The 54,213-nt window shown below is 63.4% G+C and carries 63 protein-coding genes (1 of these 63 only partly in view); 20 read left to right on the top strand and 43 right to left on the bottom strand.

Translation table 11 applies throughout. From position 1 onward, the window contains the following. The 8 genes in view from A9513_RS17985 to A9513_RS17950 are tightly spaced (at most 11 nt apart) and all read right to left on the bottom strand, a layout consistent with a single transcriptional unit that may run on beyond the window. Positions 1-1,833, bottom strand: the 5' portion of a protein-coding gene (locus A9513_RS17985; protein WP_141678456.1) for an arabinofuranosidase catalytic domain-containing protein. 561 nt of this gene lie to the left of the window's left edge; the window shows 1,833 of its 2,394 coding nt (coding positions 1-1,833); its start codon is at positions 1,831-1,833; the stop codon falls past the left edge of the window. Further along, positions 1,830-2,555, bottom strand: a complete 726-nt coding sequence (locus A9513_RS17980; protein ID WP_065085183.1) for a DUF2793 domain-containing protein — start codon at positions 2,553-2,555, stop codon at positions 1,830-1,832. The genes A9513_RS17985 and A9513_RS17980 overlap by 4 nt, the downstream gene beginning before the upstream one ends. Next, positions 2,555-5,233: a hypothetical protein gene (locus A9513_RS17975; RefSeq protein WP_065085182.1), complete on the bottom strand. Its 2,679-nt coding sequence runs from the start codon at positions 5,231-5,233 to the stop codon at positions 2,555-2,557. The genes A9513_RS17980 and A9513_RS17975 overlap by 1 nt, the downstream gene beginning before the upstream one ends. Next, complete coding sequence (locus A9513_RS17970; protein ID WP_065085181.1) at positions 5,230-5,445, bottom strand: hypothetical protein; 216 nt, start codon at positions 5,443-5,445, stop codon at positions 5,230-5,232. The genes A9513_RS17975 and A9513_RS17970 overlap by 4 nt, the downstream gene beginning before the upstream one ends. Then, positions 5,442-5,663: a hypothetical protein gene (locus A9513_RS17965; protein ID WP_065085180.1), complete on the bottom strand. Its 222-nt coding sequence runs from the start codon at positions 5,661-5,663 to the stop codon at positions 5,442-5,444. The genes A9513_RS17970 and A9513_RS17965 overlap by 4 nt, the downstream gene beginning before the upstream one ends. Before the next feature lie 11 nt (positions 5,664-5,674). Continuing rightward, positions 5,675-6,493, bottom strand: coding sequence for a phage BR0599 family protein (locus tag A9513_RS17960; RefSeq protein ID WP_065085179.1), 819 nt, complete (start codon positions 6,491-6,493; stop codon positions 5,675-5,677). Then, complete coding sequence (locus A9513_RS17955) at positions 6,483-7,682, bottom strand: hypothetical protein (protein ID WP_065085178.1); 1,200 nt, start codon at positions 7,680-7,682, stop codon at positions 6,483-6,485. Before A9513_RS17955 ends, A9513_RS17960 begins: the two co-directional genes overlap by 11 nt. Next, the gene (locus A9513_RS17950; RefSeq protein WP_065085177.1) at positions 7,679-11,608 is read right to left on the bottom strand and encodes a phage tail length tape measure family protein; all 3,930 of its coding nucleotides are present in this window, start codon (positions 11,606-11,608) and stop codon (positions 7,679-7,681) included. The genes A9513_RS17955 and A9513_RS17950 overlap by 4 nt, the downstream gene beginning before the upstream one ends. 74 nt (positions 11,609-11,682) lie before the next feature. Between A9513_RS17950 and A9513_RS36140 the strand changes: the two genes are divergently transcribed. Continuing rightward, positions 11,683-11,919 carry a hypothetical protein gene (locus A9513_RS36140; RefSeq protein ID WP_065085176.1) on the top strand — a complete coding sequence of 79 codons (237 nt, stop codon included), beginning with the start codon at positions 11,683-11,685 and terminating at the stop codon, positions 11,917-11,919. Positions 11,920-11,936: 17 nt separating this feature from the next. On the opposite strand, the gene A9513_RS17940 is transcribed toward A9513_RS36140, so the two are convergent. The 24 genes from A9513_RS17940 to A9513_RS17825 form a co-directional block, all read right to left on the bottom strand. Then, a complete protein-coding gene (locus A9513_RS17940) occupies positions 11,937-12,401 on the bottom strand; it encodes a DUF6631 family protein (protein ID WP_065085175.1) in 465 nt (154 codons plus the stop codon). A 2-nt stretch (positions 12,402-12,403) separates the two neighbouring features. Next, entirely contained in the window at positions 12,404-13,144 is a 741-nt protein-coding gene (locus tag A9513_RS17935; protein WP_065085174.1) for a hypothetical protein, read from the bottom strand. Between the two features lie 4 nt (positions 13,145-13,148). Further along, complete coding sequence (locus tag A9513_RS17930) at positions 13,149-13,367, bottom strand: hypothetical protein (RefSeq protein ID WP_065085173.1); 219 nt, start codon at positions 13,365-13,367, stop codon at positions 13,149-13,151. Beyond that, positions 13,364-13,816: a hypothetical protein gene (locus tag A9513_RS17925; protein ID WP_065085172.1), complete on the bottom strand. Its 453-nt coding sequence runs from the start codon at positions 13,814-13,816 to the stop codon at positions 13,364-13,366. The genes A9513_RS17930 and A9513_RS17925 overlap by 4 nt, the downstream gene beginning before the upstream one ends. After that, complete coding sequence (locus A9513_RS17920) at positions 13,813-14,328, bottom strand: gp436 family protein (RefSeq protein WP_065085171.1); 516 nt, start codon at positions 14,326-14,328, stop codon at positions 13,813-13,815. Before A9513_RS17920 ends, A9513_RS17925 begins: the two co-directional genes overlap by 4 nt. Positions 14,329-14,330: 2 nt before the next feature. Continuing rightward, positions 14,331-14,891 carry a hypothetical protein gene (locus A9513_RS36135; RefSeq protein WP_176707266.1) on the bottom strand — a complete coding sequence of 187 codons (561 nt, stop codon included), beginning with the start codon at positions 14,889-14,891 and terminating at the stop codon, positions 14,331-14,333. 14 nt (positions 14,892-14,905) lie between these two features. Beyond that, positions 14,906-15,796 carry a Mu-like prophage major head subunit gpT family protein gene (locus A9513_RS17910; protein WP_065085170.1) on the bottom strand — a complete coding sequence of 297 codons (891 nt, stop codon included), beginning with the start codon at positions 15,794-15,796 and terminating at the stop codon, positions 14,906-14,908. A gap of 15 nt (positions 15,797-15,811) precedes the next feature. Further along, entirely contained in the window at positions 15,812-16,216 is a 405-nt protein-coding gene (locus A9513_RS17905; protein WP_065085169.1) for a hypothetical protein, read from the bottom strand. A gap of 2 nt (positions 16,217-16,218) precedes the next feature. Beyond that, positions 16,219-17,328, bottom strand: a complete 1,110-nt coding sequence (locus A9513_RS17900) for a phage protease (protein WP_065085168.1) — start codon at positions 17,326-17,328, stop codon at positions 16,219-16,221. A 210-nt stretch (positions 17,329-17,538) separates the two neighbouring features. Next, a complete protein-coding gene (locus A9513_RS17895; protein WP_065085167.1) occupies positions 17,539-18,114 on the bottom strand; it encodes a phage virion morphogenesis protein in 576 nt (191 codons plus the stop codon). A 1-nt stretch (position 18,115) separates the two neighbouring features. Beyond that, positions 18,116-19,348, bottom strand: coding sequence for a PBECR2 nuclease fold domain-containing protein (locus A9513_RS17890; protein WP_065085166.1), 1,233 nt, complete (start codon positions 19,346-19,348; stop codon positions 18,116-18,118). Beyond that, positions 19,338-20,918 carry a DUF935 domain-containing protein gene (locus tag A9513_RS17885; protein WP_065085165.1) on the bottom strand — a complete coding sequence of 527 codons (1,581 nt, stop codon included), beginning with the start codon at positions 20,916-20,918 and terminating at the stop codon, positions 19,338-19,340. The genes A9513_RS17890 and A9513_RS17885 overlap by 11 nt, the downstream gene beginning before the upstream one ends. Then, complete coding sequence (locus tag A9513_RS17880; protein ID WP_065085164.1) at positions 20,912-22,585, bottom strand: hypothetical protein; 1,674 nt, start codon at positions 22,583-22,585, stop codon at positions 20,912-20,914. The genes A9513_RS17885 and A9513_RS17880 overlap by 7 nt, the downstream gene beginning before the upstream one ends. Position 22,586: 1 nt before the next feature. After that, positions 22,587-23,135, bottom strand: coding sequence for a phage protein Gp27 family protein (locus A9513_RS17875; protein ID WP_065085163.1), 549 nt, complete (start codon positions 23,133-23,135; stop codon positions 22,587-22,589). A 2-nt stretch (positions 23,136-23,137) separates the two neighbouring features. Further along, on the bottom strand, positions 23,138-23,437 hold the full coding sequence (locus tag A9513_RS17870) for a hypothetical protein (protein WP_065085162.1): 300 nt from the start codon (positions 23,435-23,437) through the stop codon (positions 23,138-23,140). Further along, a complete protein-coding gene (locus A9513_RS17865; RefSeq protein WP_065085161.1) occupies positions 23,437-23,754 on the bottom strand; it encodes a DUF2730 family protein in 318 nt (105 codons plus the stop codon). The genes A9513_RS17870 and A9513_RS17865 overlap by 1 nt, the downstream gene beginning before the upstream one ends. Continuing rightward, positions 23,754-24,371, bottom strand: coding sequence for a lysis protein (locus tag A9513_RS17860; protein ID WP_065085160.1), 618 nt, complete (start codon positions 24,369-24,371; stop codon positions 23,754-23,756). Before A9513_RS17860 ends, A9513_RS17865 begins: the two co-directional genes overlap by 1 nt. After that, on the bottom strand, positions 24,358-24,561 hold the full coding sequence (locus tag A9513_RS17855) for a hypothetical protein (protein WP_065085159.1): 204 nt from the start codon (positions 24,559-24,561) through the stop codon (positions 24,358-24,360). The genes A9513_RS17860 and A9513_RS17855 overlap by 14 nt, the downstream gene beginning before the upstream one ends. After that, positions 24,558-25,187 (bottom strand): transglycosylase SLT domain-containing protein, encoded by a 630-nt coding sequence (locus tag A9513_RS17850; protein ID WP_065085158.1) that lies wholly within the window; start codon positions 25,185-25,187, stop codon positions 24,558-24,560. Before A9513_RS17850 ends, A9513_RS17855 begins: the two co-directional genes overlap by 4 nt. Positions 25,188-25,189: 2 nt before the next feature. Beyond that, positions 25,190-25,492 carry a putative holin gene (locus A9513_RS17845; protein ID WP_065085298.1) on the bottom strand — a complete coding sequence of 101 codons (303 nt, stop codon included), beginning with the start codon at positions 25,490-25,492 and terminating at the stop codon, positions 25,190-25,192. A 127-nt stretch (positions 25,493-25,619) separates the two neighbouring features. Beyond that, positions 25,620-25,997 (bottom strand): hypothetical protein, encoded by a 378-nt coding sequence (locus A9513_RS17840; RefSeq protein WP_065085157.1) that lies wholly within the window; start codon positions 25,995-25,997, stop codon positions 25,620-25,622. A gap of 11 nt (positions 25,998-26,008) precedes the next feature. Continuing rightward, positions 26,009-26,602: a hypothetical protein gene (locus tag A9513_RS17835; protein WP_065085156.1), complete on the bottom strand. Its 594-nt coding sequence runs from the start codon at positions 26,600-26,602 to the stop codon at positions 26,009-26,011. A gap of 42 nt (positions 26,603-26,644) precedes the next feature. Beyond that, a complete protein-coding gene (locus tag A9513_RS17830; RefSeq protein ID WP_065085155.1) occupies positions 26,645-27,241 on the bottom strand; it encodes a hypothetical protein in 597 nt (198 codons plus the stop codon). Positions 27,242-27,244: 3 nt separating this feature from the next. Further along, complete coding sequence (locus tag A9513_RS17825; RefSeq protein WP_065085154.1) at positions 27,245-27,697, bottom strand: helix-turn-helix domain-containing protein; 453 nt, start codon at positions 27,695-27,697, stop codon at positions 27,245-27,247. Between the two features lie 207 nt (positions 27,698-27,904). On the opposite strand from A9513_RS17825, the gene A9513_RS17820 reads away from it, so the two are divergent. Beyond that, positions 27,905-28,159, top strand: a complete 255-nt coding sequence (locus tag A9513_RS17820; RefSeq protein WP_065327736.1) for a hypothetical protein — start codon at positions 27,905-27,907, stop codon at positions 28,157-28,159. A gap of 14 nt (positions 28,160-28,173) precedes the next feature. Here A9513_RS17820 and A9513_RS36130 read toward each other — a convergent pair whose 3' ends face one another. After that, entirely contained in the window at positions 28,174-28,473 is a 300-nt protein-coding gene (locus tag A9513_RS36130; protein ID WP_065085153.1) for a hypothetical protein, read from the bottom strand. Continuing rightward, the gene (locus tag A9513_RS36125; RefSeq protein WP_065085152.1) at positions 28,454-28,738 is read right to left on the bottom strand and encodes a hypothetical protein; all 285 of its coding nucleotides are present in this window, start codon (positions 28,736-28,738) and stop codon (positions 28,454-28,456) included. Before A9513_RS36125 ends, A9513_RS36130 begins: the two co-directional genes overlap by 20 nt. A gap of 123 nt (positions 28,739-28,861) precedes the next feature. Here A9513_RS36125 and A9513_RS17805 point away from each other — a divergent pair, with 123 nt between their 5' ends. Genes A9513_RS17805 through A9513_RS17730 form a run of 16 tightly spaced genes read left to right on the top strand, consistent with a single transcriptional unit; the run spans position 28,862 to position 38,609 of the window. Next, positions 28,862-29,350, top strand: coding sequence for a hypothetical protein (locus A9513_RS17805; protein WP_065085151.1), 489 nt, complete (start codon positions 28,862-28,864; stop codon positions 29,348-29,350). Continuing rightward, entirely contained in the window at positions 29,343-29,573 is a 231-nt protein-coding gene (locus A9513_RS17800; protein WP_065085150.1) for a hypothetical protein, read from the top strand. The genes A9513_RS17805 and A9513_RS17800 overlap by 8 nt, the downstream gene beginning before the upstream one ends. Beyond that, positions 29,570-29,878, top strand: a complete 309-nt coding sequence (locus A9513_RS17795) for a helix-turn-helix domain-containing protein (protein WP_065085149.1) — start codon at positions 29,570-29,572, stop codon at positions 29,876-29,878. Before A9513_RS17800 ends, A9513_RS17795 begins: the two co-directional genes overlap by 4 nt. Before the next feature lie 53 nt (positions 29,879-29,931). Further along, positions 29,932-30,855, top strand: a complete 924-nt coding sequence (locus tag A9513_RS17790) for a hypothetical protein (RefSeq protein ID WP_065085148.1) — start codon at positions 29,932-29,934, stop codon at positions 30,853-30,855. A 3-nt stretch (positions 30,856-30,858) separates the two neighbouring features. Further along, positions 30,859-32,625 (top strand): DDE-type integrase/transposase/recombinase, encoded by a 1,767-nt coding sequence (locus A9513_RS17785; RefSeq protein ID WP_065085147.1) that lies wholly within the window; start codon positions 30,859-30,861, stop codon positions 32,623-32,625. Next, positions 32,625-33,800, top strand: a complete 1,176-nt coding sequence (locus tag A9513_RS17780) for an ExeA family protein (protein ID WP_065085146.1) — start codon at positions 32,625-32,627, stop codon at positions 33,798-33,800. Before A9513_RS17785 ends, A9513_RS17780 begins: the two co-directional genes overlap by 1 nt. Continuing rightward, positions 33,800-34,108 (top strand): hypothetical protein, encoded by a 309-nt coding sequence (locus A9513_RS17775; protein ID WP_065085145.1) that lies wholly within the window; start codon positions 33,800-33,802, stop codon positions 34,106-34,108. Before A9513_RS17780 ends, A9513_RS17775 begins: the two co-directional genes overlap by 1 nt. Then, positions 34,105-34,389: a hypothetical protein gene (locus A9513_RS17770; protein ID WP_065085144.1), complete on the top strand. Its 285-nt coding sequence runs from the start codon at positions 34,105-34,107 to the stop codon at positions 34,387-34,389. Before A9513_RS17775 ends, A9513_RS17770 begins: the two co-directional genes overlap by 4 nt. Further along, positions 34,389-34,682 (top strand): hypothetical protein, encoded by a 294-nt coding sequence (locus A9513_RS17765; RefSeq protein ID WP_083196158.1) that lies wholly within the window; start codon positions 34,389-34,391, stop codon positions 34,680-34,682. The genes A9513_RS17770 and A9513_RS17765 overlap by 1 nt, the downstream gene beginning before the upstream one ends. Further along, positions 34,679-35,170: a hypothetical protein gene (locus tag A9513_RS17760; RefSeq protein ID WP_255302875.1), complete on the top strand. Its 492-nt coding sequence runs from the start codon at positions 34,679-34,681 to the stop codon at positions 35,168-35,170. Before A9513_RS17765 ends, A9513_RS17760 begins: the two co-directional genes overlap by 4 nt. Beyond that, complete coding sequence (locus A9513_RS17755) at positions 35,163-35,798, top strand: DUF3164 family protein (RefSeq protein ID WP_065085143.1); 636 nt, start codon at positions 35,163-35,165, stop codon at positions 35,796-35,798. Before A9513_RS17760 ends, A9513_RS17755 begins: the two co-directional genes overlap by 8 nt. 1 nt (position 35,799) lies before the next feature. Next, a complete protein-coding gene (locus A9513_RS36120; protein ID WP_176707263.1) occupies positions 35,800-36,840 on the top strand; it encodes a hypothetical protein in 1,041 nt (346 codons plus the stop codon). Further along, positions 36,840-37,130, top strand: a complete 291-nt coding sequence (locus tag A9513_RS17745; RefSeq protein ID WP_065085142.1) for a DUF4031 domain-containing protein — start codon at positions 36,840-36,842, stop codon at positions 37,128-37,130. The genes A9513_RS36120 and A9513_RS17745 overlap by 1 nt, the downstream gene beginning before the upstream one ends. Continuing rightward, positions 37,130-37,696 carry a gp16 family protein gene (locus A9513_RS17740; protein WP_065085141.1) on the top strand — a complete coding sequence of 189 codons (567 nt, stop codon included), beginning with the start codon at positions 37,130-37,132 and terminating at the stop codon, positions 37,694-37,696. Before A9513_RS17745 ends, A9513_RS17740 begins: the two co-directional genes overlap by 1 nt. Then, positions 37,696-38,244, top strand: a complete 549-nt coding sequence (locus A9513_RS17735; protein ID WP_065085140.1) for a hypothetical protein — start codon at positions 37,696-37,698, stop codon at positions 38,242-38,244. The genes A9513_RS17740 and A9513_RS17735 overlap by 1 nt, the downstream gene beginning before the upstream one ends. Next, a complete protein-coding gene (locus A9513_RS17730) occupies positions 38,241-38,609 on the top strand; it encodes a Mor transcription activator family protein (RefSeq protein ID WP_065085139.1) in 369 nt (122 codons plus the stop codon). The genes A9513_RS17735 and A9513_RS17730 overlap by 4 nt, the downstream gene beginning before the upstream one ends. Before the next feature lie 438 nt (positions 38,610-39,047). On the opposite strand, the gene A9513_RS17725 is transcribed toward A9513_RS17730, so the two are convergent. Genes A9513_RS17725 through A9513_RS17710 form a run of 4 tightly spaced genes read right to left on the bottom strand, consistent with a single transcriptional unit; the run spans position 39,048 to position 41,660 of the window. Beyond that, complete coding sequence (locus A9513_RS17725; protein ID WP_065085138.1) at positions 39,048-40,367, bottom strand: sensor histidine kinase; 1,320 nt, start codon at positions 40,365-40,367, stop codon at positions 39,048-39,050. After that, on the bottom strand, positions 40,364-41,038 hold the full coding sequence (locus A9513_RS17720; RefSeq protein WP_037014490.1) for a response regulator transcription factor: 675 nt from the start codon (positions 41,036-41,038) through the stop codon (positions 40,364-40,366). Before A9513_RS17720 ends, A9513_RS17725 begins: the two co-directional genes overlap by 4 nt. Continuing rightward, complete coding sequence (locus tag A9513_RS17715; RefSeq protein ID WP_024767206.1) at positions 41,038-41,352, bottom strand: PepSY domain-containing protein; 315 nt, start codon at positions 41,350-41,352, stop codon at positions 41,038-41,040. The genes A9513_RS17720 and A9513_RS17715 overlap by 1 nt, the downstream gene beginning before the upstream one ends. Then, positions 41,352-41,660 (bottom strand): PepSY domain-containing protein, encoded by a 309-nt coding sequence (locus A9513_RS17710; protein WP_065085137.1) that lies wholly within the window; start codon positions 41,658-41,660, stop codon positions 41,352-41,354. The genes A9513_RS17715 and A9513_RS17710 overlap by 1 nt, the downstream gene beginning before the upstream one ends. 147 nt (positions 41,661-41,807) lie before the next feature. On the opposite strand from A9513_RS17710, the gene A9513_RS17705 reads away from it, so the two are divergent. Further along, positions 41,808-42,887 carry a patatin-like phospholipase family protein gene (locus A9513_RS17705; protein WP_065085136.1) on the top strand — a complete coding sequence of 360 codons (1,080 nt, stop codon included), beginning with the start codon at positions 41,808-41,810 and terminating at the stop codon, positions 42,885-42,887. A gap of 153 nt (positions 42,888-43,040) precedes the next feature. On the opposite strand, the gene A9513_RS17700 is transcribed toward A9513_RS17705, so the two are convergent. Genes A9513_RS17700 through hmpA form a run of 3 tightly spaced genes read right to left on the bottom strand, consistent with a single transcriptional unit; the run spans position 43,041 to position 45,704 of the window. Further along, on the bottom strand, positions 43,041-44,231 hold the full coding sequence (locus A9513_RS17700) for an NnrS family protein (protein ID WP_065085135.1): 1,191 nt from the start codon (positions 44,229-44,231) through the stop codon (positions 43,041-43,043). Beyond that, a complete protein-coding gene (locus A9513_RS17695) occupies positions 44,218-44,475 on the bottom strand; it encodes a transmembrane sensor/regulator PpyR (protein ID WP_065085134.1) in 258 nt (85 codons plus the stop codon). The genes A9513_RS17700 and A9513_RS17695 overlap by 14 nt, the downstream gene beginning before the upstream one ends. Positions 44,476-44,522: 47 nt before the next feature. Continuing rightward, the gene (gene hmpA / locus A9513_RS17690; protein WP_024767211.1) at positions 44,523-45,704 is read right to left on the bottom strand and encodes an NO-inducible flavohemoprotein; all 1,182 of its coding nucleotides are present in this window, start codon (positions 45,702-45,704) and stop codon (positions 44,523-44,525) included. 171 nt (positions 45,705-45,875) lie between these two features. Between hmpA and norR the strand changes: the two genes are divergently transcribed. After that, entirely contained in the window at positions 45,876-47,435 is a 1,560-nt protein-coding gene (gene norR / locus A9513_RS17685) for a nitric oxide reductase transcriptional regulator NorR (RefSeq protein WP_024767212.1), read from the top strand. Between the two features lie 117 nt (positions 47,436-47,552). Here norR and A9513_RS17680 read toward each other — a convergent pair whose 3' ends face one another. Next, positions 47,553-48,449 (bottom strand): OmpA family protein, encoded by an 897-nt coding sequence (locus A9513_RS17680; RefSeq protein ID WP_065085133.1) that lies wholly within the window; start codon positions 48,447-48,449, stop codon positions 47,553-47,555. Between the two features lie 97 nt (positions 48,450-48,546). Next, positions 48,547-54,198: an Ig-like domain-containing protein gene (locus tag A9513_RS17675; protein ID WP_218060708.1), complete on the bottom strand. Its 5,652-nt coding sequence runs from the start codon at positions 54,196-54,198 to the stop codon at positions 48,547-48,549. Positions 54,199-54,213: the final 15 nt, after the last annotated feature.

The following is a 54,213-nucleotide window of genomic DNA, read 5'->3' as shown; positions in this document are numbered from 1 at the left end:
CGAGTTGAACCCGTTGCCCCAGGTGCCGAGCAGCAGGCGCCGGTTTCCTCCAGGATAGCGGATGATGTGGCCAGCGTGGTCGTTGTAAATCTTGCCGTCGCGCTGGACCATAATTGCCGATTTCTGCGCGATGGCCTTGCTGGTGAGGTTGAGCTCGAAGACGCCGAAGTAGCTCCCGAGAGGATCAGTGCCTCGCGCGTCGGCGCACGTTGCGGTGAACAGCACCACGTCAGAAGCTTGGTAGTACGGGGTCCCATCTTCGTTGGTCACCAGCGTGATGTCGCGCAAGCCCACCGCGCCAAAGCGACCGGCCTTGAAGTTGGAGACCTCCCAGACCGAGTTGCCTGCGCCGTTGGCTGCCGTGAATCCGGGCTTCCATCCGGTGAGGTTTCCGATTGTCCGGAAATCGTAGTTGCTGACGATGTTGATGCTGGCCTTGTTTACCCAGCCAGAGCCGGTGTCGATGAAGATGCACACCGACGTTCCGACCAGCGACATACCGAGCTTGAAGGACGCCGGAATCGTCATCGACGTGCTGGTCACGAAAGAGTTGGTGCCGCCGATCTTGACCTGTGTCCGGATGATGCTGTTGAGGCGATCGACGCCGCAACTGACGAAGTTGTTGCCGTCCTTCACGATGCCGACGGTAACCCCGTCGTAGGACGTCCCCATCGTGACCGAGTTGAACTGCGCCTCGACCCACACCTGAGGGATCGACAAGATGATGTCCGCCCGCGTCACCAGATCGTTCTGGGCCCCGGTGTGCGTGATCGTCATCTTTCCGCCAGAGACGGAGGTGGTGCCCGGCGCGCTCTCGGTGTACTTGGTGAACTGGCCAGTGTCGGCCGTGAAGTTCTCAGTCATGTCTACCAGCGCCGCCGGCAGCATGTCGGTGTAGTCGATGTTGTTGGTCTGGGTGAACGCAAGTCCGATCGGCGTCAGCTCGCTGTTCGGGTCGATGCCGAACCTGGTGTTCTGCGAAGTGGACAGCGTGCCGAGCTGGGTCGAGTTGAGCACGGACGGCCAGATGATGACCTCGCCGAAATATGCGGCCGGGCTGTTGCCGAAGCCTATCCAGGCCGTTGGACTGGCAGTACGGTCGCCTGTGGCCAGCGTGCCGGCGGTCCCGGTCAGCCCATCCAGGTAGAGAGCGACAGCTCCCGTGCTGCTGACCCTGGTGCACACGCCGGTGTGCGGCTTCAGACGGATATCCTTGGCGGTGGAAAGCGAATTGTCCGTGCCGCCCGAGAGACCTTCGCCGAGGCAGAGCTTATTGCCGTAGTTGCCGAAAGAGAAGTCGTTGACCACGCCGCTGGCTTCGCTGAACAGGAAGCCGTTCATGGTGTACCAGGAGCTGGCCGTGCCGCCGGCGTTACTCTGGGCGGTGTTGAACACCACGTCCGCCGTCCAGTCGAGCCGCATGGCACCAGTGTTGTCGAATTGCAGGCCGTTGCCGCCGGTGAAGAATAGGGCCGGCGCGGAGCCAATCTTGTCGATCACGCCGGCATTGACGATGCGCGGACGCCGAGCAGCAGTGCCGACGTCCGTGGCATCCTTGGCCGAGCCGCTCTGATCGTACCAGGTCTTGACAACAGCACTCCCTGAGCCGGCGAAGCTCAGCAATGTCGCCGTGTCCAGCTCGCCGCCGCTGGTGAAGCCAATGTCCATCTCGGTCGAGTCCGAGCTGCGCACCACCCGGATCGCGGCGCCGGCATAGGCCGACCGCAGCTTGCGAAGCCCATAGGCACGCACTGCACCCGGAATAGTGTCGAGAATGAAGGAAACCGGCGGTGCTGACCCGCCGTAAATGAACGGGTTGACCATCATGCTCATGGCTTGTACCCGATAAGAGCTACCTTCAGGCCTTTCGCGGTACCGTCTCCAATCTGGTCGATGTCGATGCTGATTTCTGCATCGTCAGCCAACGTAGCATCAGAGATAACCGCGCCGATGGCAGCGGTGGTCGAAGACTTCTCAAGGTTGTCTATCGTCAACTTGGTACTGAGGATGGACGCGCCTCCCTCGTTGATATCGACGGTCAGAACTGGTCCGCTAATCTGAGCCGCCGTGAGGGAGGCTCTGACGCCAGTCAACACGAACGGATAGGGGATCCGAAAAGTCACCTTGGCTGCACCAGCAGTGAGCGCAGTGAATTCGTCTGAACAAGCAATCACAATTGACTGAGCGCTGCTACTGCCGCCCGAGCCTGGATACACTCCCCAGATGCCGCTTCTGAAGCGGACCAGAACATCCTCTCCCTCGACGTCTGCACGCCAGCCGCTACGCGGTACAGCGAACTGCCAGGCGCTTCCATCCCACAACGCCACATGGGTGTCATGCCCTGCCCAGCCACCCGTAGCGCCAGTGGCCACGATATGGGTATCGCCAGCGGTGGGCGATGCCGGTGGCACGGTCAGATTGCGATTCTTGACCGACAGGTGCACGCCAAACCGGCCCAGCTTCAGCAGGTTCGCATCCATGCCGTCTTTCCAGCCGCTTTCGCCCAGTGCCCAGCCATACAGGAGCCCGAAGCGGATTTCAGTAGATGCCGCCATTACGCAGCCCCTCCATACAGTTCGCCATAGTTGAGGCCATACCCCGAGCGGAGCACGGTGATGTCGTGGTGTTGCCAGCTGACCAGCCCATCGCGCTCGGACTCCAGCTCGAAGCGCAGCTGGCCATTCAGGCGGGATACCCCGCCATCGGAAATCTCGTCCGCGGTGACGTAGGTGTAGGACGTCCCAGTCAGGCCGGTCACCGTGCGGACCAGGACGTTCGCCTCGCTGTAGATCCGCAGGTTGTAGGTGGTGCCCGCTTCCGGTCCGATGCCACCCATGGTGGTGTCGATCAGCTTGTCGGCCTGCATCAGACGGTCACGGTCCACCCAACTGATCGTTGCCTCACCGGAGATCGAGGACGGATACGCCTGACCGTTGACCTTCACCTGGCCGGGCGGGTATGGCCGGTGCTGGCGCTGATCCATCACCAGGGACAGCAGCGCGGCATCCGCCAGCAGCTGCTCGTCGCTGCCAGTCCTGGTCAGCAGTTTCGCCGTGACCGACTCGCCGTCGACATACTCGCGGCCGTCGCTCGCACCCCAGTCGCCGCAGAAGTAGATGCGGGTACCGGCAGCGGGCTTCGTCGGCACTGTGTCCGCACATCCACGGCCCAGGCTGATGGTGCCGGCATCGAGGTCGAGCGCGTCCACCCGCACGATCTCGGAGCCCCACAGTGCCCAGGTGCCGATCTCAACGTTCTGCAAGCCTTCGCCATCGCTGAAGGTGAAAGCGCTCCCCAGGAAGCCGGCCGCCTCATTGATCACAGCCGTCGGACACCAGTCACCGGTCCCGTTGTCGGCCAGGTCCTCGCCGGCGCCGGCGCTGTAGATCGAATAGTTGATGCCGCCGTCGGCCTGGGTGGCAACCGTCACCAGGCCGCCAGCATCGACCGGGAAGGCCGCCAGGTCAGCAGCCGACATGCGCGCCACCAGCTCGACATAGGGCGCTTCCAACAGGAACTGGTACGGCGAGCCAACTGGCTTGGGGTCGGTCGGCACGGCACCGCCAGGCTGGCCTGACACGTACACAGTGTCCGGGAACGCGAACACGTCCTGGACCGCCTTGATGCGGCAGCGGCCATCGGTATGGGTTCCGGTATCGATGTCGCCGAGGATGCACACCATGTCCGCGATCCCTTCCTCGGGTACCTGCAGGCGGAAATAAGTGCCGGGGCGGATGCGCCAAGGCTTGCGGTTGGTGGTCAGGTTGAAGCGGCTGAGCGGCGACTTGGCCAGCAGATCGCGGGCGGCGGTGCGCAGCGCCAACGACTCGACGGCAATCTCGGGATACTTCTTGGTCTCGGGGATGACTCCACCGGCGGCCATGATCCGACCGAGGCTCTTGACCGGTGGCGTGCTGCGATCCTGTTTCGCTTCCGGGTCGAACCACTCCACGGTGACCTGGTTAACCGACTCGCCGATCACCGCCGGCTCCTGGGAGAACTCCAGGATGTCGTCCGAGCTGATGATCGGCAGGCTCTCCAGGTCGTAGTCACCGCGCACCAGGTCGATGTAGTACTGGCCATCGACCCTGGATTGGGTCATCGAGCAGCCAGCCACATCGCAGATGCGCTGCTGGAACTGCTCGATGTCTTCCTGGCCTGGGTCGTACATGGTGCAGAGGCCAAGTCCTTCCAGGACGAAGCGATCGGCCGCCGCGCGGAAGCTGGCCTCGTTGATCAGGCCCGTGGGCTCACCCTGCATGTCCTTGGCGGTGACGCTGTCATAGAGGATGTGCGCGGGATTCATACCGAGCAGAGCAGAGATGCCTTGAAGGCGCCAATCGAACCAGAACCAGTTGCCCGCGCCCGAGTGACGATCCCAGCCACAGACCGCAATGTGGTTCTCGCCGATGACGAAGGCACTGGTCGGGATCGCGACGTCGTAGTAGCGCCCATTGGTGTCGCCGACCTGCAGGACCTGTACGCCATTCACATAAAGGATGCAGTCGTTGTCGACGAAGGCCTGGAAGCGGATCTCGGCCGGCATCGCCTCGAAGGGAAAACTGGCGCGCATCCAGACCTTCTTGGCCTGGGGCACTACGGTCGCCGGCACGCTGGCGAAGTCATGACGACCGGGGTTGTCCGGCTCGATGTCGATCGGGAACTCTTTGTCACCGAAGGGAGGCCGCCCGATCGCCCAGCTGCTGTCGTCGAAGCTGGGCGAGGAGCGATTCACGGTGTCGGTGTTCGGCACGGCCAGCCAGCGCCAGTCCTGATCGGCTGCGGAGAACACCTTCAGCTCGATCGCGGCCTTCTCCGGGTACCAGGGCGTGTCGTTGTCCCAGCCCTTCAGGATGCGCCGGATCTTGAAGGCGAGCGGCTTCGGGTACGGGTTCATTGCCCCATAGCGGCCGCCGCGCCACACAGCGGTCACCTTGCCCCGGTAGGCCGGGCCTGGGCCCAGCTTGGCCTCCAGGTAGTCGTTGGGAGCCTGGTCCGGCTCGCCGAACATCAGATCGAGGTCACCGTCCAGCCCGCCCTCGCTCTTCTTGCCGCCCCAGAGGTTGGCGGCGTTGACGCGAATACGACCGCTGCTGGTCAGCAGCCCCTGCCAAGCCGTGCGATCGCCGCCACGCAGTTCCAGGAAGGCATCGATCGGACCCTTGGTCAGGCCGTAATGGCAGAGCAGCCGATACCAGTAGCCGACGGTCTGTTTGCTGCCGCCGCTGCTCATTGACCGCCCTCACACTGACGAGCCCACTCGACCAGCGCAACCGCGAGGGCATCGCCGGTATCCAGCAGCTGCTGCGCGTCGATGCCCTGGTGGCGAAACGCAGCCCAGTCGAGGCCGTGCGCGGCGAAGAACTCGCGGGACTTGCCAGCACAAAAGCCAGGCTTGCGGCCATATCCTGGAATGCTCCGCAGATGCTCGAGCGTGACGATCACTTCTTACCCCCTTTGCTCTTGATGGGATCGGTGCCGATCTTCTTGAAGCCGAGCATCTGCGCGTCGTCGATCCAGACGGTGCCGTAGACCTTGCGCAGCTTGCGGCCCTCCTCGGCGGTGGGCGTGGTGACTTCCTGCGGCTTTGGCTTGGCCGGCTTGGGGCGCGTCGCGTAGCTGATGAGCGCGGAGACGACCAGGATTGCGATCTGTACCCACATCGTTCAGGTCCTCACCACACCGGGTCGCCGCTATAGGGGTTCTTCACCGGCATGTTCTTCTCGCCCCCGTAGTTGTCCTGGTTGTCGTAGTACCCGCAGTCATCCCAGGTCTGGGCGCAGCCGGGATAGGCGGTCACGGCCAGGCCGGGCGCCAAGTCGGTGGCGCCGAAGTCGATGACGATGCTGGTGCCGTTGTGCTGCTGGATCGTGCGGTACTCGACCAGGCCGTCGCCGATCGGCCACTCGATGTAGCCGCCGGCCAGGCGGCGGTTGGCGACCAGGCCGAACGCACTGGCAGTCAGGGTCAGGCGGTCAACGGCTGTCAGCACAGCGGGCACTGCGTGCAAGGTACGGTCGACGTTGCATTGACCGACTCCCTGGGAGTACAGCGTCAGCGGGCAGCCGATCTGCCAGCCGCGATCGGCGCCGGGGCGCTTGGCTCGGGTCGCGGATGGCTCGCAGGTCAGTTCCAGGGTCACGCCGTTGAACTTCGGCGCGGTAACACGGCCGATCCAGTCGACCATGACATCGGTCTCGCCGACGTGGCGGACGAAGCAGGTCACGGCGATCGCATCCGGCGAAGGGTACGGGCGCCAGTTCTCGGCGACCTCCAGCGAGCTGGGCAGCGTGACAGTGATGTTCAGCCTGGCTCGCTCGCTGCCCTGGCGGATAGCGCTGCGCATGATCGCGGTGCGCGAGTAGGTGTCGTCGCTGAGTACTTCGTCGCGGTCGGAGTTGGTGTAGAACCATTGCCGCGCGCCACGGGTGAAGCGGAAGAAGTACACCGGCTTGCCCTGGTCCCAGGACGCCTCGCGGGCCTCAGATGTCATCGTTGCGGACTCCAATGAAGGCGGTGGTGAGCCGGGTCAGGCCCTCGATGTCGGTGTCGTGCAGCAGTTCGGCGGTGTCGGAAGCCTTCTCGGCCAGGACCAGGAACGACACCTGGCGGATATTCTGGCGCTGCACCAGGACGCCGAGGGCGCTGTCGATGGTCAGCAGCTCGCTGTCGCCGCTCTCCTGGGCGTCGGTGAGGCGACGGTAGTAGACGGTGCCATCGAGCAGCTCGATGCGGATGTCGCGGCGGTTCGGCTGCATGCGGCCGAACACGGTGTAGCCGGCCCATTCCACGGTGATGTGGGTGCTGGCGGCCGCAATGTCGTTGGTGACCTTCAGGTCGTTGTTCCAGGTCGGTACCCACAGCGTTTGCATGCGCCCGCGCAGGCCGTACAGCAGCGAGCGCAGCTCGTTGTTGGCCTCCACGCCGTAGGCCAGCCAGGTGACCGACGCCTCGCGGAAGGCTCGGCCGCCCCAGTCGAACAGCGTGACGAGGCCGGTACCGACATCGACCGGCTCCTGCAGGCGGCGGAAGGTCTGCTGCAGATCCTCGCCCTGGTCCGGGCGCAGCTCCAGGACTGGCACGCCGCGATAAGTCGCTGCAGGCAGTCCGGCCACCCAGTCGCAGGGCTCGTCGATCAACATCTGGATCGACCGGGTGCCCGATTCATCGGTCCAGATCGTCTCCTGGGGCTGTTCGACCAGGTGCGCCTTCCGCAGTGGGTACAGGCGGGTGCCAGCCTGCCAGGTGCGACTGGTGGCCGTGCTGAGCACCAGGGCGCCATCGACTACGTCTTCGACATCGAGGACAGCCCAGTCGTTGACGGCAAGCCAGAGCAACGCCTTCCCGCCGGCGCGGAAGTCACGCCCAGCTGGAGCGCAGGTGATGGTGATCGCGCCGCTGGCCAAGGGGGCGTTGAGTAGCTGTACGTCGTGCCAGATCGGCAGCAGCCAGTACCGGCCGCCCGCGTCGTTGAGGATGGCGTCGGCCACCCGGCGGCCCTGCTCATCGTTGATCACCGAGAACTCGATAACGCGGCGCGGCGCCTGCCGTAGCTCACGCTTCTGCGCCTTGCCGTTGCGAGCCGGCAGGTAGTTGGTGAGCCAGTCCAGGGTTTCCCTGACGCCATCAGCCCAATCCGGCGGTACCGGCCAGATCGGAGTTGCACCCGTTGCGAAGCTCATCCCAGCAGCTCCTTCACGGCGGAGGGGTTGCCCCCGATGATGTTGAGGACGGCCTTCTCGAATGCCGGGGTTTCCGCCTGGCGCCGCACGGCGTCTTCCGGGTCCTGGGCGTTGATGATCCGCAGACGGTTGGTGACGTTGGCCGAGAAGTTCGCCGACGGATCTGCAGCGCGGCCGCCCGGTAGCGTCGGAGCCGGCATCGCCGGAGCCGGAATGCCGGCCTGGCCACCGGTGGCGTGACGAACGCGGCGGGCCCAATCGTCCAGGGCCGCCATGCCGTATGCGTTGAAGTCATGCAGGAAACCGAGCGCACCAGGCTGGCGAACCACTGCGGCGCGAGTCACGAACTCGTTGTCAGAAAGAAGCGCGGGGATCGAATCGCTGGTCTCGGTCCCAGGTCCGCGGACGTGCCCGCCGGTTGCTGCAGCCACTGCTGCCGCACCCGCGCCGCCGAGGATCGAGGAGAACAGCGAACCGCCGCCGGCGGCACCACCACCACTGAACAAGCCGCCCAGGCTGCTGAACAGGCTGCTGAAGAGATCCGCACCGCCGCTGAAGATCGAGGACAAGGCATCGCCGAAGATGCCGCTGCCCTGGCTGGAGGCGGCAGTGATCGCATCGCCCATGGCTGCCGCTCCTTCGGCCGAGGCCGAACCGATGGCATCGGCGGAGGCCGAGGCAGCAGCCTCTGCGCCAGGCCAGCTCACGACGTCCTGCGGAGCACCGATACTGTCGACGATCGACTGCATCGAAGGTGCCCCAGGAGCGCCGCCACCGCCCACTCCCACCTTCGCGGCGGCAAGGCCGAGCGATGTGGCTGCAGCTGAAATTGCCGCCGCCCCAGTAATAAGGGTGGCGCCAGCGGCGGACAGCTCTGTGGCGGATGTCGAAACGGCTGCGGCACCAGTGGTCATGGAGGTGCCGGCCGACGTGTCCTGGAACAGTTTGCCCAGCTTGTCGCTGGCCATCTGTGCGAGGGTCTGCGAGGCGACATCGGCCATCGCCTTGGCGATGTCCTGGAGGAAGGCGATCGCCGCTTCCTTCAGGTTCATGGTGCCGGTGGCCAGACCCTGCAGGGCATTCTGCAGGCCGTTTTCCAGGCCGGTCTTCAGCGCCTGGGTGACCTGGTCAGCGGCGCTACGCAGGGTTCCGAGCTGGGCCTCCAGGTCCTTCACGCGCTCAAGGGCCTGCGGGTCCCCCGTGCGCTCGGCCAGCTCCTTCATCTTCGGCAGCAGGGCTTCGACCTGGTCGGCCGTCGCCTTGTGCAGGTCGACCAGCTTCTGCCGGGCACCCAGCTCACTCATCAGGCCAGTCTGCTGCTGGGTCTGGATCGACTGCTCCTGACGCGACTGCTCGCCGAAGATGCGATCGACCTGCTGCTGCACTTGGTCGAGTTCGGCCTTGGCCTTCTCGATACCCATGAGCTTGCTGACCAGACCGGCGCCTTCGGTGTTGCCCGCGGCCTCCAGGCGCTTGCGCAGCGCGCCGTACTTCTTCTCGACCTCTGCGCCGGCCGCCTCGACGGTTTGGCCGCTGGCCTTGAGGTAGTCCAGGTTCAGCTGGGCGAGGGTCTTAGCGTCCTTCTTGGCCTGCTCGTCGACCTTTTTCTGCTTCTCCGCGGCATCGAGCATCGCCCAGGCCGCCTCGGCCCGCGCCTTCAGTGCGCCGGTAAGGTTGCGCTCCTCCAGCTCGTACTCGCGGCGGGCGGCCTTGGTGGCGCCGTACGTGGCGGCCTCCTTCTCTAGGGCCTTGACCCAGTCTTCGTTCTGCTTGGCGGTCTTTTCGCCAGCAGACGTTTTGGGTGTCTTCGGGTCCTTGTAGCGGTTCTCGATCCCCTTGAGCAGTTGATCGTAGGCTCCGCCGGAAAAGGACTTGCCGTCGTAATTCACACCCTTCAGGAGAGGGCTCTTCTTGCCCAGGCGTTCTGCAGACGCCAGCAGGTCCATGAACTCCTTGTTCAGGTCACGGATAGCTGCAGCACGCTTTTTCGCCGGAGAAGAATTATCCAGCTCCGCATTCAGAGCCTTGCTCGAAGCGATGTACTTGTCGTTGGCCTCCTGGTCTTGCTGCTGATCCTTTCGTTCATCTTCCTTGACCCTAAGACGCTGCTCGATAACTGCGATCTCATCGAGATACTGCTTCTTTAGCGAGTCACGCCCCGCGGTACTGAACCAGAAGCCCTTGTCGATATCCTCGACCTGCTGCCGCAGGACCTGGAGCTTGAAAGTGTCCTTGTCGGCCGCGACACCACCCTTGAGTTGGGCCCAGTACCGGCCGAGGGCGTTGGTGGCGTCATCCCAGAGCTTGGCAATACCTCGAGTGGACTCGCTGATCTCGTCGTTGCGACGCTTCATTTCACCAGCAACTTCACCAGCCAGTAGGCGCAGAGCGTCCATGCTCTGTCCCTGCTCCTGGAGCGCGCGGATCTGCTCATAGGTCGACGCCGTGACGACGTGGTACCGCGAGCTCAGCTCGGCAGCCAAGGCGACGACATCCTTGCGGGCAGAAGCGAATTGCTCGGAGACATCTGCTGCGCTTTTCCCTGTGGCAGCGGCCATCTCGGTGGCTGCTGCCGCTACGGCATCGAAGGTATCCCCCGCCAGGCGGCCGTTTTCCACCAAGGCGAGAATGGCCGCCTGTGCCTCGCTGAAGTGCTCACCTCCTGCCAGTTCGTTCCTGAGATCGATTAGCTGCGACGTGGTTTTTCCAGCGAACCCGCCAGTGGCGATCAGAGCCTTGTTGAATGCATTGAGGTCCTCGATGCCCTTCAAGGCGGCAACGCTGAGCGCCCCTAGGGCAATAGCTAGCGGAGTTACAGCCGCCAATACAGCCAGGTAGCTAGTCGGGATGGTGCTGACTGCGCCGCTCAGGGCTCCGGCGGCCTTCTGAGCGTTTCCGGTGGCCTCGGCGGCCGTGTTGGCCTTTTCCGCCAGATCGGCCAGGTTCTCGCTGGCCTGGGCAGACCCCTTGGCTACGGTCGCTTGTTGAACTGCCAGGGCGGCAAGCTCCTCACCCAGCGCAGACACGCCGCTGTCGGCGGAAGCTCCCGCGATACCGAAGAATGATTTGAGTCGATCGCCCAGGAGCTTGAGCGAGTTACCAAGGCCGCCAAAGCTGTCGGTGATCTGGCCGCCCTGTTGGATTGCCACCATCCAAAGTGGCATGCCGGTAGCCAGGCTAGTGGCAACATCGGTCAGTTGCGCTGGGAGCTGGCGGATAGCTTGCTGGTACTGGCCGGCGGAGAGGCTAGCGGCATGCATAGCCTCGGACGACTCACCGAGGCGCTTACGCTGCTCCTGGAGCTTTCTGTTGTAGAGGTCGAAGCCCTCTTGGTCGAGCAAACCGGAGGCCTTGAAACCACGCAGTTGCTCTTCCATTTGATCCAGGCGATTAAGCTCGCGGATCACCGGATCGATCTTCCCGAGAAGAGTGCCAAGGGCAGCTTCCTGACCCTTGAACGCTTCGGCCGCTGCAGCCGCCCTCTCCGCTGCCTCTTGTTGCGCCTGGGCCTGCGCTGCCAGCGACTGTTCCGTATTGTGGTATTGGTTCATCGCCGCTGTCTGCGCGCTGGCGTTGGCCTGCCAATTGGAATTGGCAGCCGCTACAGCGTCACCTAGGCGCCGGGCACTGGCAGCAGCTGCATCCTGCGAGGACTTCTGCTCCAGGCTGGCGGTCACCATGGCCTTGATGCGAGCCGCCTGTTGGTCGGCCGACTCACCCACCAGGGTGATCTCGCGAGCAGCTTCGGCGGCATGGGTGCCGACGTTGTCGAGGGACTGCCCCAGCTTGTCGATGGCGGTTTGCGCTTGGTCGACTGCGCCGGTGGTACCGACCTTCTGCAGGTTGGTGTTGGCCACCTCTGCCTTGTCACCCACATTGCCGATAGCGGCTGCGAGGGCGTCGACAGCGCCCTGGCCGTCTTTCATGTCAGAGCGCAGCCGAAGGGCGAGTTCTAGGTCTTTGCCAGCCATGGGAGTTCACATTCGGGAGGGATGCCCGGATGTTCGCGCGCGCGCGTGGCTGGGTCTTTTGGAAGGCGCGAAAAAAGAAAGCGGCCCGGAGGCCGCTGACGCTACTTGAGCAACTTCTTGATGTGGGCCGTGGCGTCCTTGCCACCGGCAAAGGCGAGGTTGAGGTCGATCACTCGCTCCGCTCGCTCTCGCCGCCGGCGGCGCTCGACTGCTTCGCAATAGAGCAGGATCTGGCGCCGCGTCATCTTGCCGATCTCGGCTACTGAGCCGTAGCCGGCAGCAACTAGGTAGTCGATTGCGTCTGCCCAGCTACCAGCTGCCTTGCCTGCCTTTCCATGACCTGCGCTGTCACCAGACGCTTCTCGGCGCAGCGCTTGCAGAAAGGGCCGTTGACGATCCACCACCACCAGACCAGCTCATAGCCCTGGTCGGCATTCAGGCCACGCATCCATTCCAGCTCGACCGAGGCAGCGTTGGCGATCAGGTGCACCAGGACGTTCGCATGGTTGCCCAAGAAGCTCGGGACCGAGTTGAAATCCGGCCAGGGCGCTCCGGCTTTTGCCTGGTCCTCCAGGTCGACCAGGATCGGCTCCAGCAGAGGCAGCAGCTCCAGCGAGTCGAAGAAGCCGTACTCGCGCATCACGATCGCGCGCCCTGCAACAGTGGTACTGCGATCGGGCTTGAGCACCGACAGGTCGCCCGCCGCTTTATCAGCGGCGGGTTTCCTCTTCGCTACTTTCGCGGCCATGGTTAGGCCGCCTGCTTCTCAAGGTAGCGGCCGTAACCGCCGAGCAGCTGGTCGCCGGCGTTGAGCGGGTCGTAAAGCACCGATCCGGTCAGCGGCAGGTTTCCGTACTCATCGTGAATCAGGCTGAGGCTTCCCACCGGGTTGAACTTGGTGCGGAACAGGTCAACGATCACCGACTTGCCGGTCTCGGTGTCGATACCGTCCAGGACGAACCAACGTTCCGGAGGTTGCTGAGTGAACATGGTCAGCGCGACAGCCGCCTCGTTTTCGTAGGCTGCCGTGACAACGGTGGCCTGCGGAGTGAGGAACTCGATCAGGCCTGCGTTGGCCGATTCGATACGGTAGTCGGTACCAGCCACCAGCGGAACTGCCGACTTGGTCAGCTCCAGATCGCTGATGTAGGGCTTGGCCAGGCGGATCATGTCACCAGCAGCAAGCGGAGTCGGCAGCGCTTCGCCGGTTACGGTGGCAGTGGCGATGGTGCGCTTCTGGGCATACAGCCCCAGGATCAGGTTATCCAGCGTCCATTCGTCCAGGGTCAGGTTCAGCGTGGCAGTCTTACCACGCTGCAGCAGGCCGTACTGCAGACGGTTGCCGCTGAACGACTCGGTCTTGTTGGTGGTTTCGGTGCTGAGCTGCAGCTCGCATTGCGGGGCGTTGCCCACCCAGGTGTGCTTGATTGCTTTGCCGAGAGCGGTGCGCTCAGCCAGCAGAACCTTGCCTTGAAGGGAAATCAGGGACATGGGGTTACTCCTTTGCCGGTTCGGCGGCAGCGGCCTGGCCCGCCGGCGCGGCAATGCGCTCGTGACGGATCAGCCAGTCCTTCTCGGTAGGGGTCACCTCGATCTTATCGCCCACCTTGCACTCCTTGTCGGCGTGCGTGTGGGGCGCGATCAGAGTGACCGTTTCCAGCTGCTGGGCTGCTGGGGCGTCCTGTTTGGCCGTGGGGCCTTGCTTGGTACTCATTGCGATCTCCCGATCGAGTGTTGGGTGGAGTAGATCTCGCCCCAGAGGAGCGTGGTGTCGTCGGAGTCCAGCACCTTGCCGGTGACGAACTGGACGCCCCTGGCCAGGTTCAAATCTGGAACCCAGCCCACCAGTGCGCCGCGCACCTGGTCGAGGATCGACTGCAGGTCGTCGGCCGCATCGGCTAGTTGGGCATATCGATAGCTGCGCACGGCCAGCACGACACCGAAGATGACGCCGACGCGCTGGCGTGCTGTCCCACTGCTGTTGCCGGTCGCTTTTGGCTCACCAGCCTCTTCAGCCAGAAGCACATAGGCGGCCGGTGTCGGGAAGTCCGGCAAGCGCTGGACAGCCTTGAAGTCGGCCGCAGTACCTACGTCGCGCAGCACGGGAACAATGGCGCGCAGGCGCTCGATGACCAGGCGATGGTCGAAAGGTGCGTTGCTCACCGGAAGCTCCTCAACTGCTGGCGGTTGAAGACGTTCTCGTCCGCGTCGAAGCGAACGTCAGCCAGCATGGGATCGGTGGCGATCGGGTCCTCGGCACCGAGACTGAAGCTGCCGTCGACGACCATCTGCAGGAACTTCAGCGCGTCCTTGTAGTTGCGCAGGATGGCGTCCTTGTCGTCGGTAATCCGATCCTTGTGCAGCAGGTAGCGACCAATGTCGCGCACCCAACCGGTGACCAGGCCAGGTACTGGGCTCAGCGGCAGGCTGTAGCCCCGCCTGGTCAGGTAGCCATTCACGATGCTCTCGGCCTCGGTCATGGCTTCGTTGATTCGTTCCAGGACGAGATCAGCCCCCGCCACCTGTTCGGGCGTCCAGGCGCTGCGATCGCCACCGCGCAGCGAGGCATCCATCAGCGCGAAGTCGACGATCTGGAGGTGCTGGGCGCTGGCCACCTGGGCCAGCTCCTTCGCACCAGGACGCTCGGCGAGGTGGTCGAGGGTGATGTAGTCCATGGTCAGCTCACGTCCTTCAGCGGGAACGAGCAATGCTCGACGACCAGGTTCGGGTCAGAGACGAGCGCCTCGATCTGCTCATCGCTCAGCAGGGAGAGCGCAATGCCATGACCTTCACGGGTGAAACGATGGCCACAGCGACGGAAGCCTTGCTCCGGCACTGCACGGATGAACAGCGCCTCGACTTCCTCGTCCTCCGATGCACCGGTACCGGCCACAGGCTGCTGGGCAGCGCCAGGCACCGGGCGGTCGCCCTCAGTCGAGAGACTGAGGTGGGCATCCTGCCCGGTTGTGCCCCCGGTGGTATCCGGCTCCGGGGCGGTGCCCGCGACAGGCGCCTCGCTCGCGGTGGGTTGTACGAGAGTGGCACCGGCGGCCTGGTCGACCGCCGCCAGGCCGGGCGTGCCGGCCGAGGCAATCGGCTGAACAGCCAGTTCGCCACCTTCCAGGGCCGCAGCAGCTGCTGCGGCATCGGATGCACCCGCCGGCAGGCTTCCCTGCTGTTCGGCGGTCGCAGCGGCCGCCGAAGCGGCCTTATCTGCTGCAGTTTTCTTTCCGGCCATGAGGCGTCCCTCCATCAAGCCAGCCACGGGGTGACGAGCACGTCCACCACGTCGCGGTTGATGTTGGTGGCGCCGGCCGCGTTGCGCTCGGCCTTGACCACTTCGAGGGCCTGGCTGCGCAGGGACGGGGGTACGACCAGGAGCTTCGGTCGAATACCGAGGATCTTGCCCTGGTCACCCTTCATGCTCTGCATGTCCGCATAGGCATCGTTGAAGGCGGCGGCGTCGAGGGTTTCCTTGGAGGCGTATGCGAGCTGCCACAGGCCGTAGCCAGCGTTCAGGCGCGCATCTACGCCATAGACGTACTCCTTGCGCATGAACACGTTCTCGTCCTTCTCGGCATCCATCGAGACGAAGTTGTAGTTCTTACGCTTCTGCAGGATTACTGGCTTCATGACCCTGGTGGTGTCGATCAGGAACCACGGGGTGCCGGTGCCGCCCTGGAAGTTGCTGGCCGACACTTCGCCGCCACCGGAGGTCACCGGGTGATCGGTATCGAAGAAGTACTGGCCGTCGTAGCACTTCTGGCTGAAGCCAGCGGCGAGCAGCGCGTAAACCAGCGTCGCCGGATGCATGGCTGCGTCCTGACCGAGCTGAGCCATCAACGGCGTAAACAAGCCATAGCTGTCGTCCTCGATGGTCTCGCGCGGCACGCCGACGGTGTTCTCGAAGGACTTGTTCTTGATGCTGTAGTCGTGCAGCGCCAGGTTCTGGATTACGCGATCACCCAGCCACTCGCGGAAGGCGGTGGAGTTGCCGAGCCAGCCGTACTGCTCGACGGAGTTCTGCGAGGTCACCGTCAGCACGAACTGATCGAAGTCGGGCTGCACGCCGTCGAAGGCGTTCTGGAAGGCGGCGCGATAACCGATGAAGAGGTTACGCAGGTTCGCTTGGTTGATGATCATCTGAATCTTGCTCCCTTAGATCTCGACCCAGACGCCCGCGCTATCCACGTCGCGGATAGTGCCGGCAACCGAGCGGGTATTGGTGGCGGAGGTCTTGGCGACCGTCTGGTCGTCGACGATGTAGCACTGGGCGCCGATATCGGCCCGAGCGATCTGGTCCGCCGCGGCACTGTTGGCGAACTGGAAGGTCCCGCGGCGGGTTTCAATGCGCAGATCACCCGCAGCGCCGCCGGTGTTGTCGACCTGCTCCTGGGCAAGTCCGCGCACCTTCAGAGTGGTCGAGGTCGAGCCGGGAACGGCGTTACCCGAGGCGTCCAGGCAGACCAGGCTGCCTGCGAAGATCTTCACATTCGCCGCCACCGGGTCGTTGAATTGCTTGCCGTCGCGGCGCGGAGTGTTGCGATCCTTGGTCAGGGCCATGGTCAGGCCTCCTTCGCGGCCTTGAAGGCCTCATGGCTGATGTTCATGGCCGAGCACACGGCCAGTTCGTCGGGCGTCAGCCCGGTCTTCTCATCCAGGACCGGCGGTTCGCCGTTGGTCTGCGACCCACGCAGTGCGGGGATCGGCTTGGCCGCGCCCAGGTACGCAGTCAGCGAGGCGCGATTGGATTTGCCCAGATCACGCGCCCAGGGCTCCATGCTCTTGTGCAGGCGGCCATCGTCCAGGGCGGCTTTGATCTCGCCGTCCAGGTCCTTGTCGTCGCGCTCACCGAGGCGAGCGGTCAGAGCGGCGATGTCGCTCTTCAGGCCATCGACCACGGAAATCGGGACGAACTTGGCAGGGTCGACTGCGGTGTCTGCCTTGGCCTTCAGGCCAGTGCAGGCGGCGAGCATGGCACTGCAGGCAGCGGTTTCTTCGAGGCCCAGCTGCTTGCGCATCGAGCCCAGGTCAGTGGTGTGAGCGGTGAGCGCGGCAACGGCCTGCTCTTCGGTAGTGGTCTCGGCGAGGCCGAGGGCGGCGAGCACCGCTTTCAGCAGTGGGTTCACGAGCAGTTCCTCGTTGGGGTGATCGATGGACAGTTGGAAGGTGGCGGCGGCGCGCTCGCTGAGGGCTTGCATGCCGTCGATTGCCGGGTTGTTGGTGAGCGCCCCCATCTGGACGTCCAGGACGTCACCCGTGACCGGGTCGAACATGAAGACAGGGCTGAAGTAGCGGTACTCGCCATCGGCGATGTACTGCTTGGCACGGGCGGTCAGCTCGACCTGGGCGAACAGGCCTTCACCTTCACGCCATTCCAGGGAGCGGAAGAAGCCTGCGGCGGGAGCCGGCTGGCCGTTCTCTTCCTTCCACAAGGTCTGGTGCTCGTAGTCGACCACCGGCGGCGTCTTCTTCGCGGCAAAGCGCTGGACCACTGCGGTGGCGAGTGCCGTGTTGATGTTCCAGGACGGGACCTTCATCTCCCGACCATCACGCGGCTTGAACTGCCCTGCAGGAGTCACCTGCAGGGTGATGATGTTGCCCTCAGCGGGCACCTGCAGATCGAAGCTGCAGGCGGCGAGAGCGATGGCGGCGAGGAGCGGTGTCTTCTTCATGGCGCCACTCTGGCGCCTGGTAGGTCAGCTGTATTTTGGAAGGGGCGAAAATCGCGCGGGATGGGTGAAGCGGACGAAGTTGCGGAATCTCGCCTGCGACTCGAAGCGGAAAAGCGTCAGGACGGATTTATAAACGCTGTAGCTGCGCCGATTGGCTGCTGACGTGAACCACGGCAGCCAGAAAGGCCTCTACGGGCCTTTCTGGGGCCTTCAGGAGCCCGTTCCGGAAAATGCCTTGTCGAGGTGCTTGTAAGCGATGGCGAGCAGCTCGTCATCGTCCTCGGTGCTGGTACCCAGCCAGGGGCGTGCCGGGATCTTGATGGTGTACGGACCGAGCGTGACCCACTGCGAGAAGTTGGCCTTGCGCTTGTTCGCGAAGCGCGGGGCGATCTCGTTGGACTTGGCGTCGTGGTGGAAGTAGGCCTGCTGGCTGCGCGCCGCGATCTGGATCTCGCCACCGAACTGGTGGATGGCGGCATAGAGACGATTCGTACCGACCGCCAGCTCGTTCTCGCTGACTTGGTAGCGGATGGTGTTCTTCAGGTAGCCATCGAGCACCAGGATCTTGTCCTGGTTCTTCCGCTTGCGCTTCTGGTAGGACGGCGACAGCGCCTGCCAAGGCGTGCCATCCGGTGCAGTCTGACTCTCGAAGCGGGCGTCCAAGGCCAGCAGCATGTATTCGCCCATGTCGCGGAACATGGGGACTGGGTTCCGCAGCAGGTCGGCGGCTGACTGCAGCGCCTCCATCACGCGCGAGACGTCATATTCGAGTGTTACGCCGGCCATCTCACTTCTCCTGGTAGAGGCGCACACCCTGGCGATATGGCGTGAGCGGCTGCTGGCCTGCCTGGACCGTAGTCGCGCTGGCGGCCCAGCCATTGGCATCGATCTCGACGACGACCTGGACGGGCGCAGGCTCGCCTTTCACCTGCAGGCTGGCAAGGTAGCGGCGACGGACCACAGCCTTCTTCAGCGACTCCACCCAGTCCAGCCGCACCCACACTTCGGTCGGGCGCCGCAGCGTTTCAGCCGCCAGCAGCAGCCACTTCTTCGCCAGCCCGGGCTGCTGGATCACCAGCTCACCGCTGGCCGGGCTGATGAACATCTCTTTGCCGACGACCAAGCGCTGACCCACGACGTCCTGGAAGACAGCCGGCTTGTCCAGGGAGGCGCCCAGCGGCTGCAGGAAGCGTTTGATCGCATCGGTGTCGAGGATCTCTTCGCCCAGGACCTGGCTGGCCGGTACCGGCCGAGCAGGCGGCAAAGGATCTGGCTGAAGGTGGTTCGGCAAACCCGGCTCCGGCCCGCCGCCACGAGGAAATGGGACTTCGCTCTCCAGCCTGGCCTGGCCCGGCATGTACTCGAAGCCAGGGTCGATACCCTGGGGCACTTCGACCACCCGCGGGCCGTCTGGGCTGTTCTGGCCGATCGTGCGGGTCTGCCAGACGATCGGCGGCGCCTCATCCGGCCCGGTCTTGCCCATGCGGCGCAGATCATCCTCGCTTAGAGCGCGAACGCTGCACTGGCAGCCCCAGGCGTTGATCGGGAAGTGGTACTGCCACCAGGGATCGTCCCAGCGCAGGATCAGCCCATTCCAGGACTCATGCTCGGGCCGCGGGTGCTCGACCGCATCGCTGTGCAGGTACTGCCAGTACGGACGCTCCTCGCGCACGGCCATCAGCTGCTCCAGGCGACCGGCCATGTAGCTGCTGCGCATGTTGGTCTCATAGATCACCCGGCTGCGCCAGTTGCGGCCACCGTGGTAGCTCCAGCCGTACTTGGCGACGATGCGGTCGAAGTCCTTGCGGAACTCCTCCAGGGTGGTGCCGTCGGCGATCGCCTTCTCGACGGCCTGGCGGAAGTCCTGCACCAGGTCATCACGGTTGGCGCCGGCGACGACAAAGGCATAGTCATGGTCGCGGGTGTAGATGTCCGTCCAGGCGTTGGTCGGCAGGTTGAGCTTGCGCCGGAAGAACTGGTTCTGCTCGGCGAACTGCAGCGAAGTCGCCTTAAGCGCCACCGGCCACCTCCTGCAGGATGTCGACGCGGCCCTGCAAGGCGGCGGCGGCCAGGGCCTGCGCCATGGCGTCTGCGTACTGATCCAGGCTCATGTCCGGTAGCAGCTGCTCCAGGCCGTCGCGGATTTCGTCCAGGCTAGTGGCGTTCTGCACCAGGGCGCGGATCTTGTCGATCCATTGGTCAGTGCTCGGACGCATCGTGTCGTCCAGCTGCTCCGTAGCGGTCTTCGGCGGCGTGACCTGGGCGGTGGCCACCGCCTTTCCAAGAGCTGCTGCAGAAACACCTGCAGGCTCCGGCTGCGCAACAGCCTTGGCAGGCGCAACCAGTACTTCCTCGCCCTCGGCGGGCTCCGGGATCGCCAGGCGCTGCTGGGCCCAGCTACGCGGAATCCTGAAGCCGAGATCCACCAGCGGCGGCAGCGCTGTGGCATAGGCGCCCAGATCTTCGGCCTCCTGGACGTCGAAGACCAGACGCGGGCAGCGCCCCCAGCTGTCCGTCAGACCGTTCAGGACGGCGATCGGATAGACCAGGTCGCGCGAGAGGGACTTGGCCACCAACTTGGCGTCCGCATCCCGCAGATCCTTGCGGACCTCGTTGTGGACGTTGCCGAGGGCGTTGGTACTGGTCTTGCCGTCGGCCTGGCTGGTCAGGGTGCCACCAAGGATGGCCTTGGACTGGGTGCGCTCGCACCAGTCGATCATCAGTTGGAAGGCTGCCGGATCGCCCTGGGCGGCGTTGAGGAAGTCCAGCTCCATGCCGATCGGGATGATCCCGGCAGCGTTGTGGCCGAGCGCGGCGAGGGCACGCAGCAGCGTGAGCTTCTCCTTCTCGGTGGCACCGGTTGGGTATTTGCCCACCCGCATGGGGATGCCGTAGATCTCCAGGAACTCGGCCAGGTCGCCGACGCTGTAGTTCTTGAACAGGTAGGGCCAGACCAGGACGCGGAACAGCGCAGCGCGCTCCAGGTAGCCGCTCTTGGCCTTGTGGATGTGGGTGATCCAGCCGAAGGGCTGCAGCGGCGTGCCTTCCAGTGGGCCGCGCAGGCGGATCTCCTGGCGGTTGCCCCGAGGCAACTGGAACCAGGACTGGGGCCGATGAATGATCGCCTTGGGCAGCCAGTTGCCGTCGACCCGCTCCCAGCCGTCGAACTCCTGGCAGACAAAGGCCTTGCCGATGGCGTCGGTGGTGTCGAAGAGCACCTCTTCGAAGTCATCCAGGCCCTGCATCAGACTGGATAGCGTGGCCGCTGCCTCCTTCTCCTTCGCCGTGGCGTTGTCCGGCGGGACGATGTTCCAGTCCAGCTGGGCGACAGCGCGGCGGCGCTTGGACATGTCAGCGTGGATATGGCCGTCCTTCTCCTCCATGTCCTCGAACAGCTCGTACTGGGCGACGATGTCGCCCTGCTCAGCGGCGTCGAGGATGGCGGCCAGCTTCGAAGGCGTCAGGCCGCGAGAGGGATGGCCTGCGACTTCGTGGTGCAGGCTGGTCAGGTGGGCGGTCTGGGGCTCGCGGATCTCATCGAGACGCAGCGGCTGGCCATCAGGGCCGAGGATGCGAGAGGTGTTCACCATGCGGAGGACTCCGGCAGATCAATGTCGTTGTTCTGGTCCTGGACGTTATCGAAGCCGCGGCTATGGCGCGGCAGCGCCGTGAAGGCGATTTCACCGCCCTCCATGTAGCTGGCACGGACGGCCATTACCAGGGAAATGGCGGCGTCGCCGTGGCGCTTGCCCTTGCCGCCGGTGGACTCCAAATCCTTGGTACGGCCCTTATCGATGACTGGGACACCTTTCTCGACCTTGATCGAGAGCAGGTCATCCAGCTCGGTCTGGTGCCGCGGAATCTCCAGGTTGAAGGCTTCGAACTCGCCCTTGAGCTTCGGCATCCAGAGGGCGTACCAGGCGAGGTTGAGCTGCACCTGGTCGACCAGGCCAGCGCCATATCTGAGCGCAGCTTGCTCAGCCAGGTAGCCGCCGTTTCCGGTGGCATCGAACGCCAAGCCACTGAGACGCGGCAGGCGATCACAGATGTAAAACATGATGTCGCGCTGGGCTTCATAGGTGAGATTCCGCAGCTCGACCTGGAACGGCACCCGCTTACGCAGCGTGGGAGAGATCGCCAGGGGCGTGAAGACGGACAGGTCGCCACGGCGGGCGAAGTCCTCGCCGAAGGCGTGGCGATCTTGGTCGCTGAGACGGGCCAGTTCAGGCCGCAGGTTCTCATCGCACCATGCGCGGATCTCGGCCTCGCGCATCGCCGGGGTCCAGCTCTCGAAGCCGGCCGGCGCCTTGTAGCGGTAGATGCGGATCGAGTGGTCCTGAACCATCGCCTGCTCGATGAGCACACGCGACAAGTAGGCACCGCCGGATTTCTTCGGGACGCAGCCGTATTCCTCGTCGGCCGATTCGATGTTCGGGGCGTTCTTGTACAAGCCGTCGCGCCACTTTTTCTCTGCCTCCGGCGACCAGGTCTGGCCGGTGACATAGCAGATGCGCTTGTACAGGCCTTCGGCGATCGCATCGTCCAGGGTGATCCGATGGACGCTGTAGTCCTTGCGGCCCTCGCGCGCGTCCTGGATGTAGCTGTTGAAGGCGTTCTCCACGCCGTTGTGGGTACTGATCAGGCGGACCTTGTTGCCCCACATGGTCAGCGCCAGGGCGGCCTTGAGCAGCTCTTCCAGGGACTCGTGGAATGCCGCCTCATCGATCACAACGTCGCCCTGCAGGCCTCGCAGGTTGCTCGGCCGGCTGCTCAGCGCCTGGATTTTCCGGCCCGACTTCGGGAAGCGGATCATGTAGGTGAGGATTTCCTCCTTCCTACCGTCATCCCAGAAGGTCTGCTCGTAGACATCCGCCTCGGCCAACTCGTTGAAGGCGCGGGCGAACAGTGCGCAAGCGGCGATGTACTCCAGCGCCATCTCCTGTTTGCTGCCTACGTAGAAGGTATTGCATCCGCCACGGGTGCGTGGCTTCGCGGCGTTGATCACGTTGCGCCCGGCCTCGGCCCAGGTCAGGCCGGTGCGGCGGGACTTTTCCGCGATCATGATCGGGCTCTCGTCCTCGAACCAGCGCTGCTGATACCCAAGGAAGACCGCGTCGTTGACCGGGATGGCCTCGGAGATGTCCTGCGGCACCTCGACGCCGTGCAGCGCCATCTCTTCGGCAAGATCGATCTTCCGCGGGACGCTGGTGGCAGTGAGTCCCTTACCCATCTCGGCGGTGGCTGCGCGCACGGCCATATCAGGATTTCCCCAGCAGGATGCCGCGGATGCGGTTTTCGAGCTGCTCGCTCATGCCATCGCTGCCGCGCATCTCCTCCAAGCGCTGCTCCTGCTCCTGGAGCAGCTTCTCGCGGGCCTCGCGCTCAATCTGGCGGCGCTCTTCCATGCTGGCCTTGCGCGCCTGCAGGACGTCCTTGGCCGCGCGGGCGAGCTTGCGGACGTCCTCGATGTCGACGTCCTCTTCGTTCTGCGCGGCGAAGGCGGCATGGGTGGTCAGGGTGGTGATGGACTGCACCAGGAGCGCACCCGCACGTTCGTCAGGGTTCTCGCCCAGCTCTTCCACCAGCAGGCTGGCCATCGCCTGCTGCTCGCGCAGCCGCCGGGTCATCTCGTCGAAGCTGACCTTGTAGCGGCCGATCGCCGAGCGGCTCGGCTTCTCCTTGCCTGGGAAGCGCTCCTCCAGCTGATCCTTCAGCTCGTCCAGGGTCAGGCGGTTCTCACGCAGCGCCCGCTCGATGAACGAGCGAACCTCGGGCGACAGCTTGTCGATGCTGGACTTGCGCCCCATGGTCAGGCCCCCGGACGCTTGATGCCGTCGACGCGGGCCCGGCCTGCCGCAACATCGGCGCCGCGCTCGGTCAGTTTGGCCAGCAGCACCGCACCATCCGCCACGTCATCTAGCTCGACCAGGCGCTGTTCTTCGAGCCAACGCAGCTCACCCTTCACCTGGTCGCGGGTAGGCTCGTGGCCCCACTCCTGCAGCACGGTGTGCAGGACCGAGCTATTGGCGCGGTAGCCGGGCATCTCGGTCAGGATGCGCAGGATCACCAGGCGGCGGTCCTCGCTCAGATAGTCCGCGTACTTGCTCATCAAGATCTCCCGTTCAGCAGGTAGTCGTTGACCCGGTCCACCGAGCGGGTCAGGGGTTCCAAAGATTTCGCCAGGCCGGCCAGCTCGGCCTTGATGGCTTTCATGTCGCCGGCCAGCTCGGCCAACTGCTGACTGTCGGGCATGTGCTCAATGCACTGCTCCAGCACCAGGATTCGGTTTTCCTGGCCCTGGAGCCGCTCCTCCAATTTGGTGGCCTCGGCCTTGGAGCTGGAGCGCCGCGCGGCAGAGACCGAAAACATGCCCACGGCAGCGGTGAATACGAACTGGCCGGCACGCAGCGCGAAGTCCCAATCCATTAGCGAGATTCCTTGTTGTGTAGGTCGAGCAGCCCGTTCAGCTGCACCAGGTTGGTGAGGGCCCAGGCGCCGTAGTCGCGGGCATGGGCCAGGATGTCAGCCGCGCTGACCCCGCTTTCCAGTAGCTCGGCGTCAGAGCCGGGGGCGGGCCAGGCCGCTTTTTCAGCAGCGGAGGCAGTTCTGCAGGCGGCTGGGGCGGGCAGATCGGCGCCGAGGGCGAGGTTGTAGTCCCGCAGCCAGCCACAAGTGACAACGAAGCGAGGAGCAGGCACAGGGGCAGCGCCCGGCGCCGGCCGGTACTGAGTCGATACATGGGCGATACGCTCCGAGAGCTGATGCTGAAGGGTTGCGATCTGATCCTGGGCGCCGACGAGGCGCTCCTCGGCTTGATTCGCACGGGTGACCTGCTGCGTGTACTGCACCAGGTTGTCCTGGGCGACTTGGGCGCGTTCGCTGGCGTGCTTCTCGCGCAGCTCGGCCAGCGCCTTGTCACCCTCGGCTTTCGCCTTCTGGAAGCCGTCGTCGTAGCGCGCCTGGCCATTCACGATGACGGTGGCCACGAAGACAACGAGGACCAGGACAGGCGCAGCCATGCGCAGCCAATTAGGCACGACCATGGTGTGCTCTCCGACGCTTGTACTGGCGGGCCTTGCGTTTCGCTTTGGCCACCCCGGTCTTGCCGTGCCGATCGCGCGGCACCGGCGAGCAGTACAGCTCTTTCGCGGTGAGGAAGTTGGCAGAGGCGGCAACCATCGCCGCCGATGAGAGAGCGTGAGCCAGGGCCAGGCTGGAGAGCAGGAGCCTCATAGGACGTACCTCTCGGCGCATACGCCATCGCCCCATTCGCTGTAGAGGCGCTCATAGCGCAGCAGGATCAGACGGGGGTAATTGCGGTTCTCGCGGAAGTTCGCGGCCGAGCGCCCCGCGTTGAAGCGCTCGACGGAATCGAACCAGGCCAGCTGATCGGCGCCGGATGCCGAGGCCAGTCTGCGATCGCGGTTAACCCATCCCTGGCCACCGTTGTAGGCGGCCAGAACGAATCCCCAGCGATGGCACTCGCTGGTGGCCTGGTTGCGTGCGTAGAGGTAGCGGTCGTAAGTCACCAGCGCGCGAAGAGCCCAGCCTGGGTTGTATGGCTGATTCGCGCCAAGGGCTGCGGGGTACAGGCCCGAAACCCATTCCGCAGTGCCCGGCATGAACTGAGCCAGCCCCTCTGCACCAACGGGCGAGCGGGCATCAGCGCGCCAGCGGCTCTCCTGGTGGATCTGAGCGGCGAAGGTGGCGACCGGCGCATCCAGCCCCCACTCGGCGTGAGCAGCACGAACCAGCGTGCGGTGGTACTGCTCAGCCTGGACCGGAATGGTGTCAGCCGCGAAGCCGGACAGGCTAAGCAGAGCCAGCGCCACGGCGCTCCCGATGATCAGGACACGCATGGTCAGAGCCCCAGCGTCATGCCGAGGACAACAGCCACGGCAATGAGCGCGCGACGAATCCAGGCACCCACGATGTGCATGCCGCCGATGCACTCATGCGGGCGGGCTTCGACGGGGAAGAGGCTGCGATCGGCCCAGTAGCTGATCACGATGGCCAGGGTGACCAGGCCAGTCTTGTACAGGACGACCTGGAGCTGCTCCGGGCGAATGGCTGCCAGGGCGAGGAACAGGCAGAGGGTGACGAGGGCCATTACCGTCTGGCGAGGGCCGCGACGGTAGAAAGGCTTACGGCGGGATCGGTGCATGATGCTCTCCGCGTGGGCGGCCATCCTTGGCCTGGGTGAAGGTCCTTCCTGCTGAAGCAGGCAGGACGATCATCCCCACGGGGGAGCGGAATGTATTTTGGAACGGGCGAAAATGCGCGTTACAGACCTACTCTTCGTCTTTGCGCAGCTCGACCGCCTGGTTGAACAGGTCTCCCCAGAACTGCATGTGCTCTCGGTTCGATTGGTTCAAGGCTTCAGATAGTTCCGGCGCGCGATCGGCCATCCGAGCACGCTTAGCAGCGCCATTGGCGTACAGAGCTGAGGTAAGCATGTCGCTTAGCTTCTTCAGTCGCTGAGGCTCTGGTGATGCCAGAATCTGCGCGCCAACTACAGCCCGGTCAGTCATTACGTCATTCTCGACTATTAGGAACTCTCGCTCCAGCGAGACGTGGCGTTCGGATACGGCATTCAATGCAGTAATCGCCTCGTTCAGCGCCGTCTCAAGCACGCTTACTCGGCGCTTCAAATCCTCCAGCTCATCCATAGATCCTCCGCTTACTGTCCGGTGATGGCGCGATAGCGTTTCTGGTACTCGTCGTACGGGAGCTGCTGCCGGTTCAACTCGTCGAGCTGCTCATCGATCGAGCGAGACGGTCCGCCTTGAGCTACTGGATTGGCTGCGACAGATCCGACAGGTGTCCCGCGCCCAATCGCGTCAAGAAGCGCAGCTTCGAACTGTCCTTTCGAGTTGCATTGCACCTGGCTAGTCGAATAGTCGAAGCCGTTGTATCGCGTCTCGGTGAAACTGGTGTTCACCGTTACCTGCTGTCGATTTCCGACTGGCTGCACCAGGATGTTTACAGTGCCAAACCTGGCTATTGGCTTCAGCATTCCTGGCGATCCGCAGTCCGCTTGCCGATCGTCGAACTTGAGTGCGTCGACGTAGATCACCCCCGAATCCTTGGCGATCTGCTTCAGCGGGACGTTTGCCTTTGCAAGGATCGCAACGAGATTCGACCAGACCTGGTCGTAGCTGGCTTCATAAACGCGGCTGCTCGTGACCTCGTAGTGCTTGGGGGCGACAGAGGCGCATCCCGAAAGCACTAAGACCCCCAGTGCCGCAACAGTGGCGCGAACTTCTTTGTTCATAGCGTGCTCCTTTCGTTGTATTGGCCACAGCAGCCTTATCGGCTAGCTGATCCTCCCCAGAATGAACAGGACTAGGGCAATCGCGCCGGAATGCACGGGATAGGCAGCCATGAAGCCCCGGACGTCTGTGATGAAGCCCAACTTTCGAGGTTCATTCGCCTCTGCGACCGCAGGCTGCAGCGCTTGGAAATCTTCGACGTAGGCCAGCACCTGCCGGAGGTGCTCGGTGCCCATGGCGTTCAGGTGCTTTTCCCCAAACTGCCGTAGACACCAGGTATCACGCTGGCTCTCGATCTCCTTCGCATCGGTGATCGCGCGAATCCGATCGACCAGCATGCGAACATTGGCCTTCGTTCGATGGCCGTCCAGCCATGAGACAAGGGCATCCTGAGCCTCTAGGAACCGACTCCGAGGGATCTCGCCGACGTGCTCAACACCAACCCTTGCATGTACAACCTCCCGCCACAGAATGCGGGCATCCGTACCACTTTCGGCGCTGATCTCCTCGACCAGTTGCCGCAGCATTGAGCGTTGCTGCTGCGTGATCGGCTCTTCTACGTCCTTACCTGGCAGGTTGACCTCGATGTAGTCGCGACCTGCCACCCTGTTCTTGCTGCCATCAACGTCAATGTCGCCCACGGATTACTCCTTCTCGTGGTAGTCCCGCCCCGCCGTCCGGTTGTTGTCTCCTTCTACGGATATAGCGCCGGATTTAGCGGGCTTCCTTCTGGCCCCACCAGCCAACATGGAAACCAGAACCTCTGTCTTTTTCTTCTCACTCAAGCTGCGGAAGTAGTCCAGGAGCAGCCGCTCATTTGCTTGCAGGGGCTCATCCTCAGCGGCTTGAGCAGCACCACCAGTCAAATGTCGCGATGGCGAGACATTTGAACGCTCGCCGGTAACGACATACAGGACATCCAGCCCGCGCTTCGACCAGCTGGCCAGTGCGCCAGCGTCAGGCGCCCGCACCCCTGTCTCGTATCCGAACAGGGTTTTGCGCGTCACCTCAGCGATTGCGCCGAACTCCAGCTGGCTCATTCCAAGCCTTTCGCGCTCTTCTCGCAGGCGATCGCCTATGAGTAAAAAATTTCCCATAGCAGTCCTTGACGATGGGTAATTTTTTACCCATTATCACCACACACCACAGCGATTATCCGCGCATCACCACGAACCAAATCGCTGAGGTCCTTTGTTAATCGGAGCCATGAAAGCCCTCACCGCCGGGCTTCAAAGGTGCCGAAGCCAGCGAGAAAGCCACTGGCCACTGTGATCTCCACCGCAATTTACCACACGAGGAACGCCATGAAAGGCAAACGGAAATCCCCAAGCGCGACTGCGCTGCCGTATCCGCAGACGCCGGACAGTGCGAACGATTGGTTTATCCGTAATGGCGTGTGCAAGTCCGACTGGGCGCGCGACATGGGCCTCGAACGTATGGTCGTCGTCGATCTACTGCGCGGCCGGCTGAAAGGCCTGCGCGGACAAGCCCATGACGCCGCTGTAGCCCTTGGCCTGAAAGCTGACCCCAAAGCTGCAGCTGACTCAAAAGCCGCATGAGGTGCACTGCCATGTCATTTAACGTCGAACACATTGACCTCATCCCGCATCCGATGGACGCCTGGCGTGCAGCCCTCGACGCCCTGATCGCTTGCGCCCCTGGCGATGCCTGCGATATCGCGTGGCACCTCGCGGACTCCCAGGTGCAGGTTCAGCTCCTGCTTGATCGCACCCCAGCTACCCCTGGTGTCGTGACCCTGGTCGATCGCCTGATGCTGATTGCGGCTGGCCGCCTGATCGGCACTTCGCCTGCAGAGCTTGTAGAGCCCGTTTCTGCCAGCGAGGCCGCCAAGGTCATTCAGGGCTTTCTGCATCCTGAATTGCATGTCGCACTCGCCCCTGAAACAGCTCCACCAGTGTGCACCCATAGTCGGAGACCAGGTCCTGGGCTCGAAGATCATCAACCAGAACTTTCACATGGGCGGCAGCGGCATCCCCATCAATCAAGCCTGCGCGGTGGAGAGAAGTCGTGAGCGCAACCAACACCTCCTGCTGCACGAGGTACGCGTCCATGGCCTCCTGCCTGATCCGCTCATCTCGGATTCGTGAGGCCAGTTCTTCCGCGGGAATGTTCGTCATTTGCGTGTCTCCGGTTGGCGTGAATGTGCCTGAACAGGCTGGGCGACGGATGCCTCTGGTGCCAACTGATGGATCGGGATTTTTTTCGGATGCCCGCCAGGGGTCCGTCGGGAGCGTCATCCGATGAGCCGTCGTAACTGGAAAACCTGGGTGCCACGTTCGCCGGTGGAATCCATTCGCGGCTGCGTTGAGGCGGCGCGCGATCAGCGAAATCGCAGCACGGACCGTCTGTCCTTCGACTACCTGGCGCTGAACAACGGTTCGAGCCTCTACAAGTGGCAAGCCGATGGGCGCCTGCCGCTGAGCCTGATCCTGCCCTTGGAACATGCCTGCGGCTACCCGCTGATTACCCGCTACCTGGCAGCCGCCCACGGCAAGTTGCTGGTGGACATCCCAACCGGCCGCTCCAGCTCGGCTGAAGACATGCAGCGACTCCAGCAGGTCCTGCATGAGGCAGCCGGGGCCCTGATGGCCTTCTACGCCGGACGCCAGGACGCTCATCAAACGCTGGAGGCGATCCGTGCGGGCCTGGAGTCCCTGGCCTGGCACCACGGCAACGTCCAGCAGCACGACCACCCGCAACTTGACCTTGGGAGCACAGACCATGAGTGAAGCCCAGCGCATCCATGACGAGCGTTTCGCCGTCGGCAATCCGCGTAGCCCGGAATACAAGGCCGGAGCGCTCTACATCCTCCGCCTCAAAGCAGGCGAGATCACTAGCACCCCATCGCCCTATGTGGTGGGCACTGCTCAGTTTGATGCCTGGTTAGCTGGAACCTGGGAAGGGCACGACCTCTGGGCGGCCGCACAAAAAGCGAAGGCTGGTGACGTATGAGCACCGCCAACCGCCCCAGCAGCAGCGCTGGACGTGTCCTGCGCGTGCTCAAGGCCCTGCGCGGCCACACCCTGAACGGCCTTTCCAATACCGAGCTGGCCCAGGCACTGGGCGAGAGCCCGGCCAATATCACCCGCTACATGGACATCTTGATCGCAGAAGGATGGGCAACCCGGTACGAAGACACCGGCCGCTTCGCCCCGAGCGTGGCCTTCCTGCAGTACGCCATGGCGACGGCAGACGAACTCAACCGCGGCGCTGCCCGCATTCAAGAACTGGGCGCACGCATCAGCGCCCGCACCTGACCCTGAGGAGTTTCGATGAACAACGCCACATTCACCTCATGGAGGACCGTGTAATGGCTCGTCAATCCCGCACCACCACCGAACCGGCCGAGCCGGACAACCTCGACCAGGACGCGCTCCTGGAGCAACAGCACCAGGTCGCACGGCTGACCAACGAACAAGAGGCGACTGTCCGTGCGATCGCCATCCAGCTGGGCTATCAGCTGCCCGCTGATTGCACCGATCCCGACCTGATCCAGCGTGACATCGCCGCCAACATGCGCCGCAGCGTCGAGGCGTGTCTGGAGGTAGGGCGCGGTTTGCAGGTACTCAAATCCGCATGTGGCCATGGCAGTTTCCTGCCCCGCCTTGAGGCTCTTGGGCTGGAACGCAAGGTTGCCGCCAAGTTCATGGCTGCAGCCGCGAAGTTCGCCAACGGCAAGGGCCAAACCCTGCTCTCCGCGATCGACGGTCAGTCCAAGCTGTTCGAGATGCTGGTCCTCGACGACGAGCAGCTCGAGGAACTGGAGCTGACCGGTCATACCGGCGAGCTGACCCTCGACGACATCTCCACCATGAGCGTGAAGGAGCTGCGCAAGGCACTGCGTGATACCCGCGAATCGGTTGAGGCGAAGGACCGCGTGCTGGCCGACAAGAGCGCCAGGATCACCAGCCTGGAAACCGCCCTGGCGAAGAAGCCCAAGGTCATTGTCCTCCAGCCCGAAGAGGAAGCGGTTCAACTGCGCCAGGAGGTCGTTGCCGAGGCCTACAAGGTCGAGGGGCTCCTGCAGGGCACCTTGCGCCAGGCCTTCACCGACCTGGGCGAGCTGGGCGGGCGCACTGGCCAGGATCACCGCGCCTTCCAGGCTTCGCTGGTGCGCAACCTGGAAGTGACGCTGATGGCCATCCGCAGCGAGTTCCGCCTGCCGGAGCTGCACCCCGACGAACTGCCGACCTGGCAGTCGCTGATGGGCCTCGACAACTTGGCCGAGGGCTAACCCATGAACCCCATCCATGCCCAGGAGATCCTGGCCGCACACCAGCAGGCGCTGGCGTCAGGCGCCGGTGGCCGCACCGCTATCTATAAGGCTGCCGCCGCGCGCCTGGGCATGTCCATGGCCACCCTGTACCGCAAACTGGAGTCCTTGACCATGAAGGACAAGCCCCGCAAACGTCGCTCCGACGCGGGTTCGACGGCCATTCCGCTGTACGAGCTGCAGCTGATCTCCGCGCTCCTGGTGGAGAGCATCCGCGCCAACAACAAGCAGCTGTCGTCGATCAAGCTGGCCGTGGCCCGCCTGCGCAGCAACGGCCTGATCCGCGCCGAGTCAGTCCACAAGCCGACCGGCGAGCTGCGCCCGATGTCGGAGAGCGCGATAACCCGCGCGCTCTACCAGAACAACCTGCACCCGTCGCAGCTCCTGGCGCCGGCACCGGCCATCAGCTTGGCGAGCAAGCACCCGAACCACGTCTGGCAGATCGACGCCTCGATCTCCACCCAGTTCTACCTGGACGACGACGGCGCCAAGACCATGAGCCATGCCGAGTACTACGACGGCAAGCCGGAGAACCTGAAGAAGATCGAGCGCAAGCGCCTCTGGCGCTACGTCATCACCGACCACACCAGCGGCACCATCTACGTGCAGTACGTTCTGGGCTCGGAGTCGGCCGAGAACATCTGCCATGTCCTGATCTGCGCCATGCAGAAGCGCGGCGAGCAGGACCCGTTCCACGGCGTGCCCTTCATGCTGATGACCGACCCCGGCGCCGCCATGAAGTCGGCGATGTTCCGCAACCTGTGCCAGGCCCTGGGCATCGAGCTGATCATCAACGAAGTCGGCAATGCCCGCGCCAAGGGCCAGGTCGAGCAGGCCCACAACATCGTCGAGAAGGAGTTCGAGTCGGGCCTGAAGCTGGAGAAGGCCGAGTCCCTGGAGCACATCAATGGCCGCGTGGGCGAGTGGATGCGTGCCTACAACGCGACCGAGATCCACACCCGCCACCGCCGCACCCGGTACGGCGTATGGATGCTGATCAACCCGCAGCAACTGCGCATCGCGCCGCCCGCCGAGATCTGCCGCGAGATGGCCACCAGCGCGCCGCAGAGCCGCGTTGTCACCCCGCTGCTGCAGGTGTCCTTCAACAGCGCGGAATACGACGTCAGCAGCGTGCCGGGCGTAATGGTCGGCGAAAAGGTGCTGATGACCCGCAATCCCTGGCGCGATGCCGAGAGCGCCCAGGTCATCCGCCACGACGAGAACGGCCACCAGGTGCTGTTTGTGGTCGAGCGCATCGGGGTCGACCAGTTCGGCTTCCGCGACACCTCGGCCATGCTCGGCGAGGAGTACAAGCGCCACGCCGAAACCCCGGCCCAGGTTGCGCGCAAGGTGCTCGAACAGATCGCCACCGGCACAGACACCCAGGAAGACGCAGAGAAGGCCCGGAAGGCCAAGGCCGTGCCGTTCGCCGGCGCGATCGATCCGCACAAGCACCTGACCGACACCTCGCTGCCAGCCTACTTGCCGAAGCGCGGCACCGAGGTGGAGACCACCGTGACGGTGGCCACCGTTGAGATCAAACCCATGAGCCACGCTGCGGCCGCCAAGGCCCTGCGCGCACGCATGGGCGCCGACTGGACCGCTGAGTCGCTGTCCTGGCTCAAGTCCAACTACCCGAGTGGCGTCCTGGACAACGAACTCGACGCCATCGTCCAGCAGCTGCAGGCCCCGGCCCGTCCTGGCCTGCGCATCGTGGGAGGGACTCACTGATGCAGCACCTGAAGGAAGTACTCAGCACCGTCAAGAAGGCCCAGCGCGACCTGGCCCGCGCCGTAAAGGTTTCCCCGGCGACCATCGCGCAAATCATCAACCACGGCCAATGGCCGAAGTCCATCGACAAGACGCGCCTGTTCGGGCGAATCGCGGACTTCCTTTACGAGAACGGCGCGAACGATGGCGACATCGCCGCGCTGGAAGAAGAGATGGAGCCCCGGCGCGCCAACGCCGAGGCCCCTGCAGCCCCCGAAAACGATCAGGAAAACGAGGAGTGCCAACCCATGCTAATGCCGAAACAGCCCCTGCTGCCAGCAACCAAGCAAGCATTCGGACTGTTCATCGACCCCTTCGACGAGCTGCGCTCGGCCGACGACATGTACGTCACCCAGGACATGCGCTACGTTCGCGAGTCGATGTACCAGGTCGCCAAGAACGACGGCTTCCTTGCCGTAATCGGTGAGTCGGGCTCGGGGAAATCAGGCCTGCGCAAGGACCTGGAGCAGCGCCTGGCCCGCGAAGGTTCGCCCATCATCGTCATCAAGCCGCACGTCCTGGGCTCTGAAGACAACGATGTGAAGGGCAAGACCATGAAGTCCCTGCACATCGCCGAGGCGATCATGAAGGCGATCGCCCCGCTGGAGAAACCCAAGTCCAGCCCGCAAGACCGCTTCGACCAGGTCGAAAACGCGTTGAAGGCCAGCAACTCCGCGGGCCAGCGCCACCTGCTGATCATTGAAGAAGCCCACAGCCTCTCGATCCCGCTGCTGAAGCACCTGAAGCGGTACCGCGAGCTGGAGGACGGCTTCACCAAACTGATCTCCATCATCCTGATCGGCCAGCCTGAGTTGGCGGTGAAGCTCTCGCCCCGTAACGCCGAGGTGCGCGAGGTCACCCAGCGCATCGAAATCACCTGGCTGCGATCGCTCCCGGTCAACCAGGTGGAGTCGCACCTCGCGCACCGTCTGAGCCGCGCTGACAAGAAGCTCGGCGATGTGATGGAAGACGGCGCCGTGCAGGCCCTGATCGAGCGCCTGAGCACCAGCGGCAAGGACAAGACGAGCCAGCTGTACCCCCTGGCCATCGCCAACCTCACCAAGGCCGCCATGAACCTGGCCGTGCAGATCGGTGAGTCGCGCGTCACCGCTGACGTAGTCCGGGAGGTGGTGTGATGTCGAACTTCCGAGCCCTGGCCGTGATGCCTTTTCAGCGCCCGCTGGTCTACCTGACCCCGTGCCTCAAGTTAAAGCTGGCCCTGGTCAACCAGGTGTCGCGCGCACTGCGCGAGCGCGGCGCCCGCGTGATGTGGTGCGACCTGGACGGCGACGGCCCACCGCGCCTGCGGGTGATCCGCGAAGGCGGGCCGCTGCTCCTGGTTCGCATTGGTCGCTTCCGGCTCGATCTGCTGGAGGAGCCCACCATCCAGGAATGCACCGCCTACCTGCTGGGCTGCCTGATCGAGTGGAGGCGGGAGCTATGACCGACCTCATCACCCACGCCTACACCCCGATGATGAACGTCGACGCCATGAGCGAGCAGGAATTCCGCGCGGCCCTGAAGGATCTCCTGCAGGAGGCCTTTGCGAAGGACCAGCAGCTCATCGAGCTGAAGATCGGCTGCCACAAGCTGGACGGCATGCTGGTCAAGCTCCTCGACTCCTTCATCGCCGAGAACTTCTCGAAGCTGCACGCGGATATGAAGCCGATGGCGGAGTACCTGCAGGAGCAACGCGCGGCCTTGGCCGCAAGGAAGGTGCACTGATGATCGCCTATCAAGTCAACGGCCATAGCTACAGGCTGAGTTACGCAGAGCTGCGCGAGACGCACGTACGTCTATGTTCGCTGCCGGACGAGGAGTTCCTGGCCGCACTGCCGGAGGTACTGCACCTGGCGTGCATGATCGCCTGGCTGAAAGAGGTGCCGGCGGACGTACTGCTCTGTGACGAGGGCCTGCTGCACCAGCTGACCCACCTGCTGCACATCCCCGATGAACCGCTGATCAACCTCCAGCAGGTTCGGGCCGCCTATGCCTTGCAACTGGAGTTGGCACCATGAAACGACAATTCGAAGCCGACATCGTCGTCGTGCTCCTGGTCGATCTGCTGCGCCAAGCCCAGCCCTACGTTGGCCGGGCTTCCAGCGGCCCAGGTCAGGAGCTCAGCACCAAGATCGTCGACGCCCTCGCTCAGATCACCTCGGCCGAGCGGTACTCGGCCGCCGGCGCCGACGTGTTCACCGAGCGCCAGCGCCAGATCCACGTCGAAGGCTTCTCCCTGGAGCACGACGACGAGCACAACAGGGGCGAGCTGGCGATCGCCGCCGCCTGCTACGCGGAAGAAGCCTTCTGCCAGCTGCGGGTCCCTGACCGCCTACCTGAGATCAGCCAGATCGTGCCCATGCTTTGGCCCTGGGACCCCAGCTGGTGGAAGCCAAGCCTCGACGCGCGCAAGAACCTGGTGAAAGCCGGCGCGCTCACCCTGGCGGCGATCGGAGTGATCGACCGCGCCATCGAACGTGAACTCCTGGAGCCTAGCCATGACTGATACCCAACAAACCCCGTCCATCACCATTCCGGCCGGCTACGTCATGAACGCTGCAGGCCACATGGTTCCTGAGCATCAGGTCCGTCCGCACGACAAGCTGCGTGACCAGGTCGCCTGTGATCTGTCCCAGGAGGCCATCCAACTGAGCGCCGCCCTGGAGGCGTTCAAAAAGAAGGCTTTGGCCGACATCGCCGACCTGATCCGCATTTCGGCCGAGAACTACGGTGTCACGCTCGGCGGTGAGAAGGGCAACGTCTCCATCTTCACCTACGACGGCCAGTACAAGATCGAGCGGAACTACGCCGATCGCGTCACCTTCACCGATGAGGTGCTTGCAGCCAAGGAACTGATCGATGTCTGCATCCGCAAATGGAGCGCTGACGCCAATCCACACCTTCGTGTCCTGGTAGACCGGGCCTTCAGTGCTGGCCGAAACGGCCAGATCAAAACCAGTGACATCCTCGGTCTTCTGCGGCTGGAGATCGATGACAACGACTGGAAGACCGCGATGGTTGCCCTGAAGGATGCCATCCAGGTGAACGGCAAGGCCGTCTATATCCGCGTCTACAAACGCGTAGGAAGCGCCGGACGTTACGAGCCCATCAACCTCAACATCGCGGTGGTGTGACATGTCGCAAGCCAACCCCTTCATTCCACCAGGCCGCGAATATGGCTCGGTTGATACCGAGAGCCGCCTGCGCGCCCTGGAAGACTTCGACCTGGAGCAGTGCCGCGCAGCCCTCGCGCTGCCAGGCCTGCAGAAGACCGTCGAGAAGAAGCTGCGGACGCGCATTCGCGCCCTAGAGAAGCTCGAAACCACTGCCGAGCAGGCATCGGGGACAGGTATCAGCGAATACGATGCCCTGTTCGCCGCAATCAGCTCAGCTGTCCAGATTAATACCCCGAGAAGCCTCTCGATCTCCGTGGATAGGTTCAAGCGTTGTGTGGCGGACTTTGGATTTAGCGTTGCCGCCCTGGCGCAACCCTCCACGGCGCCGGAGTTGGTGGAAGACCGCGAGACGCCAGAAGTGGTGGCGCACCTGCTGTGGCCGCTTAAGGGAAGCATGGCTGGGCAGCGCTTCACCGGCCTTGGAGGCATCCCTGCTGACGCGAACCACGAACTATATGGGTTCGAAACGCTGATGACCGTCGCCCAGAATGAGCGTATGGCGCTGGAGCGCTGGCAGTACTTCCGCCGGAAGATGCAACAGATGCGTGACCTGATGCGCGGAATGCGTGACCGACTAAACGCCGACCAGGCCAGGCTCACAGAGCTGGAGCACAAGCTGAAAGGGCAATGGACCTATGCCAGTGACCAGGCTACCCACTGCGCTGGCTGCGGAAAGCTCAAGCACACACCGCTGCGCGTGGATTGGATGGGCGGTTACGTCTGCCTGACCTGCATCGATGAGAAGCTGGAGGCTCTGCATGAGGCCATCCAGGCTGGGCAGGTGCCGGAGGAATGCCCGCACCTAATCCTGTTCGACGACGCCGATGTTAAGCCGATCATGTTCGCCGGTAGCGGGGCTCGCCGAGCAGCACTGACGAAGTGGGAGCAGGTGTCGATCAATTGGAATGCGCACCTGTTCGTTCGCATCGAGAAGAACTGCCGAGACGACCGTTATCCGTGTGCCACGCTCGCGTCCACGCCAGAGCAGGGAGGTGAGTGATGGCGGTCTACGTCGACGACATGCGCGCACCATTCGGGCGCCTGATCATGTGTCATATGGTGGCTGATAGCGAGGACGAGCTGCTGGCCATGGCCGACAAGATCGGCGTCAAGCGCCGGTGGCACCAGCACCCTGGTGGGGATAAGAGCCACTTCGACATTTGCCTGGCCAAGCGCGCGCTCGCAGTCGCCGCCGGGGCAGTTGAGATCGAAGCCCGCCAGACTGTCGAGCTTGTCCGCAACAAGCGCCAACTTCGACTCACTGCTGAAACAACCTATGGAGGTGAGTGATGGCACTCTCCAAAGGCATCCTCAGCAAGATCCACATCGCGCGACAGCAGCTCGGCCTGGCCGAAGACGTCTACCGCCAGAAGCTTCAGGGCATGTTCGGCAAGGCCTCGTCGAAGGACCTGAGCCCGCGCCAGGCAGAAAAGCTCCTGGAGGAATTCAAGCGCCTGGGCTGGAAGCCTCAGCCCAGCAAGCGCGCCGCCGGAAAGCCGCACAACTTCAGCAAGCTCCCGGCCGAGATCGAGGTCATCGAAGCCCAGCTGACCGAAATGCGTCTCCCCTGGAGCTACGCGGACAAGATCGCCAAGCAGATGTTCAAGGTGGAGAAGGTGGCCTGGCTCAAAAAACCTGACCAGGTCAAAGCAGTCCTGGCCGCGCTGCACGTCGAACAGGAGAAGCGACATCTGCGGGCGGAAGTGGATCGCCTCTGTCAACGCCTCGGCATCGAGCATCCAGAACAGGCCGCCGGATTGGATCAGCTGCCGAAGGACTGGCAGCGGCAACGTCCAATCCTAAAGGCTCTGGTGGATGCCCTGAATGCCGCCGTTGAAGCGAAGGGGAACAGCTGATGGAGCTGCAGTGCCCATGCTGCGGCGAGCAGTTCCCGTTCGAGGCGGGCTTCGCTGATGCAGACGGGAAGCAGCTGGCCGCTCAGTTCGCCGGCATGGACCCGAAACTGGGGCGTGCCGTGCTGGGCTACCTCCGCTTGTTCAGCCCGCGTAGCCGCGGGCTGCGCACCACCAAGGCGATCCGCCTGGTGGCAGACCTGGTCCAACTGGTTGATGCGGGACAGGTTCAACGGGACGCACGCACGGCGGAGTTCAAACCGGCCCCGCCGCGACTGTGGGTGGCGGGTATCGAGCAGATGCTGGTGCAGCGCGAGCGGCTCCAGCTGCCGCTGGAGAACCACAACTATCTCCGCGCGGTGGTGTGGGGCCTGGCCAGCGATCCCGCCCAGGTTCAGGCGGAGCTGCCGCGGAAGGCACGAAGCGGTGGCCTTACCCCGCAAGGGATCTACCAGGACCAGGTCGGACGAATCCGCTCTGACATGCTGCTCGGCCTGATTTCTAAAGAGGATGGAGAGCGCCAAATCGAGGCGCTGAAGGGGGAAGCATGAAACAGGGTTCCATTCTGGCTGAAACGCGCCACGAGCTGCTGGACGACATCGCGGCGCACACGGCAACGGTGCTGTCAGAGCATGGGATCGACGCAGCCTTGGCCGAGCAGGCCGGCAGCGCGGTGGCTGATCATCTGGCGAACCAGTGGCGGGGAGCAACGCTCTACATCCCTTCCGACTACCACCACCGTCTCACGAAACGCGACTTGCAGATCCTGGGCGAGTTCAACGGCCGCAATCACCACGCGCTTGCCCGGAAGTACAATCTGACGCCCAGCTCTATATATAAGCTGCTGAAGCGGACCCAGGACCGGAAGTTCGACCGCGACCAGGGTAAACTGGACCTCGGCGACGGCCTGGCCTGACGGCCGCCGCCTTTTTCATCCTTGGAAACTCTTTTTCACTTCCTATCCCGCTAAATCCCTTTCCCTTCCCCTATATCCCGCAATTATCTCGCTTTACTCTCTTGGTTTATCTCAGTCCCTCTCAGCTCTTTCTGCGTCATTGATAACCAGCTAACGCTTTACTTCCACAGCACTCCGAACGGTCCCCTCTCCCGCTGGGAGAGGGTTAGGGTGAGGGCCGGCCAAGCACACGCCTATCCCGTAGGCGCGGACTTTGTCCGCGATTCAGCCACATTGCACCGGGTTCGCGAGCAAGCTCGCTCCTACAAAAAGCCCACGCTGCAGCCCCTGTAGGAGCGAGCTTGCTCGCGAACGGCACGGCACGGCACGGCACGGCACGGCACGGCACCATCCCAACCCATCCGAACAACGCCAACCAATAAAGTCGCGCCGGCTCTATCACGCCAAGCGGCGGGGCAATTCGACAACCACCCGCAACCCACCCAGCTCACTGCTTTCCAGCTTCAGGCTGCCACCGCAGGCCGCCGCGATATCTCGCGCGATGCCCAGGCCCAGACCATGCCCGGCCACCTGCTCATCCAGCCGAGTGCCACGTTCCAACACGCTGTCTCGCTGGTCCTCGGCAATACCGGGACCATCGTCGTCCACGCTCAGCCGGTATGCGTCTGCGCCCTTCTCCACCGTCAACCGCACCTGGGCATCGGCCCATTTGCAGGCGTTGTCCAGCAGATTACCGAGCATCTCCAGCAGGTCTTCCCGGTCATACGGCAAGCGCGTGGCGGGCGGCGCCTGCCAGTCGATGGCGAGGTGATCGCCATGAATGAGCTTGAGCATGTCGCACAAGCTGGGCAACTCGGCATCACAGTCGAAGTGCGCGCCGGGTAATGCCTCGCCCACCAACCGCGCACGCCCCAGTTCGCGGGCCAGGCGCTGTTCGATCTGCTCCAACTGCTCCTGCAGCACTCGCCGCAGCTCCGGGTGATCACGCAGCTCTTCGCGTTCGGCAAGGCTGATGAGCACCGCCAGCGGGGTCTTCAGGGCATGGCCCAGGTTGCCCAGCGCATTGCGCGAGCGGCGCAGGGTATCCTCGGTGTGCTGCAGCAGGTGGTTGGTCTGTTCCACCAACGGCTCCAGCTCACGGGGCACCTGGCTGTCCAACTGGCTGCGCTGACCTTCCTGCAACTGCGCAATCTGCTGGCGTACCCGCTCCAGCGGGCGCAGGGCACGGCGCACGGTGAAGCCCTGGAACACCAGGATCAGCAGCAACGCCAGGGCTCCGGCGCCCAGGCCGATATTGCGCAGACGATTGAAGCTCTTGAGGACGGGCGTGTAGTCCTGGGCGACAACGATGCTGATTTTCTTGCCATAGCGCTTGTAGTCGCCGCGATAGACCAGCAGCCGCTGGCCTTCGGGGCCTTTCTCCAGCGACTTGGCCAGCCCCTTGTGCGAGGGCAACTGCAGCTCGTTGTCCCACAGCGATCGAGAACGCCAGGTCTGCTCGTCGAAGCGGATGACGAAGTAGCGCCCGGAGAACAGCCGCTCATAGACCGCATCGACACGCTGGCCGTCCAGCTGCAACCCCGCGGGACCACGGGTGATACCCACCAGCAGGCTTTCCGCCTCGTCCTGCAAGCCGTTCACCAGATAGCGGCGCAAGCCCTGGTCGAACAGCCAGAGGCCCGCCTGGGCCAGCACGAGACCGACCACCCCCAGTACCACACCCAGCCCAAGACCGAGCCGGCGCTGGATCGATATCAATTGGCGGCTCCGTTGCCGGTGAAGCGATAGCCCTGCCCACGACGGGTCTCGATGATCTCGCGGCCCAGCTTGCGGCGCAGGTGATTGATATGCACCTCGATGACATTGGAGTCGCGCTCGGTCTCGCCGTCATACAGGTGCTCTGCCAGATGCGACTTCGACAGCAGCTGGCCGGGATGCAGCATGAAGTACCGCAGCAGACGGAACTCGGCGGATGTCAGGTCGACTTCCTTGCCGCCCTGCTGCACGCACTGGCGCGATTCATCCAGGCTCAACCCGGCCACTTCCAGCTGGCTCTGGTTCGCCAGCCCGTGGGCGCGCCGCAGCAGCGCCTGGATACGCAGCATCAGTTCCTCAGGATGAAACGGCTTGGTCAGATAGTCGTCGGCGCCGGCCTTCAGGCCGTCGATGCGCTCGGCCCAGGAGCCCCGTGCGGTGAGAATCAGCACCGGCGTCGCCAGGCCCATGCCGCGCCACTCCTGCAGCACCTCCAGCCCGGGACGGCCCGGCAGGCCCAGGTCGAGGATCACCAGGTCGTACGGCTCGCTGGCGCCTTGCACCGCAGCGTCGCGACCGTCGGCCAGCCAGTCCACCGCATAGCCCTGGCGCGTGAGGGTCGCCAGTAGCTCGTCGGCCAGAGGTACGTGGTCTTCCACCAGCAACAGGCGCATCAGTCGTCTTCCTTATCCTTGAGGATGCGGCCGTCGCGGGCATCCAGTTCCAGTTCGCGCACCACACCGTCGACGGTGAGCAACTCCACTTCGTAAATGTAGTTGCCGTGCTCCCTCTCCAGCTCGGCTTCGAGCAGGCGCGAGCCAGGGTAGCGGCTCAGCGCGGCGGGGAGGATTTCCTCGAAGGGGCGGATCACCCCTTCCTTGCTCAGGCGCAGGGCTTCGTCCTGGCTCAGGTCATGGGCCTGCGCGGCGCCGGCCAGGGCGGTGACACCCAGGCCGAACAGCATCGCGCGCAGCAAAACGGTCTTCATCAGTCGTCCTGGTGATCGGTGAGGACTTCGCCGGTGACCGCATCCAGTTCGACATCCCACTTCACGCCTTGTGCGTCCTGGATGTCGACCTTGTAGAGATAGCGGCCATGTTCCAGCTCGAGCTCGCTATCGTACACCGAACCGCCGGCATGCTTGGTCAGCGCGGTGCGGTTGAGCTCCTCGAAATTGCGGATGGTGCCCGCATCGCGCAGGCGCAACGCCTCGTCCGGACCAATGTCATGGGCCGTGGCAACGCCGGCACCCAGCAGCAGTGCGCAGAGCGTGGTCAGGATCAGCAGCCATTTCATGAGCGTACCTCGTCAGAATTTCACTGCTGTCAGATTAAGGTGAAGGACTTAATTCAAGCTGAATCGGCAACGATCATTCACCCCGTGAAGTATCCTTGCTCCACGCGCACAGGCTCTATAATCGCGGCCTGCCATAGCGAGACCCGCATGACCACCATCCAGATCAAGACTTCCTCCCTCACCCTCAAGGCTGGAAGCCGCGCGCTCCAACGCATCCGCGAACAGGGGCTGACCCCCGCCGATGTAGGAATCCTTCCCGGTGCCGCCGGCGGGCCGAAGGCACTGGGCATCCAGGGCCTGGACCTCGCGCTGTTCGGCGAATGGTTGCCGCGAGCGCCACGTGAGCGCTCGCTGATCGGGGCGTCCATCGGCTCCTGGCGATTCGCCAGCGCCTGCCTGCCCGACCCGGCCGAAGGCATTCGCCGCCTGGGCGAGCTCTATACCCAGCAACGCTTTGCCCGCAACGCGAGCATCAGCGACGTGTCGAGGAGCTGCGCGAAAATGCTCGACGACCTGCTCGACGGCCGCGATACCAGCGTACTGGACAACCCCTGGTACCGCCTCAACGTGGTGGTGGTGAAGAGCCACGGTCGCCTCGCGCAGGACGGCAAGGCCAATCTCGGCCTGGGCCTGGGGGCGGTAATCCGCGACAACCTGGTCGGCCGCCGCCACCTGCACCGGCACTTCGAACGGCTGATCATCCATGACGCCCGCCGCGCACCGCCGCTGCAGCCGCTGTCGGACTTCCCCTCGCGCTACCTGCACCTGGACCTGGCCAACCTGCGCCACGCGCTGCTCGCCTCTGGCTCCATCCCCATGGTCATGGAAGGCGTGCGCGACATTCCCGGCGCCGGCCCCGGCACCTACCGCGACGGCGGCCTGCTGGACTATCACCTGGACCTGCCCTACCAGCCCGAAGGCGTGGTGCTCTACCCGCACTTCACCGACAAGGTCATTCCCGGCTGGTTCGACAAGGGCCTGCCCTGGCGCCGTGGTGACGCCGGACGCCTGCAGGATGTGCTGCTGCTCGCCCCGTCGAAGGAGTACCTGGCGCGCCTGCCGCACAACAAGCTGCCGGACCGCAAGGACTTCCACCGCTACATCGGCGACGACGCGGGCCGCGAGCGCTACTGGCGCAAGGCAATGGATGAAAGCCGGCGGATGGGCGACGAGTTTCTCGAACTGGCGGACAGCGGTCGGCTCGGCGAGCACCTCTTGCCGCTCTAGCCATCTCCCCGCCACCGGCGGTTCGCGAGCAGGCTCGCTCCTGCAAAAACGCACAGCAGCAACCCGCGCGCAGGAGCGGACTCCGTCCGCGATGTCTCTCCGGCCGCCCCGTTGAGAAATCTGCAGCGTGATCGGCAGACCGCAGCGACAGACTCAGCCCGGCTGCCCATCCAGCCGCGGCTTCCAGAACATCGGGCCGTAGTGCCAGGCGAACATCAGGAAAGCCACGACCCAGCAGCCAGCCGCGATGCTCAAGCCTTCCAGCGGCCACCAGATCACCAGCAGGACCCGCGCGACCACGCCAAGGTTGAGCAGAGCGAACGCCCGGGCCATTGCCTTGGGCGGCTGCAGCGGTCGCCCGGTATGGCCCAGGCTGACGCGGGCGATCATTGCCAGGATCAGACCGCCCACCCCGCCCACGGTCAGGGCGTGGATCGCCAGGCTGACGTTGAAGGTCGGCGCAAAGTTCCACAGCGCCATCCCCGCCGGGGCCAGCAGCATCCACAGGTAGGCCAGGTGCAGCGACCAGAGCAGCGGCACACCCCAGAAGCCCTTGTCGTACCAACGCCACAAGCGGATCAGGTGCCCAATCGCCAGCGCAGCAAACAGCAAGCCCACCAGCGGGTGCGGGGTCAGGCCGATACCGACTGCGGTCAGCGCCGCCACCAGCAGGGTGCCGCCCAGCAGTGAGTTATCCAGCCAGTTCCAGGCCGGCACCTGAGCGGTGCGGCCCAGCCCGCGCTGGGTGAAGAAGGGAATCACGCGACCGCCGATCAGCCCCATCAGCGCCGCCACCAGCCACAGCGCACCCAACGCGCCACCGCGCTGCCAGCTCTCGTTACCCATCCAGACGCCGGCCATCACCAGGGCATCGGCGAGCGTCAGCAGGCTCAGCACCAGGATGATCGGGTAGTTACGCTTCTGCCGGACCTGCCACAGGCTGCGGCCGATGAAGAACGCCAACGCCGGCATGAACGCCAACTCCAGCAAGGTGACCAGCCATAGCGGCGCCCCGACGAGCCAGCCCACCCGCGCCGCCAGCCAAACCAACGACAGTACCATCAACGGCTTGCCGCTGATGCCGGGGCGCCCGGTCCAGGTCTGCACGGCGGTCAGCAGGAAGCCGGCAATGATCGCCGCCGCGAAGCCGAAGAGCATTTCATGGCGATGCCAGCCCAGCCAGCCGCCCAGCGGCTGCCACGTGGGCAGCACACCGAGCAGCACGGCCGCCCAGGCCGCGATGGCGATCACCGCGAACACCGCGCCACCGAGGAAGAACGGGCGGAACCCCAGGCGCCACAAAGGCGCGATAGTCAGCAGAGCCTTTCGATCAACCAGTAACACAGCAAGCCTCCCGGCCGTCCTTGCGCATCTGATGCTGGGCTATCAGCCGCAGCACGTAGCCCAGCTTCAATAATGTGGGCCCGAGGATGGTGAAGGCATGAGCTGCGACAACGCTTTGCAGCCTCAGATGACCATCGACGAAATAGGCCCCCGCGATTCCCAGCAGCAGCAACACGAGTCCGCCAGTCAGCAGTGACCAGGACATCGACAGATTGCGTTGCGGGCAGGCGAAAAGACGTTCCATCACACACCTCCTCGGGTTGCGCCGGCCCATCGGACCGACGCCAAGGTTCAGGCCTCCAGCGCGCTGGCCGGGCCGAAGAACTCGTAGTGGGACTGTTGCTCAGGTACGCCGATCTCGCGCAGGTGACGCTTAACCTGCGCCATGAACGGCTTGGGCCCGAGGAAATAGGCGTCCAGATCGCGGTCTTCCGGCAGCCAGTCAGCCAACAGCTCCTGGCTGAGGAAGCCTTCGACGTGCGCGGCGTCCTGGGCACGCGGCTCGCTGTAGCAGAAGTAATGCTTGAGCTGCGGATGCGCGTCGGACTGCGCCTCTACCCACTCGCGGAACGCATGCACACCACCGTGGCGAGCGCAGTGGATGAAATGCACTTCGCGACCGGATTCCAGCGCCGGTTTAAGCATCGCCAGCGCCGGGGTGATACCGACCCCGGCCGTGATCAGTGCCAGCGGCTTGTCACTACTGCGCAGGACGAAATCGCCCGCAGGTGGGAACAGGTCCAGTTCATCACCGACGTTCAGGCGGTCGTGCAGGTAGCTCGAAACCTTGCCTTCGGGCTCACGCTTCACACTGATGCGGTACTCACGGCCATTCGGCGCGTCGGACAGCGAGTAGGTGCGGCGCACTTCTTCCCCGCCAATCTCCAGGGACAGTCCGATGTACTGCCCAGGCTGGAAGTCCAGCAGCGGCTCTCCATCCAGCGGCTGGAAGTAGAACGAGGTGATCTCCTCGCTCTCGGCTTCCTTGCGGGCGATGCGGAAGCGCCGGGCGCCACGCCAGCCGCCGCGCTGCTCGGCATTCTGCTGATACACCGACTCCTCGGCGCCGATCAGAATGTCCGCCAGTTGGCCGTAAGCGGCGGCCCAGGCATCGATCACTTCCTGCGTGGCGATCTCCTCGCCCAGCACTTCGCGGATCGCGCGTAGCAGGCAGGCGCCGACAATGGGGTAGTGCTCCGGCTGGATCTGCAGGGCGACGTGCTTGTTGACGATCTTCGCCACCAGCGGGCCGAGCTGCTCCAGTTCATCGATGTGGCGGGCATACATCAGCACGCCATTGGCCAGCGCGCGGGGCTGGTCCCCGGAGGCCTGGTGCGCCTGGTTGAACAGCGGACGAACTTCCGGGTACTCGCTGAGCATCATCTTGTAGAAATGCTGGGTCAGGGTCTCTCCGCCAGTCTCCAGCAGCGGGACAGTGGCCTTGACCAGGGTACGGTGTTCGTTGGACAGCATGTGGATCTCCTCGAGTTGGCCAGACAGCCAGTGGGTCTGCCTGTGCTTTCTGAAAGGTGTGCTTCAGGAAGCGTGCCAAGCTCGCAGCCCTTTATTTCCGGGCCATCCGCTTAAAAATGAGTCATAATGACCCATATCTTCTGTTATCAAAAAGACTTCATAGAGGTCAAAATGACTCGAAACCCTCTGCTAGCCACCCTCCTCCCGCTGGTCGCCGATCTGTCCCGCGAATTACCGGACGGCGAACGCTACCGCCGCCTGCTCGAAGCCCTTCGCGGCCTGCTGCCTTGCGATGCTACCGCCCTGCTGCGCCTGGAAGGCGACCAGTTGGTGCCGCTGGCCGTCGATGGACTCAGCCAGGACACCCTCGGCCGCCGCTTCAAGATCAGCGAGCACCCTCGCCTGCGCGCCCTCATCGAACATCCGGGGCCGACACACTTCGCCGCCGACTGCGGCCTGCCTGATCCCTATGACGGCCTGGTGGAGGGACTCCACGGCCACCTGGAAGTCCACGATTGCCTGGGCTGCCCACTGTTCCTCGACGGCCAACCCTGGGGCCTTCTGACCCTGGATGCGCTGGATCCTGAGCGGTTCTCCACGGGCGACCTGGACAACCTGGAGGCCTTTGCCAGCCTGGCAGCTGCCACGGTCAAGGCCAGCCAGCGCATGCTTGATCTAGCCTTGCGCGCCGACCAGGAGCAGCAGCGCGCGGATGCCTACCAACGCGCTTCTGGCGATCAGCCAAAGGAGCTGATTGGCCAGAGCAAAGCCCACCAGGCGCTGATGGGCGAAATCCAGGTGGTTGCCGGGAGCGATTTGAGCGTATTGATCACCGGGGAGACTGGTGTTGGCAAGGAACTGGTGGCCCAATCGATCCACGCCAACTCGCTGCGTCGTAGCCAGCCGCTGATCAGCCTGAACTGCGCAGCACTGCCGGAAACGCTGGTGGAAAGCGAGTTGTTTGGCCACGTTCGCGGCGCCTTTTCTGGCGCTGTGGGTGAACGACGCGGCAAGTTCGAGCTGGCCGATGGCGGCACCCTCTTCCTCGACGAAGTCGGTGAACTACCGCTGGCGATCCAGGCAAAGCTGCTGCGCGTACTGCAGAGCGGCCAACTGCAACGCCTGGGCTCTGATCGAGAGCATCACGTTGATGTGCGCCTGATCGCTGCCACCAACCGTGATCTCGCCGAAGAGGTCCGCGCCGGCCGCTTCCGTGCCGATCTGTACCACCGGCTGAGTGTCTACCCACTGCGCGTGCCGCCGCTGCGTGAAAGAGGAAACGATATCCTGCTGCTGGCGGGCTACTTCCTCGAACAGAATCGGCCGCGCCTGGGGCTGCGCAGCCTTAGACTCACGCGCGAAGCCCAGGCAGCGCTGGTTGGCTATCCGTGGCCGGGAAACGTACGGGAACTGGAGCACCTGATCGGTCGTGCCTCTCTGAAAGCGCTCGCGAATCACTCACAGCGCTCGCGCATCCTCAGCCTGGGTATCGAGGATCTGACACTCAACTCCTTGCAAAAGGGTGTCGATGAAAACCGCGCAGCAGAGACTTCGAGCGATTCGGACAGCGTGCCGACCGGCGGGCTACGCCCCGCGGTGGATGCCTTCCAGCGGCGCATGATCAGTCAGAGCCTGGAACGGCACGACGGCAACTGGGCTGCCGTCGCCCGCGACATGGGGCTGGATCGTGCCAACCTCAACCGTCTGGCCAGACGCCTGGCGATCAAATGAACCCTACCGGACCCGCACGACGCTAGGTGGGCGAAATCGTGGGCAGGCCCGGAGGGTACTCTTCTCCGATGAGGCAGCTGATGAGCTGATCAGCCCGATTGCCTCACAGGGCCATCCTCAGGTATCGGAGCGCTTACCGCGAATCAACAGGTCGACGCGGCGGTTGGGCGCGTTGCAGTTGATTCGATCGTTACGCGAACCGCCATCACACTGCACCACAGGCTCACTACTGCCATAACCTACGGCTCGAATCGCCTCGGTGCCCACGCCCAGTTGCAGCAGGACACTTTTCACCGTTTGCGCACGGGCCTCCGACAGGCGTTGATTGAACTGCGCGCTGCCGATGGGATCGGCATGCCCGCCCACTTCCACGCTTTCCACATGCTGCGACTTGATCGCTTCGGCGATCTTGCGTAGCTCCGCGTGCCCCACGTCGGTAATGTCCGAGTATCCGCTCTTGCCAAAGTGGAACAACACGTCACTGCGCAGACTCAGGTGCGTCTCGGTCTGGCAGGGCACGACCGCACTGGCGCGATTGATGACATGACGCTGCATGCGCAGGTCCTGCAACTGCCGCTCGGCACTCTGGCGAGCCTGAACCACCGGTGTGCTTGATTTCGGGTTTACCGGTACTTCGAGGAAGTAAGTCTTTCCGCCCTCGAAGACTGCCGACGCCCGAGGGTTCAGCTTGCCCTCATACAGCGGTTCATCGCCTATATAGGACTCCAGGGAGTGCTCCCCCGCCGGAATACAGAACACGGTATAGCCTCCAGGCATCAAGGCACCTTGCAGCTCGCGGTCCACATACACATTTGCACCTTGCGTACCCTGGTCGGCACCGCGGAAGAACACGACCTGGGACTGCTCCGCAACGACAGACTCCACCGGGTGGTACGCAGCACCAAAGATTGATTCGTTCTGACTGGCCAGAGCAGAGGCACTGCAACTGATGGCCACACTGAGAATGCTCAGTTGGACCGCTCTGTGCGTAGCACTGTAAATGGCATATTCCATTGAAAGACTCTCCTTCGCCTCGTTGCGAATACAACAAGGCGCGCAATTGAATTGGGGCTAGTGCCGGAGCGCGGGAGACCCGCGCTCCGGTCGACGCTTAGCCGACGAGATGGACCTGAACGTGGTCCTCGATCCACACCTCGCCAGTACCCGAGCTGTACACCTTGTAGGCGTGACCATCGTTGCCGGTGGCACTCGACTCGGTCCAGGTGATCCCGGTCTTGACCAGGTCGACGTTGCCGCTGGCGTCACCATTGACCACCAGTTGCTTCTTGCCGTCCTTGAACATCAGGTCGCTTTCACCCATCCGCAGCACGTCGTCCAGCTTGACCGTCAGGCTGTTGCCGCCATGCCCCAGGTCGAACTTCTCGAAGCTGATCACCTTGTTCTTCATGACTGCCAGATTGATGCTCAACCCCTGGCCATCGAACACCAGAGTGTCGGTCCCCGAGCCACCATTCACGCCAAGGAAATCGGTGCTGACGATGTGGATGAAGTCATTGCCCTCACCGCCGTTGGCATAGTCCAAGGTGCCGATGTTGACGATGGTGTCGTTGCCAAACCCACCAACGATGTAGTCATTGACCGGGTTGCCATGCTCGTCCTTGCCATCCGCGACGATGTAATCGTCACCGTTGGTGTACTTCTTGGTGAACGCGTCGGAAGCGGAGTAGTAGACATACATCGCCCCCGAGTCGGTCGCCGTGAAATCAGCGTTATAGGCACCGGTGGCGATATCCATCATGCCGTCGCCGTTCCAGTCGCCCATCGCCACACCGTTGCCCAATTCGAAGCCGGCGCCCTCGCCGTACAGCGCATAGCCCTTGGTCGGATCGTTGATCACATCCTTGATCGACCAGATGGTCGGCAAGCCGTGCTCGTTGCCGTAGACCACATACACCGCGCCGGAGTTATCGCCATTACCCTTGCCAGGACGGTCGGCATAACGCGCACCGATGATGAAGTCGTTGATGCCGTCACCGTTGATGTCGCCACCCGCGCGGATGCTCACGCCGAACCACTCATCCACGGTGCTCTGCGTCCATTTGCCAGTGACCGAGTTGTAGGTCGCCTTTTCGTTGAGGATCAGCGAGCCGACACTGGAGTCGAACATCGGGTTGGTGTTGAACTGCGACGGCACGCCAACAGTATTGAGTGCATCCAGGTTGATATCGCTGGTGTAACCACCCGCCTTGCCATAGATGATCCACACACGGCCCGGGTCGCCCGGCTCCGAGTAAGGCGCGCTGATGGCGAAGTCGTTGATGCCGTCACCGTTGATATCACCCAGGGCGGTAATAGTGTTGGTGGAATAATCCTGGCGCGCCGAACCCAGCCACTCGTAGTGCTGCGAGTTGATCCGGATGCCTTGATCCAGGGTCATGTTCTTGAGGTCGATTGAAGATCCCAGCCCCCCCGCCTTGCCGTAGACCAGGTAGGCGGTACCCGCAGAAGCGCCGTAGCCCTGCGACATGATGTTGTTGGCACGGGGGTCGGCGATCACGAAATCGTCGATACCGTCGCCGTTGACATCGCCGACATTGTTGATCGAGTCACCCAGATCGACTCCATTCACCTGCGACGAATTGGTAACCGTGCCGGTGAACGAGTTGGTGATCGTGGTGCCATTCACGCCCGCCGGGAAGTGCGCCCACGTCTGGCTGGAACCGGTACCAGTCGCCGGGTTGCTCCAATCCATGACGATGTTCTTGTTGACGTTGGCGCCGCCGTACAGCACGTAGCCAGCGCCACTGTTATTCGGGCCCGCTTCGCGGTTACCGAACAACAGGTCCGTGTAGCCATCGCCGTTGAAGTCGCCACCGCCACCCACGCCGATACCGTTCCAGCTGTCATAGCCCGGCGCGGACGGGTTGTTGGGGTTGACACCTGGGTTACGGATCACGAAGCCATGGGTGTTGTCGCCAGCATCGATGGTCGCAAGGTCCACCGTGCCATTGCCCCAACTATTGTTCGGCCCGCCGAAGATCACATAGATCTTGTCCGGCCAGTGCGAGGAGATGATGACATCCTTGTAACCGTCACCATTGAAGTCTCCCAGCGCGTTGATGCCGGTGCCCATGATGTCTCCGTTGTAGGCACCCGCGAAGAAGATGCCCTGGCTCGGCTTCAGGTTGGTGATGGTGTTCTGGTCCAGCACCGGCAAGCCATTCTCGCTGCCGAACAGGATCCAGGCTCCACCGTTGTTGACCCGACCCAAGGTATCGGAGTTACGTGCGGACACCAGCAGGTCATCAATGCCATCACCATTGAAGTCACCGATGTTGACCACATCCCAGCCGAACTCGAACCCTGCCTGCTTGGCGCCGTAATAGTGCTGCGGCACCGACTGGGTGATGGTCAGGATGTGGTTCTGGTCATCCAGGGAGCCCACATAGCTCGCCGAACCAGTCACGCCGGAAGCAGTGGTCGCTACCGCCTTCAGCAGGTAATCACCGTAGTGCAGCGACCACAGGTCGGTGCTCCAGGTACCATCGCTCTTAATCTTGATGCCCTGACCGTAAATGTCCTCGCCAGGATCGATCTGGTTGTTGCCGTTCTTGTCCCAGAACAGCGTAATAGTCAGATCTTCGAGCTTGTGACTACCCGACTTCACCGTACCGTTGATCGTTGGCGTCATGATCGAGGTGATGTTGTCCGTGTTGGAAACGCCGTTGTCGCTGGCAGGATCCAGGGCGAACGTCACCTTGTTGGTCGGCTGCGAGTTGTCGATGACTACCGTTTGGGTGCCAATAGGCCCAGCACTCCCCGCCGCGCTGACAACACGCGTCTCGAATGTATAGGTGCCATCCGCCAGGGACACGGCCCGGTTGTCGTAGGTCCAGCGCACGCGATCGTTGTCCAACGTCGCATCCTTCCAAGTCACACCACCATCCGACGAGAACTGGACCTTCTGGCCTAGCAACAACGCACTTTCTACTTTGCCGCTGATCAGCAACGTACGATCTTGCGTGATGTAGTCATGGTCAGAGACACCAGTGTCTTCGGTGATCTGAGTGATCTCCGATTTCATCGTTGGGATAGCTATATCCACGTTGATGACGAAGTTGCTGCTGAGCGTGCCCTGGTTGCCCGCAAGATCCTCCACGCGGGCGGTATAGGTATAGGTGTGCGCATCCTGCAGACCCGCATCCTGGTAACTCCAGGTCACCTTGTCAGCGCTCAGTGCTGCCACACCCAGGCGTTCACCATCACGGTAAACCACCACTGACTCACCTGCTGCCAATGTGCCAGTCACCGCACCGTTGAGCTTTGGATGAGTGTCGTCAGTGGTAGAGCCACTCAGGAAGTCGCCTGTCTGTGGCCCAACATCGTCAGTGTAATTGACGATGGTTGCGGTCGCGATCGGTGCAACCGTGTCTACATGGATRATGTAGTGGTTGCTTTCCTGGCTCTTGTTACCCGCACTGTTCACCACTTGGGCAACGTAGTCATAGTCGCTGCCATTGRCCAGRCCGCTATCCTTGAAGGTCCAGGTGGTGCCAGTAACATCAGCCTCACCCACCTTCTCGCCATTGCGCAGGATCACGACCTTGTCGCCCGCAGYCAGCGCCATCGAGATCGAGCCCGTCACCGTCGGGTGGGTGTCGTTGGTGTAGCCACCATTGTCCACCTTGCCCACCACCGGCAGTACGGCGTCTTCGATCGACAGGATCTGTACAGCCTGCGCTACGATGTCAGTGTTCAGCGTGAAGCCCAGGCTGTTGGAAGCCGCACTGGCATTGCCCGCCGCATCCACCACTTGCGCGTAGTAGGTGTACTGGGAGTGGTTGGACAGACTGGCATCCGTGTAGGTCCAGGTCCACACACCACCCTTGAGTTCCACCGTGGCCACGCCAATGTCCTTGGCCGGTACACTGGTGCCATCCTCCTTGACCTCCGCTCGGAAGACATGCACCTGCTCGGTGCCGCTCAGCGCGGACGAGATCGTACCGTTCAGGGTCGGCGTGTCATCGTCGGTGGTGCCACCATTGGTGATCGGCCCCGTCACATCACCTGCGTCGTCGATTGCGTTGGTCAGCACCACGGTCTGCGTCGGTGCCGACAGGTCAACGTGGATCACGTAGGCCGGCGACACCGCACCCGGGTTGCCCGCACCATCCACCACTTGCGCGGTGTAGCTGTASACCTTGCCGTCAACCAGGTTGTGGTCTTCGTAAGTCCAGGTGGTGCCCGTTACAACCGCCACTCCGATCTTCACGCCATCRCGCAGAACTTCCACGCTCTGACCAGCCGTCARCGCTTGCGAGATGGTGCCGCTGAGCGACGGRTCGGCATCGTTGGTGTAGCCATCGTTGGCTACCACACCGGTGACCGGTTCGACGTCGTCGGTGATCGCGGTGATCACTGCAGTAGTCGACGGGCCAAGCAGCTCCAGGGTCATGCTGTACGCGTTGGAGTAGCTGCCGGTGTTGCCAGCGGCATCTTCCACMCGCGCTTCGTACTTGTAGGTGTGCTGGTCTKCCARRCCCGAWTTGTCGRTGAAGCTCCAGCTGGTGCCGTTGACCGAGGCGTTGCCAACCTTCTGGCCATCGCGGTAAACCACCAGGACTTCGTTCTTCTCCAGACCCGCCGACAGCGAACCTTTCAACTCCGGCTGCGAGTCGTTGGTGCTGCCACCGTTGGGCACATCGCCAATACCCGGGGCAACATCATCGTAGATGGTGCTGATGACCACCGTTTGCGTCGGCGCMGAGGTGTCGATGTTCAGCGTGAAGTYCGCTGAGATCGCACCACGGTTGCCCGCGGCATCYTCCACWCGAGCGCTGTAGGTGTAGGCCTTGCCGTCCTGCAGACCGCTGTCCTCGAAACTCCAGTTCGTACCAGTAACAGTCGCCTCGCCGATTACCGCGCCATCGCGCAGCACCACGACTTTCTCGCCCGCCTTGAGCACRTCGGAAATCGTGCCCTCCAGCTTCGGCGTGGTGTCGTTGGTGTAGCCGTTGTTGCTCACCGCGCCGATGACCGGCAGAGCATCGTCCTGCGCGTCCACAATCACTGTCGATTGCGTCGGGGCAATGGTGTCCACGTTGAAGGYGAACGGSGTCGACTTCGGCCCTTCGTTACCCGCCGCATCCACGTCGGAGAACTGGATGCTGTGGTCGCCATCCTCCAGCTTCGGATTCGGCTCGTAGGTCCATTTGCCGTCGGCGTCTGCCTTCACACTGCCAATCAGCGTGCCATTGTCGTAGACATTGACGGTGCTGTTGGGCTCGGCAGCCGAGCCACTGAAGGTCGGCTTYGGATCGTTGGTGCTGTCACCGGCATGAATCTCGCCAGTGATCGGCGCCACGTCATCGATCACGCTTTCCAGCTTCGGTGCGTCGGTCGGCGCTGAGGTGTCCACAGTGAGGGTGAAGTTGCTGCTCACCGTGCCCTGGTTGCCCGCCTGGTCTTCCGCACGAGCGGTGTAGGTGTAGGTATGACCATCCTGCAGACCGGCATCCTGGAAGCTCCAGGTCGTCTTGTCTGCACTCAGGCTCGCAGCACCCAGACGTACGCCGTCACGGTATACCGCAATCACTTCGCCTACGCCCAGCGTACCACCCACCGTGCCATTGAGCTTCGGATGCGGGTCGTTGGTGGTCGAACCACTCAGGAAGTCGCCGGTCTGCGGCGCTACGTCGTCGGTGTAGTTGACGATGGTCGCGGTCGCGGTCGGGGCCACCGTGTCCACATGGATGATGTAGTGGTTGCTTTCCTGGCTCTTGTTACCCGCACTGTTCACCACTTGGGCAACGTAGTC

Origin of the sequence: Pseudomonas sp. AU12215 (genome assembly GCF_001675465.2) — a bacterium.
Taxonomy (GTDB): Bacteria; Pseudomonadota; Gammaproteobacteria; order Pseudomonadales; family Pseudomonadaceae; genus Pseudomonas; species Pseudomonas nitroreducens.
Note: the sequence above shows the minus strand (reverse complement) of the source record. Positions and strands in the feature narration are given on the sequence as shown.

What these genes read in the sequence shown, in the direction of transcription:
- A9513_RS17930 (WP_065085173.1), bottom strand. Translation starts at nt 13,367, where the DNA reads ATGAGTACCAAGCAAGGCCCCACGGCCAAACAGGACGCCCCAGCAGCC.
- A9513_RS17765 (WP_083196158.1), top strand. Translation starts at nt 34,389, where the DNA reads ATGATCGCCTATCAAGTCAACGGCCATAGCTACAGGCTGAGTTACGCA.
- A9513_RS17800 (WP_065085150.1), top strand. Translation starts at nt 29,343, where the DNA reads ATGAGTGAAGCCCAGCGCATCCATGACGAGCGTTTCGCCGTCGGCAAT.
- A9513_RS36125 (WP_065085152.1), bottom strand. Translation starts at nt 28,738, where the DNA reads ATGACGAACATTCCCGCGGAAGAACTGGCCTCACGAATCCGAGATGAG.
- A9513_RS17895 (WP_065085167.1), bottom strand. Translation starts at nt 18,114, where the DNA reads ATGGCCGGCGTAACACTCGAATATGACGTCTCGCGCGTGATGGAGGCG.
- A9513_RS17940 (WP_065085175.1), bottom strand. Translation starts at nt 12,401, where the DNA reads ATGGCCGCGAAAGTAGCGAAGAGGAAACCCGCCGCTGATAAAGCGGCG.
- A9513_RS17790 (WP_065085148.1), top strand. Translation starts at nt 29,932, where the DNA reads ATGGCTCGTCAATCCCGCACCACCACCGAACCGGCCGAGCCGGACAAC.
- A9513_RS36135 (WP_176707266.1), bottom strand. Translation starts at nt 14,891, where the DNA reads ATGGCCGGAAAGAAAACTGCAGCAGATAAGGCCGCTTCGGCGGCCGCT.
- A9513_RS17680 (WP_065085133.1), bottom strand. Translation starts at nt 48,449, where the DNA reads ATGGAATATGCCATTTACAGTGCTACGCACAGAGCGGTCCAACTGAGC.
- A9513_RS36120 (WP_176707263.1), top strand. Translation starts at nt 35,800, where the DNA reads ATGTCGCAAGCCAACCCCTTCATTCCACCAGGCCGCGAATATGGCTCG.
- A9513_RS36130 (WP_065085153.1), bottom strand. Translation starts at nt 28,473, where the DNA reads ATGCAGAAAGCCCTGAATGACCTTGGCGGCCTCGCTGGCAGAAACGGG.
- A9513_RS17935 (WP_065085174.1), bottom strand. Translation starts at nt 13,144, where the DNA reads ATGTCCCTGATTTCCCTTCAAGGCAAGGTTCTGCTGGCTGAGCGCACC.
- A9513_RS17785 (WP_065085147.1), top strand. Translation starts at nt 30,859, where the DNA reads ATGAACCCCATCCATGCCCAGGAGATCCTGGCCGCACACCAGCAGGCG.
- A9513_RS17720 (WP_037014490.1), bottom strand. Translation starts at nt 41,038, where the DNA reads ATGCGCCTGTTGCTGGTGGAAGACCACGTACCTCTGGCCGACGAGCTA.
- A9513_RS17880 (WP_065085164.1), bottom strand. Translation starts at nt 22,585, where the DNA reads ATGGCCGTGCGCGCAGCCACCGCCGAGATGGGTAAGGGACTCACTGCC.
- A9513_RS17730 (WP_065085139.1), top strand. Translation starts at nt 38,241, where the DNA reads ATGAAACAGGGTTCCATTCTGGCTGAAACGCGCCACGAGCTGCTGGAC.
- A9513_RS17910 (WP_065085170.1), bottom strand. Translation starts at nt 15,796, where the DNA reads ATGATCATCAACCAAGCGAACCTGCGTAACCTCTTCATCGGTTATCGC.
- A9513_RS17715 (WP_024767206.1), bottom strand. Translation starts at nt 41,352, where the DNA reads ATGAAGACCGTTTTGCTGCGCGCGATGCTGTTCGGCCTGGGTGTCACC.
- A9513_RS17875 (WP_065085163.1), bottom strand. Translation starts at nt 23,135, where the DNA reads ATGGGGCGCAAGTCCAGCATCGACAAGCTGTCGCCCGAGGTTCGCTCG.
- A9513_RS17780 (WP_065085146.1), top strand. Translation starts at nt 32,625, where the DNA reads ATGCAGCACCTGAAGGAAGTACTCAGCACCGTCAAGAAGGCCCAGCGC.
- A9513_RS17770 (WP_065085144.1), top strand. Translation starts at nt 34,105, where the DNA reads ATGACCGACCTCATCACCCACGCCTACACCCCGATGATGAACGTCGAC.
- A9513_RS17820 (WP_065327736.1), top strand. Translation starts at nt 27,905, where the DNA reads ATGAAAGGCAAACGGAAATCCCCAAGCGCGACTGCGCTGCCGTATCCG.
- A9513_RS17740 (WP_065085141.1), top strand. Translation starts at nt 37,130, where the DNA reads ATGGCACTCTCCAAAGGCATCCTCAGCAAGATCCACATCGCGCGACAG.
- A9513_RS17860 (WP_065085160.1), bottom strand. Translation starts at nt 24,371, where the DNA reads ATGGTCGTGCCTAATTGGCTGCGCATGGCTGCGCCTGTCCTGGTCCTC.
- A9513_RS17965 (WP_065085180.1), bottom strand. Translation starts at nt 5,663, where the DNA reads ATGTGGGTACAGATCGCAATCCTGGTCGTCTCCGCGCTCATCAGCTAC.
- A9513_RS17795 (WP_065085149.1), top strand. Translation starts at nt 29,570, where the DNA reads ATGAGCACCGCCAACCGCCCCAGCAGCAGCGCTGGACGTGTCCTGCGC.
- A9513_RS17755 (WP_065085143.1), top strand. Translation starts at nt 35,163, where the DNA reads ATGACTGATACCCAACAAACCCCGTCCATCACCATTCCGGCCGGCTAC.
- A9513_RS17835 (WP_065085156.1), bottom strand. Translation starts at nt 26,602, where the DNA reads ATGAACAAAGAAGTTCGCGCCACTGTTGCGGCACTGGGGGTCTTAGTG.
- A9513_RS17950 (WP_065085177.1), bottom strand. Translation starts at nt 11,608, where the DNA reads ATGAAAGACGGCCAGGGCGCTGTCGACGCCCTCGCAGCCGCTATCGGC.
- A9513_RS17850 (WP_065085158.1), bottom strand. Translation starts at nt 25,187, where the DNA reads ATGCGTGTCCTGATCATCGGGAGCGCCGTGGCGCTGGCTCTGCTTAGC.
- A9513_RS17920 (WP_065085171.1), bottom strand. Translation starts at nt 14,328, where the DNA reads ATGGACTACATCACCCTCGACCACCTCGCCGAGCGTCCTGGTGCGAAG.
- A9513_RS17870 (WP_065085162.1), bottom strand. Translation starts at nt 23,437, where the DNA reads ATGAGCAAGTACGCGGACTATCTGAGCGAGGACCGCCGCCTGGTGATC.
- A9513_RS17845 (WP_065085298.1), bottom strand. Translation starts at nt 25,492, where the DNA reads ATGCACCGATCCCGCCGTAAGCCTTTCTACCGTCGCGGCCCTCGCCAG.
- hmpA (WP_024767211.1), bottom strand. Translation starts at nt 45,704, where the DNA reads ATGCTGTCCAACGAACACCGTACCCTGGTCAAGGCCACTGTCCCGCTG.
- A9513_RS17745 (WP_065085142.1), top strand. Translation starts at nt 36,840, where the DNA reads ATGGCGGTCTACGTCGACGACATGCGCGCACCATTCGGGCGCCTGATC.
- A9513_RS17955 (WP_065085178.1), bottom strand. Translation starts at nt 7,682, where the DNA reads ATGAGCTTCGCAACGGGTGCAACTCCGATCTGGCCGGTACCGCCGGAT.
- A9513_RS17975 (WP_065085182.1), bottom strand. Translation starts at nt 5,233, where the DNA reads ATGAGCAGCGGCGGCAGCAAACAGACCGTCGGCTACTGGTATCGGCTG.
- A9513_RS17695 (WP_065085134.1), bottom strand. Translation starts at nt 44,475, where the DNA reads ATGGAACGTCTTTTCGCCTGCCCGCAACGCAATCTGTCGATGTCCTGG.
- A9513_RS17855 (WP_065085159.1), bottom strand. Translation starts at nt 24,561, where the DNA reads ATGAGGCTCCTGCTCTCCAGCCTGGCCCTGGCTCACGCTCTCTCATCG.
- A9513_RS17980 (WP_065085183.1), bottom strand. Translation starts at nt 2,555, where the DNA reads ATGGCGGCATCTACTGAAATCCGCTTCGGGCTCCTGTATGGCTGGGCA.
- A9513_RS17840 (WP_065085157.1), bottom strand. Translation starts at nt 25,997, where the DNA reads ATGGATGAGCTGGAGGATTTGAAGCGCCGAGTAAGCGTGCTTGAGACG.
- A9513_RS17960 (WP_065085179.1), bottom strand. Translation starts at nt 6,493, where the DNA reads ATGACATCTGAGGCCCGCGAGGCGTCCTGGGACCAGGGCAAGCCGGTG.
- A9513_RS17775 (WP_065085145.1), top strand. Translation starts at nt 33,800, where the DNA reads ATGTCGAACTTCCGAGCCCTGGCCGTGATGCCTTTTCAGCGCCCGCTG.
- A9513_RS17825 (WP_065085154.1), bottom strand. Translation starts at nt 27,697, where the DNA reads ATGGGAAATTTTTTACTCATAGGCGATCGCCTGCGAGAAGAGCGCGAA.
- A9513_RS17885 (WP_065085165.1), bottom strand. Translation starts at nt 20,918, where the DNA reads ATGGTGAACACCTCTCGCATCCTCGGCCCTGATGGCCAGCCGCTGCGT.
- A9513_RS17805 (WP_065085151.1), top strand. Translation starts at nt 28,862, where the DNA reads ATGAGCCGTCGTAACTGGAAAACCTGGGTGCCACGTTCGCCGGTGGAA.
- A9513_RS17905 (WP_065085169.1), bottom strand. Translation starts at nt 16,216, where the DNA reads ATGGCCCTGACCAAGGATCGCAACACTCCGCGCCGCGACGGCAAGCAA.
- A9513_RS36140 (WP_065085176.1), top strand. Translation starts at nt 11,683, where the DNA reads ATGTTCGCGCGCGCGCGTGGCTGGGTCTTTTGGAAGGCGCGAAAAAAG.
- A9513_RS17865 (WP_065085161.1), bottom strand. Translation starts at nt 23,754, where the DNA reads ATGGATTGGGACTTCGCGCTGCGTGCCGGCCAGTTCGTATTCACCGCT.
- A9513_RS17735 (WP_065085140.1), top strand. Translation starts at nt 37,696, where the DNA reads ATGGAGCTGCAGTGCCCATGCTGCGGCGAGCAGTTCCCGTTCGAGGCG.
- norR (WP_024767212.1), top strand. Translation starts at nt 45,876, where the DNA reads ATGACTCGAAACCCTCTGCTAGCCACCCTCCTCCCGCTGGTCGCCGAT.
- A9513_RS17710 (WP_065085137.1), bottom strand. Translation starts at nt 41,660, where the DNA reads ATGAAATGGCTGCTGATCCTGACCACGCTCTGCGCACTGCTGCTGGGT.
- A9513_RS17705 (WP_065085136.1), top strand. Translation starts at nt 41,808, where the DNA reads ATGACCACCATCCAGATCAAGACTTCCTCCCTCACCCTCAAGGCTGGA.
- A9513_RS17760 (WP_255302875.1), top strand. Translation starts at nt 34,679, where the DNA reads ATGAAACGACAATTCGAAGCCGACATCGTCGTCGTGCTCCTGGTCGAT.
- A9513_RS17900 (WP_065085168.1), bottom strand. Translation starts at nt 17,328, where the DNA reads ATGAAGAAGACACCGCTCCTCGCCGCCATCGCTCTCGCCGCCTGCAGC.